The sequence below is a fragment of the Streptomyces sp. M41 genome, assembly GCF_043673425.1.
In the GTDB taxonomy this organism is placed as follows: Bacteria; Actinomycetota; Actinomycetes; order Streptomycetales; family Streptomycetaceae; genus Streptomyces.
In genome coordinates, this window is the sequence record NZ_JBIMKE010000035.1 from 7,317 (window position 1) to 64,590 (window position 57,274).

49 protein-coding genes and 2 tRNA genes (1 of these 51 running past the window's edge) are annotated in these 57,274 nt (G+C 71.0%); 30 read left to right on the forward strand and 21 right to left on the reverse strand.

Translation table 11 applies throughout. The annotated features are described in order from the left end of the window. A partial coding sequence (locus ACHBTE_RS30880) for a hypothetical protein (RefSeq protein WP_394728118.1) occupies positions 1-231 on the reverse strand: 231 nt, incomplete at its 3' end. 982 nt (positions 232-1,213) lie between these two features. Next, positions 1,214-1,286: transfer RNA gene (locus ACHBTE_RS30885), tRNA-Arg, on the reverse strand. 188 nt (positions 1,287-1,474) lie between these two features. Here ACHBTE_RS30885 and ACHBTE_RS30890 point away from each other — a divergent pair. Beyond that, the gene (locus tag ACHBTE_RS30890) at positions 1,475-2,110 is read left to right on the forward strand and encodes an NADPH-dependent FMN reductase (RefSeq protein ID WP_394728120.1); all 636 of its coding nucleotides are present in this window, start codon (positions 1,475-1,477) and stop codon (positions 2,108-2,110) included. A gap of 43 nt (positions 2,111-2,153) precedes the next feature. Here the strand turns inward: ACHBTE_RS30890 and ACHBTE_RS30895 are convergent, their stop codons facing one another. Both ACHBTE_RS30895 and ACHBTE_RS30900 read right to left on the reverse strand, forming a co-directional pair. Next, positions 2,154-3,839 carry an IclR family transcriptional regulator C-terminal domain-containing protein gene (locus ACHBTE_RS30895; RefSeq protein ID WP_394728122.1) on the reverse strand — a complete coding sequence of 562 codons (1,686 nt, stop codon included), beginning with the start codon at positions 3,837-3,839 and terminating at the stop codon, positions 2,154-2,156. Positions 3,840-4,137: 298 nt separating this feature from the next. Further along, a complete protein-coding gene (locus ACHBTE_RS30900) occupies positions 4,138-5,418 on the reverse strand; it encodes a M6 family metalloprotease domain-containing protein (protein WP_394728124.1) in 1,281 nt (426 codons plus the stop codon). Between the two features lie 256 nt (positions 5,419-5,674). Here ACHBTE_RS30900 and ACHBTE_RS30905 point away from each other — a divergent pair, with 256 nt between their 5' ends. Beyond that, positions 5,675-6,319, forward strand: coding sequence for a TetR/AcrR family transcriptional regulator (locus ACHBTE_RS30905; protein WP_394728126.1), 645 nt, complete (start codon positions 5,675-5,677; stop codon positions 6,317-6,319). 272 nt (positions 6,320-6,591) lie between these two features. Beyond that, complete coding sequence (locus tag ACHBTE_RS30910; protein WP_394728128.1) at positions 6,592-8,133, forward strand: MFS transporter; 1,542 nt, start codon at positions 6,592-6,594, stop codon at positions 8,131-8,133. A gap of 112 nt (positions 8,134-8,245) precedes the next feature. Here the strand turns inward: ACHBTE_RS30910 and ACHBTE_RS30915 are convergent, their stop codons facing one another. Further along, entirely contained in the window at positions 8,246-8,803 is a 558-nt protein-coding gene (locus ACHBTE_RS30915) for a MarR family winged helix-turn-helix transcriptional regulator (protein WP_394728130.1), read from the reverse strand. 87 nt (positions 8,804-8,890) lie between these two features. On the opposite strand from ACHBTE_RS30915, the gene ACHBTE_RS30920 reads away from it, so the two are divergent. Together ACHBTE_RS30920 and ACHBTE_RS30925 are read left to right on the forward strand one after the other, a co-directional pair. Beyond that, the gene (locus ACHBTE_RS30920) at positions 8,891-9,721 is read left to right on the forward strand and encodes a dioxygenase (protein ID WP_394728132.1); all 831 of its coding nucleotides are present in this window, start codon (positions 8,891-8,893) and stop codon (positions 9,719-9,721) included. A gap of 410 nt (positions 9,722-10,131) precedes the next feature. Continuing rightward, entirely contained in the window at positions 10,132-11,130 is a 999-nt protein-coding gene (locus ACHBTE_RS30925; RefSeq protein WP_394728134.1) for an RNA polymerase sigma factor RpoD/SigA, read from the forward strand. Between the two features lie 485 nt (positions 11,131-11,615). Here ACHBTE_RS30925 and ACHBTE_RS30930 read toward each other — a convergent pair whose 3' ends face one another. Continuing rightward, on the reverse strand, positions 11,616-12,581 hold the full coding sequence (locus ACHBTE_RS30930) for a helix-turn-helix transcriptional regulator (RefSeq protein WP_394728136.1): 966 nt from the start codon (positions 12,579-12,581) through the stop codon (positions 11,616-11,618). Between the two features lie 62 nt (positions 12,582-12,643). Between ACHBTE_RS30930 and ACHBTE_RS30935 the strand changes: the two genes are divergently transcribed. The 5 genes from ACHBTE_RS30935 to ACHBTE_RS30955 all read left to right on the forward strand — a co-directional run bounded on the left by ACHBTE_RS30935 (position 12,644) and on the right by ACHBTE_RS30955 (position 19,125). Next, positions 12,644-14,194, forward strand: coding sequence for an MFS transporter (locus ACHBTE_RS30935; protein ID WP_394728138.1), 1,551 nt, complete (start codon positions 12,644-12,646; stop codon positions 14,192-14,194). A 253-nt stretch (positions 14,195-14,447) separates the two neighbouring features. Further along, on the forward strand, positions 14,448-15,209 hold the full coding sequence (locus ACHBTE_RS30940; protein WP_394728140.1) for a DeoR/GlpR family DNA-binding transcription regulator: 762 nt from the start codon (positions 14,448-14,450) through the stop codon (positions 15,207-15,209). 55 nt (positions 15,210-15,264) lie between these two features. Further along, positions 15,265-16,212 (forward strand): 1-phosphofructokinase, encoded by a 948-nt coding sequence (gene pfkB, locus ACHBTE_RS30945; protein WP_394728142.1) that lies wholly within the window; start codon positions 15,265-15,267, stop codon positions 16,210-16,212. Positions 16,213-16,506: 294 nt separating this feature from the next. Further along, a complete protein-coding gene (locus ACHBTE_RS30950) occupies positions 16,507-18,717 on the forward strand; it encodes a fructose-specific PTS transporter subunit EIIC (protein ID WP_394728144.1) in 2,211 nt (736 codons plus the stop codon). Positions 18,718-18,870: 153 nt separating this feature from the next. Then, complete coding sequence (locus tag ACHBTE_RS30955; RefSeq protein ID WP_394728146.1) at positions 18,871-19,125, forward strand: hypothetical protein; 255 nt, start codon at positions 18,871-18,873, stop codon at positions 19,123-19,125. A gap of 46 nt (positions 19,126-19,171) precedes the next feature. Here the strand turns inward: ACHBTE_RS30955 and ACHBTE_RS30960 are convergent, their stop codons facing one another. The 4 genes from ACHBTE_RS30960 to ACHBTE_RS30975 form a co-directional block, all read right to left on the reverse strand. Continuing rightward, positions 19,172-19,918, reverse strand: coding sequence for a DUF6227 family protein (locus ACHBTE_RS30960; protein WP_394728148.1), 747 nt, complete (start codon positions 19,916-19,918; stop codon positions 19,172-19,174). Between the two features lie 178 nt (positions 19,919-20,096). Further along, complete coding sequence (locus ACHBTE_RS30965) at positions 20,097-21,317, reverse strand: Ig-like domain-containing protein (protein WP_394728150.1); 1,221 nt, start codon at positions 21,315-21,317, stop codon at positions 20,097-20,099. A gap of 296 nt (positions 21,318-21,613) precedes the next feature. Beyond that, positions 21,614-22,651 (reverse strand): P1 family peptidase, encoded by a 1,038-nt coding sequence (locus ACHBTE_RS30970; protein WP_394728152.1) that lies wholly within the window; start codon positions 22,649-22,651, stop codon positions 21,614-21,616. A 58-nt stretch (positions 22,652-22,709) separates the two neighbouring features. After that, positions 22,710-23,948, reverse strand: a complete 1,239-nt coding sequence (locus ACHBTE_RS30975; protein WP_394728154.1) for a low temperature requirement protein A — start codon at positions 23,946-23,948, stop codon at positions 22,710-22,712. A gap of 174 nt (positions 23,949-24,122) precedes the next feature. On the opposite strand from ACHBTE_RS30975, the gene ACHBTE_RS30980 reads away from it, so the two are divergent. After that, positions 24,123-24,305 carry a hypothetical protein gene (locus tag ACHBTE_RS30980; RefSeq protein WP_394728156.1) on the forward strand — a complete coding sequence of 61 codons (183 nt, stop codon included), beginning with the start codon at positions 24,123-24,125 and terminating at the stop codon, positions 24,303-24,305. 4 nt (positions 24,306-24,309) lie between these two features. On the opposite strand, the gene mscL is transcribed toward ACHBTE_RS30980, so the two are convergent. From mscL to ACHBTE_RS31010, 6 genes are all read right to left on the reverse strand, one after another. After that, positions 24,310-24,801 (reverse strand): large conductance mechanosensitive channel protein MscL, encoded by a 492-nt coding sequence (gene mscL, locus ACHBTE_RS30985; protein ID WP_394728158.1) that lies wholly within the window; start codon positions 24,799-24,801, stop codon positions 24,310-24,312. Between the two features lie 129 nt (positions 24,802-24,930). Continuing rightward, positions 24,931-25,500, reverse strand: coding sequence for a hypothetical protein (locus ACHBTE_RS30990; protein WP_394728160.1), 570 nt, complete (start codon positions 25,498-25,500; stop codon positions 24,931-24,933). 132 nt (positions 25,501-25,632) lie between these two features. Beyond that, positions 25,633-26,475, reverse strand: a complete 843-nt coding sequence (locus tag ACHBTE_RS30995; protein WP_394728162.1) for an S-methyl-5'-thioadenosine phosphorylase — start codon at positions 26,473-26,475, stop codon at positions 25,633-25,635. A 142-nt stretch (positions 26,476-26,617) separates the two neighbouring features. Further along, a complete protein-coding gene (locus tag ACHBTE_RS31000; protein WP_394728164.1) occupies positions 26,618-26,950 on the reverse strand; it encodes an FmdB family zinc ribbon protein in 333 nt (110 codons plus the stop codon). A gap of 67 nt (positions 26,951-27,017) precedes the next feature. Further along, complete coding sequence (locus ACHBTE_RS31005) at positions 27,018-28,310, reverse strand: MFS transporter (RefSeq protein WP_394728166.1); 1,293 nt, start codon at positions 28,308-28,310, stop codon at positions 27,018-27,020. Between the two features lie 259 nt (positions 28,311-28,569). After that, the gene (locus ACHBTE_RS31010) at positions 28,570-30,105 is read right to left on the reverse strand and encodes a potassium/proton antiporter (RefSeq protein WP_394728168.1); all 1,536 of its coding nucleotides are present in this window, start codon (positions 30,103-30,105) and stop codon (positions 28,570-28,572) included. A 239-nt stretch (positions 30,106-30,344) separates the two neighbouring features. Between ACHBTE_RS31010 and ACHBTE_RS31015 the strand changes: the two genes are divergently transcribed. Further along, on the forward strand, positions 30,345-33,125 hold the full coding sequence (locus ACHBTE_RS31015) for a penicillin acylase family protein (RefSeq protein ID WP_394728170.1): 2,781 nt from the start codon (positions 30,345-30,347) through the stop codon (positions 33,123-33,125). A gap of 79 nt (positions 33,126-33,204) precedes the next feature. Here ACHBTE_RS31015 and ACHBTE_RS31020 read toward each other — a convergent pair whose 3' ends face one another. Further along, positions 33,205-33,750 (reverse strand): 5-formyltetrahydrofolate cyclo-ligase, encoded by a 546-nt coding sequence (locus ACHBTE_RS31020; RefSeq protein ID WP_394728172.1) that lies wholly within the window; start codon positions 33,748-33,750, stop codon positions 33,205-33,207. 177 nt (positions 33,751-33,927) lie between these two features. On the opposite strand from ACHBTE_RS31020, the gene galU reads away from it, so the two are divergent. The 8 genes from galU to ACHBTE_RS31060 all read left to right on the forward strand — a co-directional run bounded on the left by galU (position 33,928) and on the right by ACHBTE_RS31060 (position 40,844). After that, positions 33,928-34,830 carry a UTP--glucose-1-phosphate uridylyltransferase GalU gene (gene galU / locus ACHBTE_RS31025; RefSeq protein WP_394728174.1) on the forward strand — a complete coding sequence of 301 codons (903 nt, stop codon included), beginning with the start codon at positions 33,928-33,930 and terminating at the stop codon, positions 34,828-34,830. Positions 34,831-34,834: 4 nt separating this feature from the next. After that, positions 34,835-36,157: a gephyrin-like molybdotransferase Glp gene (glp, locus tag ACHBTE_RS31030; protein ID WP_394728176.1), complete on the forward strand. Its 1,323-nt coding sequence runs from the start codon at positions 34,835-34,837 to the stop codon at positions 36,155-36,157. Positions 36,158-36,243: 86 nt separating this feature from the next. Continuing rightward, a complete protein-coding gene (moaC, locus tag ACHBTE_RS31035) occupies positions 36,244-36,738 on the forward strand; it encodes a cyclic pyranopterin monophosphate synthase MoaC (protein WP_394728178.1) in 495 nt (164 codons plus the stop codon). Beyond that, positions 36,735-37,235 carry a molybdenum cofactor biosynthesis protein B gene (locus tag ACHBTE_RS31040; RefSeq protein ID WP_394728180.1) on the forward strand — a complete coding sequence of 167 codons (501 nt, stop codon included), beginning with the start codon at positions 36,735-36,737 and terminating at the stop codon, positions 37,233-37,235. The genes moaC and ACHBTE_RS31040 overlap by 4 nt, the downstream gene beginning before the upstream one ends. A gap of 20 nt (positions 37,236-37,255) precedes the next feature. Continuing rightward, complete coding sequence (locus tag ACHBTE_RS31045; RefSeq protein ID WP_394728182.1) at positions 37,256-37,891, forward strand: GNAT family N-acetyltransferase; 636 nt, start codon at positions 37,256-37,258, stop codon at positions 37,889-37,891. A gap of 198 nt (positions 37,892-38,089) precedes the next feature. Beyond that, on the forward strand, positions 38,090-39,343 hold the full coding sequence (gene glpR, locus ACHBTE_RS31050) for a gephyrin-like molybdotransferase receptor GlpR (protein ID WP_394728184.1): 1,254 nt from the start codon (positions 38,090-38,092) through the stop codon (positions 39,341-39,343). 87 nt (positions 39,344-39,430) lie between these two features. Then, positions 39,431-39,504, forward strand: a tRNA-Ala gene (locus ACHBTE_RS31055). A 104-nt stretch (positions 39,505-39,608) separates the two neighbouring features. Next, positions 39,609-40,844, forward strand: coding sequence for an MFS transporter (locus ACHBTE_RS31060; RefSeq protein WP_394728186.1), 1,236 nt, complete (start codon positions 39,609-39,611; stop codon positions 40,842-40,844). 12 nt (positions 40,845-40,856) lie between these two features. Here ACHBTE_RS31060 and ACHBTE_RS31065 read toward each other — a convergent pair whose 3' ends face one another. Further along, on the reverse strand, positions 40,857-41,333 hold the full coding sequence (locus ACHBTE_RS31065) for a GNAT family N-acetyltransferase (RefSeq protein ID WP_394728188.1): 477 nt from the start codon (positions 41,331-41,333) through the stop codon (positions 40,857-40,859). A 56-nt stretch (positions 41,334-41,389) separates the two neighbouring features. Here ACHBTE_RS31065 and ACHBTE_RS31070 point away from each other — a divergent pair, with 56 nt between their 5' ends. Then, on the forward strand, positions 41,390-42,214 hold the full coding sequence (locus tag ACHBTE_RS31070; RefSeq protein ID WP_394728190.1) for an exodeoxyribonuclease III: 825 nt from the start codon (positions 41,390-41,392) through the stop codon (positions 42,212-42,214). Positions 42,215-42,437: 223 nt separating this feature from the next. On the opposite strand, the gene ACHBTE_RS31075 is transcribed toward ACHBTE_RS31070, so the two are convergent. Then, complete coding sequence (locus ACHBTE_RS31075) at positions 42,438-43,079, reverse strand: MerR family transcriptional regulator (RefSeq protein WP_394728192.1); 642 nt, start codon at positions 43,077-43,079, stop codon at positions 42,438-42,440. Positions 43,080-43,211: 132 nt separating this feature from the next. Here ACHBTE_RS31075 and ACHBTE_RS31080 point away from each other — a divergent pair, with 132 nt between their 5' ends. From ACHBTE_RS31080 to ACHBTE_RS31095, 4 genes are all read left to right on the forward strand, one after another. Beyond that, the gene (locus tag ACHBTE_RS31080; RefSeq protein WP_394728194.1) at positions 43,212-44,738 is read left to right on the forward strand and encodes a flavin-containing monooxygenase; all 1,527 of its coding nucleotides are present in this window, start codon (positions 43,212-43,214) and stop codon (positions 44,736-44,738) included. Further along, positions 44,735-45,691: an alpha/beta fold hydrolase gene (locus ACHBTE_RS31085; protein ID WP_394728196.1), complete on the forward strand. Its 957-nt coding sequence runs from the start codon at positions 44,735-44,737 to the stop codon at positions 45,689-45,691. Before ACHBTE_RS31080 ends, ACHBTE_RS31085 begins: the two co-directional genes overlap by 4 nt. Continuing rightward, entirely contained in the window at positions 45,688-46,572 is an 885-nt protein-coding gene (locus ACHBTE_RS31090; RefSeq protein ID WP_394728198.1) for an SDR family oxidoreductase, read from the forward strand. The genes ACHBTE_RS31085 and ACHBTE_RS31090 overlap by 4 nt, the downstream gene beginning before the upstream one ends. A gap of 86 nt (positions 46,573-46,658) precedes the next feature. Next, positions 46,659-46,877, forward strand: coding sequence for a hypothetical protein (locus ACHBTE_RS31095; RefSeq protein ID WP_394728200.1), 219 nt, complete (start codon positions 46,659-46,661; stop codon positions 46,875-46,877). Between the two features lie 115 nt (positions 46,878-46,992). On the opposite strand, the gene ACHBTE_RS31100 is transcribed toward ACHBTE_RS31095, so the two are convergent. Continuing rightward, a complete protein-coding gene (locus ACHBTE_RS31100) occupies positions 46,993-50,253 on the reverse strand; it encodes a S41 family peptidase (protein WP_394728202.1) in 3,261 nt (1,086 codons plus the stop codon). A 176-nt stretch (positions 50,254-50,429) separates the two neighbouring features. Between ACHBTE_RS31100 and ACHBTE_RS31105 the strand changes: the two genes are divergently transcribed. The 4 genes from ACHBTE_RS31105 (at position 50,430) to ACHBTE_RS31120 (ending at position 55,044) form a co-directional block, all read left to right on the forward strand. Beyond that, positions 50,430-51,029 carry a TetR/AcrR family transcriptional regulator gene (locus ACHBTE_RS31105; RefSeq protein WP_394728204.1) on the forward strand — a complete coding sequence of 200 codons (600 nt, stop codon included), beginning with the start codon at positions 50,430-50,432 and terminating at the stop codon, positions 51,027-51,029. Positions 51,030-51,160: 131 nt separating this feature from the next. After that, positions 51,161-53,395 carry an MMPL family transporter gene (locus tag ACHBTE_RS31110; protein WP_394728206.1) on the forward strand — a complete coding sequence of 745 codons (2,235 nt, stop codon included), beginning with the start codon at positions 51,161-51,163 and terminating at the stop codon, positions 53,393-53,395. 288 nt (positions 53,396-53,683) lie between these two features. Continuing rightward, complete coding sequence (locus ACHBTE_RS31115) at positions 53,684-54,202, forward strand: YbaK/EbsC family protein (RefSeq protein WP_394728208.1); 519 nt, start codon at positions 53,684-53,686, stop codon at positions 54,200-54,202. Next, complete coding sequence (locus ACHBTE_RS31120) at positions 54,199-55,044, forward strand: EamA family transporter (RefSeq protein ID WP_394728210.1); 846 nt, start codon at positions 54,199-54,201, stop codon at positions 55,042-55,044. The genes ACHBTE_RS31115 and ACHBTE_RS31120 overlap by 4 nt, the downstream gene beginning before the upstream one ends. 64 nt (positions 55,045-55,108) lie before the next feature. On the opposite strand, the gene ACHBTE_RS31125 is transcribed toward ACHBTE_RS31120, so the two are convergent. Continuing rightward, the gene (locus ACHBTE_RS31125) at positions 55,109-56,596 is read right to left on the reverse strand and encodes a metallophosphoesterase (protein WP_394728212.1); all 1,488 of its coding nucleotides are present in this window, start codon (positions 56,594-56,596) and stop codon (positions 55,109-55,111) included. 271 nt (positions 56,597-56,867) lie between these two features. Between ACHBTE_RS31125 and ACHBTE_RS31130 the strand changes: the two genes are divergently transcribed. Further along, positions 56,868-57,274 carry the 5' portion of a hypothetical protein gene (locus tag ACHBTE_RS31130; protein WP_394728214.1) on the forward strand. 43 nt of this gene lie beyond the right edge of the window, so only the first 407 of its 450 coding nucleotides appear in the window; it begins with the start codon at positions 56,868-56,870; the stop codon falls past the right edge of the window.

Sequence of the window (57,274 nt, forward strand, 5' to 3'; positions counted from 1 at the left end):
GGAGGTGGCGACCTCGTTGGTCTCGGCTTCGGAGGTGGCGACCTCGTTGGTCTCGGCTTCGGAGGTGGCGACCTCGTTGGTCTCGGCTTCGGAGGTGGCGACCTCGTCGGTCTCGGCTTCGGAGGCGACGACCTCGTCGACTTCGGCCTCCAACGCGAGAGCCTCGTCGGTTTCGGCGACCAGGTCGCGTACGGCAGCCGGTATCCCCTTCTCGTCCACCTCGGAAGCCATGTCTGCGTCAGCAGCGCCGCGGGGCGGCTGGTCTCCCTCCGGGGACGGACGGAGTGGAGGGTTAGGACTCATCGGCTCAAAACCTCTCGGACAGTTACGGCACCGCCGGCGCCTCGGTGCAGGAGCTCCGCCCTGCAGCGTGACCCATCATCAGGCAGGACCTCGCCGACCCTTTCCTGCCGGTCTGGAGACCCAACTGGTGACTCCCTACTTACAAGTAGCAACGCGCTGTGATCATGTTCGGGTAGGCCATCGCCCAAGGCTGCAGACGATGAATGGGGACCACCGAGGAGAGCGGATCGAAAGATTCCGTCCGGTCATCTCGGCCGATGCGCCAACAGCAGCCGACTTCAAGGTTGTTGAACGGCGCTGCAACGCTGTCGAGGACCGACATCGTACAGACGCCCGCACAAGGTCCTTTCCGCCTGGAAGAGTTCACCCGGACGGGGGCAACTAGTTCGAAAACTTACCGAACATGCACGACCTGCGGCGTGCAGCTCTCTTCGGCTAGGTCGAGGCCCCGCACGTAGGCGCGGGCGGCGACCCTTGTCGACGGTCGTGGCGTATGCGCCGGGCGACCGTCCAGTGCAATGCTCCCTCAAATCGCGACCGCTTGGTTCCTCTGGTCGGGTCCCCTGGAGGCGATGGCGATCCGGCTAGGTGGACGGCGAGGCGACCACAACCGTGCGCTTGATCGGACGACTGCACCTCGCCCGCCGGGTGCCGACTGTGCAGCTTGTGGGGAACCGCTGCGTCCGGATGTTGCGAGGCGCACCTTGGTCAGCGCTGATCTCTAAGCCCTCTGGTTGGCGGGCCGTGCCCCCGCGGGATCGCCGATCGGCTCGGTTCGATGATCCGCAAGACGCGCGGTTATGGCGGCGTGACATCTTCGTGGCATTTGTGGCACGAGGGTGGCACGGCCGCGATCACGTGAAAGGGCCAGTTCGAGGGGATCGTGACCCTGAGCTGGCCCTTTTCGCTGTGCCCCCGGCAGGATTCGAACCTGCGACACCCGCTTTAGGAGAGCGGTGCTCTATCCCCTGAGCTACGAAGGCAGAGGTGCCCTGACAGCGTAGCGGATCCGTCTCTCGGTGTTGTGCCCCGGCTCCGTGGGCGCTGTCGTGGGCGTTCGGGCCGCTTGACCTCAAGTTAACTTGAGATTTTACGTTGCTTGCGCGGGCCCCGCTCAGGGGCCGGTCGATTGCCACGCCTGCCATCGCCATTCCCGAATCGAGGTACATCCATGTCCCGGACTCCGGCTCCGCGCACCCAGGTGATCCCCGCACGCCCCACACCCTCACCCCCGCTCAAGATCGGCGTGATCGTCGGCAGTGTGCGGGAGGGGCGGTTCGCCGACACCGTGGCTCGGTGGTTCGTGGCGGAGATGGGGCGGCGGGACGACATGGAGACGCATGTCATCGATCTCTCCGAACCCGCACTCGTCGACGAGCTCAAGCTCACCTTCGAGCGGTCCGCGGCGCCGGGCGACGCCCCGACCCTCGCTGAGCGCGTCGGTGGGCTCGACGGGTTCGTCGTCGTCACGCCCGAGTACAACCACGGTTACCCCGCCGCCCTGAAGCTGGCCATCGACTACGTCTACCAGGAGTGGCGGGCCAAGCCGGTCGGGTTTGTCTCCTACGGCGGTATGGCCGGCGGACAGCGTGCGGTGGAGCAGCTTCGGCAGGTCTTCGCCGAGCTGCATGCCGTCACCCTGCGGGACACGGTCAGTTTTCACATGGCCTGGGAGCAGTTCGACGACGAGGGGCGTCCGCATGACACGGACGGCACCGCCAAGGCCGCCGCCGTGCTGCTGGACCAGCTCGCCTGGTGGGGGCTGACCCTGCGGGAAGGGCGCGCCGTCCGGCCGTACGACGGGTGAGGTGAGCCGGCCGCTTCGGGTGCACCTCATCCCCGCCCACCCCTCACCCCCACGCGACCCGCGCGAACCTCCCCGCCACCCCCAGTTCCCGTTCCACCCGCCCCGCTGTCTCCATCAGCTCCGGCAGTACTTCCCGAACGCACTCCTCGGCCGAGCGTCGAGCCGCGTGCATCGCCACGTTCAGCGCGGCGACCGCCCGGCCCGTCCGGTCGCGTACCGGGACCGCCACCGATCGCAGGCCCTCCTCCAACTCCTCGTCGACCAGGGCGTATCCCTGTGCGCGGACCTTCTCCAGCACGGCCGACAGAGCCGTGGGGTCCGTCGTCGTGCGAGGGGTCAGGGGGCGCAGGTCCGTCAGGGTGATCGAGGGGTGGCCCTCGGTTGCCCCACGCGGCATGTCCGCCAGCAGCACCCGCCCCGGCGACGTCGCATACGCCGGCAGCCGCGTGCCCACCGTGACATTGACGCTCATCACGCGGCTGGTCGCGGCTCGGGCCGTGTACTGGACCTCCTTGCCCGAGGGGGTCAGCACCGCCAGGGATGCCGACTCATGGACCCTGGCGGCCAGTTCGGCGAGGTGGGGGGCGGCGATCTCGGCGAGGGTGGTGCGGGACAGGGGCGGGAAGCCCAGGGACAGGACGCGAGGGGTCAGCGCGAAGGAGCGGTTGCCCGGTCGGCGTACCAGGCCCAGGTGTTCGTAGGTGATGAGCGCCCTGCGCGCGGTCGCCCGGGACAGCCCCGTCGCCCTTGCCACGTCCGTGAGCGTCAGATCGGCCCGTCCCTCGCCGAAAGCGGTCAGTACGGTCAGTCCGCGTGCCAGTGACTCGACGAACTCCCGGCCCAGTTCCTGCTTCGAGGCGCCCGTCCAGATCGCCAGGCCCTCGGGCGTCGCCCCGGGGCGTGGCTGCGGGGCGTCGCGCAGTTCGCGTTCCATCTCCGCGACCGCCGAGCGCAGCCGGGGGAGGAGTGTCTCGCGCAGGTCGGCGGCCGTGTGGCGGCTCGTATGGCTCACCACGCTCGCCACGCAGGCGATACGGCCACCCCCGCGCGGGTCCCGGACCGGTACGGACACGGCGACGAGCCCGGGCTCGATCAACTGGTCGTCCAGTGCCCACCCGTCCCGGCGTGCCCGGGCCGTCCGGTGCTCGAAGTCGGCTTCGGGGGTGGGGTGTTCACGGGGCGGTACGGCCGGGAAGCCCTGGTCCCGCGGATCCGCCGCCCGGCGCTCGCGCCAGGTCCGCCACTGCGCGTCCGTCCACTCCGTCGCGAACAGCGGGCCCGGCGCGGTGCGTTCGGCCGGGAGGAGGTCGCCGATGCCGAAGCTCAGGGACATCGCGCGGCGCCGCGTCGCCTGGTGGATGAAGCGGATGCCGTCAAGGTCACCGACCGCCAGCGACACCGACTCGTCCAACTCGTCGGCGAGCGCGTCCGCGTGGGAGGAGAGGAGGGTGGGCAGGGCCAGGGCCGCCAGGTAGGCGTTGCCCAGTTCCATCACGCGGGGTGCCAGCACCACGTCACGGCCGTCGAGGCGGACGTACTCCATGCGGGCGAGCGTGGACGTGATCCGGTCCACCGTGGAGCGCGCCAGCCCGGTCGCCCGCTCCAGCGCGCTCGCGCTCAGTGTTCCGCCGGCCTCCGTCAGCCGCCGCAGCACCGCGACGCCCCGGATCAACGGCGTCATCACCTCCGCCGGCACGGCACGGTCGTCCAGGGTCGTCTTCGCGGGCATCGGCTCTCCGTACGGCGTGGCGGCAGCCCTAACCGTAATCGCCCCTGACGAGGGCTTACGCCCACGCCGCCGCACGCGCGCGCAACGCCATGTCGGACGTCGGGTCCGAATCGTGTCTGTGCGCACCCGCCCACCCGTCCACCGACCCACCCGTCCACCGACCCACCCGTCCACCGGGCCACTCGTCCACCGGGCCACTCGTCCACCGGGCCACCCGTCCACCGACCCACTCACGCCACCCTCGCTCGGACATGGCCCTTCCCCGGCCTTCGCCCCCACCCCACCCCACCCCCACCCCCTACCCCCGACTGACCCGCACCCGGTAAGCACCCGACAGATCCACCCCCACCACCTCCACCCGCACCCCCCGCTCCGTGTCCCGGAACTCCTCGCCCGGTGCCAGCGTCGCGTCCGACAGTTCGGCGTGGACGTTCGCGCTGCGGGTGCAGCCGCCGCTGTCCTCCTGGGAGTCGTGGACGCGTACCGGGCCCATCCCGGTGTCCACGTCCGCGTCGACCTTGTAGATCAGGACGCCGGGGCGGCAGACGGCCTCGTCGTTGCCCTCGCGGGTGCGCAGTTCGACGGCGTAGCCGCTGCGGCGGTCCAGCGGGACGAACACCAGCTTCGGGCCACCCGCGCGGGCCAGTGGGGTCAGGGCGTGCTCGGACGTCCCGGGGGTGGCCGCGCACCGTATCTGGGCGCTGTCCAGCCAGCCCAGTTTCCACTTGTGCCAGCCGAGCAGGTCGTTGTTGGCCCCCCAGTCCTCGCTCATGATGTCCCAGTGGCCGACCGCGCCGCCGCCCTCCGCGGTGTACAGGTCGGGCAGGCCGAAGACGTGGCCGTTCTCGTGCGGGAGGACGCGGTAGCCGGTGCGGTGGTAGGAGCCGGAGCCGTCGTCCTGGCGGGAGTAGACGAAGGACGCGTTGGCGACGGAGACGCCGTCGGCGACCGGGGCCTCGGTGTTGCCCGCGAAGGACACCGACAGAACGGTGTCCAGGGCCGAGGGGCCGGCGTTCGGTGTCACGAGGACGTTCAGGAAGTCGTACGACTTGAAGTCCACCCGGGGATCGGCCGCGGCCACGATGTCCTGGACCAGCTGCCGGTACCCGGGGTCGAAGGGCGCGCCGCGCTCTATGCCGTAGGCCCTGAACGACTTCGGCATGCGCAGCCAGTCGCGGATCGGGGTGCGGGGGCGGTAGTCGAGGCGCCCGTAGGAGCTGGTGCGGAACCACTCCTGGGTCTGGGGGAAGAACTCGGCGAAACGGTCGAGCGCGGGGCCCTGGCCGGGCGCGTCGGGGAAGTCGACCATCACGGTGAGGGCGCGAACGGTGCCGGTGGAGCGGGAGTAGCCGCGGACGGTCGGCACGCCCTCGGACATCTGGACCGTGGGCCGGCCGGTGATCATGCAGGGGCCGAGAGGGGAGGAGCGGTCCAGCGAGATCGGTCCCGCTCCGGTGACCGTCGGAATGCCCGCCGGGTGGCTGCCGGTGCCTGCCGAGGTGCTGACCGCCAGGGTCAGGGCGGTCACGGAGGCGAGGGCGGCCACCCGGCGGGGGCATATCCGGCGGCTCGGCTGCATGCATGGGCCCTTCAGTCCATGGCAGCCGCCCGACTGCGCGCTGCGCCCTCTCGATCACCCTGTGTCGAGAGCCGTGGGGGCGCTCGCTGAAAGAGACCGAACGTGGGTCCCCGCGACGGGAGATTGTGACTCAGGTCACATGAGATGCTGGGCGGGGTGGGAAATAAGCGGGGATCCCCTCCCCGTTTAGCCATGTGTTCGCGCGAAACGGGGATGACTTCCCCGGATCGCCCTCACCAGAACTCAGGAGTACGCCGTGCAGACCGCAACCCCCGTATCGCGCAAGGCGACCCGGCCGCGCGCCGACGCGCTGCGCAACCGGGAGCGGATCGTCACCGCCGCCCGGGAGATGTTCGTCGAGTTCGGCCCCGACGTGCCGCTGGACGACATCGCCCGCCGGGCCGGCGTCGGCAACGCCACGGTGTACCGCAACTTCCCCGACCGCGACGCGCTGGTCCGCGAGGTCGTCTGCTCCGTCATGGACCGCACGGCCGCCGCGGCAGAGCTCGCGCTGGCGGAGACCGGGGATGCCTTCGACGCCCTGGAGCGCTTCGTGCACACCGCCGCCGACGAGCGGATCAGCGCGCTGTGCCCGATGGTCCAGAGCACGTTCGACAAGCATCACCCGGATCTGGAGGCCGCGCGTGAGCGGGTCGAGCAGCTGATCGGGGCGATCATGGACCGGGCCAAGGTGGCCGGCCAGCTTCGCTCCGACGTGGACGTCGGCGACCTCATGATCGCCGCGGCCCAGCTCAGCCGCCCCCCGGCCGGAACGGGCTGCGACCTCGCCGACCGCTACGTCCACCGTCATCTGCAGCTGTTCCTGGACGGACTGCGGGCCCCGGCCCGCTCCACCCTGCCGGGTACGCCACTGACCATGGAGGACCTGCGCCAGGCCTGACCGATCAGTTCAGAGCACGGCGGTAGTCACCAGACCGAATCAGATAGCCACAGCGACCAGCCACATCACATAGCCACAGCACCTGAGCCGCATTACCCAGCCACAGCACCTAGCCGCATCACCCAGCCACAGCACCTAGCCGCATCACCCAGCCACAGCACCTAGCCGCATCACATAGCCACCAGCTCTCACCGGCACCGGCCGTCAAAGCCGACGAGCCGTCCCCTCACCTTTCACTTTTTCCGTCACGAAGTCCCGAAGTGGGTACCCCCATGTCTGAAACAGCCGCAAAGGCTCCCGGCAGCGGCCTCGGCGCCGCCGATCCCAACCGCTGGAAAGCACTCGCGTTCATCGCGATAGCCCAGCTGATGGTCGTCCTCGACGCGACCATCGTGAACATCGCCCTGCCCTCCGCGCAGCAGGACCTGGGCATCTCCGACGGCAACCGGCAGTGGGTCGTCACGGCCTATGCCCTCGCCTTCGGCGGTCTGCTGCTGTTCGGCGGCCGTATCGCCGACCTCTGGGGCCGCAAGCGGGCCTTCGTCGTCGGGCTGGCCGGTTTCGCCGCCGCCTCCGCGCTGGGCGGCGCGGCCACCAATGAGGCCATGATGTTCGGCGCCCGTGCCCTCCAGGGTGTCTTCGGTGCCCTGCTCGCCCCGGCCGCGCTCTCGCTGCTGGCGGTGATGTTCACCGACGCCAAGGAGCGCGCGAAGGCGTTCGGCATCTACGGCGCCATCGCCGGTGGTGGCGGTGCCGTCGGTCTGATCCTCGGCGGTTTCCTCACCGAATACCTGGACTGGCGCTGGACGTTCTTTGTCAACATCCCGTTCGCCATCGTCGCCGCGGCCGGTGCCTGGTTCGTCATCCGTGAGCCGCAGGGCGGTCGCAACCGCTCCTCGCTCGACATCCCCGGCGTGATCCTGTCCACCCTCGGTCTGGTCGCACTGGTCTACGGTTTCACCCGCGCCGAGTCCAACGGCTGGGACGACTCGACGACCATCGGCATGTTCGTCGCCTCCGGCGTGCTGCTGCTGGCCTTCGTCCTCGTCGAGGCCAAGGTCAAGGCCCCGTTGCTGCCGCTGCGCGTGGTCACCGAGCGCAACCGCGGCGGTGTCTACCTCTCGCTCGGTCTCGCGATCATCGCGATGTTCGGCCTGTTCCTGTTCCTGACGTACTACCTCCAGATCGTGAAGGGCTACTCACCGGTCAAGACCGGCTTCGCCTTCCTGCCGATGATCGCGGGCATGATCACGGGCTCGACCCAGATCGGCACCCGGCTGATGACCCGGGTCGCGCCGCGCCTGCTGATGGGACCCGGCTTCCTGGTCGCCGCGCTCGGCATGCTGCTGCTGACCCAGCTGGAGATCGGCTCCTCCTACGCCGCCCTGCTGCTGCCGGCGATGCTGCTGCTCGGTCTCGGCATGGGTACGGCGTTCATGCCGGCCATGTCCCTGGCCACCCAGGGCGTCAAGCCGCAGGACGCCGGTGTCGCCTCCGCGATGGTCAACACCTCGCAGCAGGTGGGCGGTGCCATCGGTACGGCCCTGCTGAACACGATCGCCGCCTCGGCGACCACGGCCTACGTCGCCGACCACATCGCCGGCGCGTCCAGCCGTTCCCAGCAGCAGCTGGTCCAGCTGGAGGGCATGGTGCAGGGCTACACCAGCGCCATCTGGTTCGCCGTCGGCATCCTCGTCGTCGCCGCGGCCATCGCCCTGACCTTCGTCAACGCCGGCCGTCCGGGCGGGACGACGGTGGCGTCCTCCGCGGAGGGCGCCGAGGACGAGGTGCCGGTGCCGGTCGTCGCGCACTGAGCCCGACGGCGGCCGTACGGCCGTACCCCTTGGGACCAGGCGTATGTGCGGGGATGGGGACGCTCCGCACGTACCGCCTCCAGGACCTGCCCCGGCTCGCTGAATGAGCGGTTCAGCGCAGCCAGGGCAGGTCCGCACCCGCTTCGCTGGGCTGCAGGCCCTCGGCGACGATCCGCATGATCTCGCCGAGGGCCTTCTGCTGTTCGGGGCTGAGCCGGTCGAACATCGCCTGCCGCACGGCCGCCACATGCCCCGGGGCGGTCTGCTTCAGCACCTGAAGGCCCTGGTCGGTCAGGACCGCGAACTGTCCCCGCTTGTCGTCGGGGCAGTCCTCGCGCCGCACCCAGCCGTTCTTCTCCAGCCGGGCCACGGCGTGCGAGAGGCGGGAGCGGGTGATCTTCGCGTACATCGCCAGCTCGGTCATCCGCAGCCGGCGCCGCGGGGACTCGGCGAGCTTGACCAGCAGGCCGTAATAGACGTGCGGCATGCCCGCGTCCCGCTGGAGCTGACGGTCCAGGTGGTCCTCGAGCAGGGTGGTCGCGTCGACGTAGGAGCGCCAGACGCGCTGCTCGTCGTCGGAGAGCCAGCGTGGTTCCTCCGCCGGTGCGGGTGGGGGCGCGGACGCGCGGGCCGAGGACGCGCGGGGCGCGGAGGTCGATGCCGTGTTCATGTACTCCACTGTACGAGAGCTCTCCTTGAAGTTTTAACTACTTCGGCGTACGGTCGTGACCGAGAAGAAGTTTTAGATTTGAAGCAAATGGAGCTTCAGTCGCCGGAGGGAGTTCCCGCCGTGTCCGCCGCCAAGTCCGCCGCCGCACCTGAGCGCATGCCCGCTCTCTACCTCAGTCACGGCGCCCCGCCGCTCGCCGACGACCCCGTCTGGCCCGGTGAGCTCGCCGCCTGGTCCGCCGCCCTGCCCCGCCCCGAGGCCATCCTCATGGTCTCCGCCCACTGGGAGGAGGCCCCGCTCGCCATCGGCGCCACCGACACCGTTCCCCTGGTCCACGACTTCTGGGGCTTCCCCGAGCACTACTACCAGGTGCGGTACGCCGCACCCGGCTCCCCCGAGCTGGCCGATTCCGTACGGAAACTGCTGCGCGCCCCGGGCATGCCCGTCCAGGACATCCCGGACCGCGGCCTCGACCACGGCGCCTACGTACCGCTCGTCGAGATGTACCCGGGCGCCGACATCCCCGTCCTGCAGATCTCCATGCCGACCCTCGACCCGGTGCGGCTCATGGACATCGGCCGCACCCTCGCGCCGCTGCGCGACGAGGGCGTGCTGATCGTCGGCTCCGGCTTCTTCACCCACAACCTCGCCGCCCTGCGACAAGGCGGCATCCCCTCCTGGTCGGCGGAGTTCGACGACTGGGGTCACCGGGCGCTGGAAAACCGGGACTGGGACGGGCTGCTGGACTTTCTCCACAAGGCCCCGGCCGGCCGCTACGCCCATCCGCGCACCGAGCACTTCGCCCCGCTGTTCGTGAGCATGGGCGCCGCGGAGGCGGCCGGCGAACTGGACGGCCAGAAGTCGGTGATCGACGGGTTCTGGATGGGGCTGGCGAAGCGGTCGGTGCAGTTCGGCTGAGGTGTCCGGCGGGCAACCATCGGCGGGCGCGTGCCGTCTTCAGGGGCACAGGGGCACAGGGGCGGTCGAAGGCGGCGCTCCTCGGCGCGAAGCACCCGGTTGCGGATGTGGCGGGTGTCTCATGTTCGCGGACACAGCGACCGGTGAGGCCCCGGGGGCGCTCTTGATTTCCCGCCTGACCTGCGGCTCTGTCCGTGGCGACAGCACCTGTCCGGTGTGCGGTCAGGCAGGATACTGCAAGATCAGAAAAATTTGGGGGCGGGTTGGGAATTCTGTCCTGATTCCAGTCGTTGTTTCCATCGGATGCAGGGCACTCGACAAGAGTCCCAAGCGTTCAAAAAGGACCACCGCCCGCCCTCCCCACTCTCGACCGCGTTCGAGCCGGGGACACCCACCGCAAGGGAGCACGCATGGCAACCCGTGCCGTCGCCCGTCGTCAGTCCGCCACCGGCGAGGCCGTCGCCGCGGCCAGCAGTGTTCGCGCCCATGGCGGCGAGATCGCGGACCGCGACCTGGTCGGCATGTACCTCGACGAGATCGCGCGCACGCCGCTTCTCGACGCCGCGAAGGAGGTCGAGCTGTCGCAGATCATCGAGGCGGGTGTGTTCGCAAGGCAGGTCCTCGACGGATACGAGGAGTCCAAGGCGGACGCCACCCGCGAGGAGCTCGAGGCCCTCGTCGCCGACGCCGAGCGGGCCAAGGACATCTTCATCCGCTCCAACCTCCGCCTGGTCGTCGCGGTGGCCCGGCGCTACCCGCGCAGCGGCCTGCCCCTCCTCGACCTGATCCAGGAGGGCAACGCCGGCCTGGTGCGCGCGGTGGAGAAGTTCGACTACCGCAAGGGCTTCAAGTTCTCGACGTACGCGACGTGGTGGATCCGTCAGGCCATCACCCGTTCGATAGCCGACCAGTCCCGCACCATCCGCCTCCCCGTCCATCTGGTCGAGGAGCTGGGCCGAATTCGGCGCGTGCAGCGCGAGTTCAACCGCGAGCACGGCCGGGACCCGGAGCCCGCGGAGATCGCCGCCGAGCTCGGTTCGAACGCGGACCGGGTGACGGACGTCCTGGACTGGGCCCGCGACCCGGTCTCCCTGAACATGTCGGTGGACGACGAGGGCGAGACCCAGTTCGGCGACCTCCTGGAGGACACCTCCGCGGTCTCCCCGGAGCAGTCGGTCCTCACCCTGCTGCGCAGCGAGGAACTGGACGACCTGATCGGCCGTCTCGACCAGCGCACGGCGTCCATCATCAAGATGCGGTACGGCATCGAGGACGGCCGCGAGCGCACCCTCACCGAGGTCGGCAAGGAGCACGGTCTCACCCGCGAACGCATCCGCCAGATCGAGAAGCACGCCCTGCTGGAGCTGAAGAAGCTGGCGCGCAGCACCGGGTTCGACGCGGCTGCGTGAGCAGCGGCCCGGGGTACCCATCCCGGGCTGTCCCCGTGGGGGCGTGCGAGTGGTGACCGCCGCGTACGCCGGGTGGCGAAAGACCGCGCAAACATGGCGATGTAACGCCGCTTCAAGCGGCGGGGCTCCGGGAACAAGACCTCAGGGAAAGGGAGTTCGAGCGTCCCGAGACCACCGGCCGTCGTCCCGGCGGCCGTTCGACCCGGCACCACGGATCCCGACCCTGTCCCGGATCCGATCCGACCCCGCACCGCCGGCCCACAGACCAAGTCCCGACGCACTCCCCCCGGCGCCGGGACTTCCCCCGAGCCGGGCTTCGGCGCCCGTCCCCCCTGGGTGCCGGGGCCCGGCTCAATCTGTCGTCGCGGCAGAAGAGCAGAAAGATGGGCCACCCCGTACCTGAACCACGGGGTGGCCCACCCGAATGGCAGATTGTGCCACATGGGCACAGCGTCCCTGATCAGCCCAGTGATCCCGGGTTGCAATCAGTTCGCCGCCCGGCTCAACCTGCCGCCCAACTCCCTTACACATCGCACGAGTTCCTCCGGTGACTCCACCGTGAACTCGCAGTCCGCCATCGCCAACCGCACCGCCATCCACTCCACGGCGTCCCCGGTCGCCCCGCGCAACCGGCACCGCCGCCCCCCGTCGAGCGCCTCCGGTGCCCCCAGCCACCCCGGCAACCGGGCAGCGATGAACTCCGCGGGCGCCTCGAACGTCACCGAGAACTCGTACGTCTCCTGGCGCCGCCACATCGACTGCCGCAGGTACTCCGCCGCACTGCCCGTCGGCAACTCCCGCGGTTCGAACCGCGCTCCCGTGGCGAACGGCTCGCTCACCCGGTCGACCCGGAACGTCCGCCAGTCGTCGCGGTCCAGGTCGTAGGCGACGAGGTACCAGCGCCGCCCCGTCGACACCAATCGGTACGGCTCGGTCAGGCGCCGCGACTCCGTCCCGTCCCCCGCCCGGTAGGCGAACCGCAACCGCTCCCGACCCGCCACGCTCGACGCCATCACCGTCAGCGTCTCGGTCGCGATACTCGCCCCGTCCCCGCTGGTCAGCGGCATCGTCGCCGCCTGAAGCGTGGAGACGCGGTGCCGCAGCCGGGACGGCAGCACCTGCTCCAGCTTCGCCAGCGCCCGCACCGACGCCTCCTCCACGCCCTCGACCGCGTGCCCCGCGCCGGCCCGCAGGCCGACCGCGATCGCCACGGCCTCCTCGTCGTCGAGGACGAGCGGCGGCATCGCCTTGCCCGCGACCAGCCGGTAGCCCCCGTCGGAGCCCTTCGTCGCCTGCACGGGATAGCCCAGCTCACGCAGCCGGTCGATGTCACGCCGTACCGTGCGCCGGGACACCCCGAGCCGGTCGGCGAGTTCACCGCCGGGCCACTCGCGGGGCGTCTGAAGGAGAGAGAGGAGCGTCAGCAGCCGTGCCGGAGTATCCGTCGTCATGACTTCGAGGATGCCGCACCACTAGGACACGATCTGACCTACTGCTGGAATACCTTCCAGCCATGACCTCAGCCGAGACGCAGCACACGATGACTGCGACCAGGACACAAGCAACGCCCCCCGCCGGTGACCGCCGCCGCTGGTTCGCCCTCGCGATCGTGATGACCGCGGCCTTCATGGACCTCGTCGACGTCACGATCGTCAACATCGCCATCCCGTCGATCCAGCGGGAGGCCGGCGCCACCTTCGGCCAGATCCAGTGGATCACCGCCGGTTACGCACTGGCCTTCGCGGCCGGTCTGATCACCGGCGGCCGTCTCGGCGACATACATGGCCGCAAGCGGCTGTTCCTCATCGGCATCGGCGGCTTCACCGTCGCCTCCGCGCTGTGCGGCTTCGCCGCGAACCCGGAGATGCTGGTCGCCTCCCGCATCCTGCAGGGCGCGATGGCGGCGCTGATGGTGCCGCAGGTCCTGTCGATCGTGCACGCCACCTTCCCGGCGCACGAGCGCGGCAAGGTCTTCGGCCTGTTCGGCGCGGTCGTCGGCCTCGGCGCCGTCACGGGCCCGCTGCTCGGCGCGCTGCTGACCGAGTGGAACCTGTTCGGCCTCGAATGGCGCCCCATCTTCCTCATCAACCTCCCCGTCGGCATCGCGGGCCTGATCCTCGGCAGCCGCTTCATCACCGAGTCGAAGGCCCCGAAGGCCCTGAAGCTGGACCTCGTCGGCGTCGCGTTCGTCACCCTCGGCCTGCTGATGCTGCTCTACCCGCTGACCCGCGGCCGTGAGCTGGGCTGGCCGACCTGGGGATATGTGTCGATGGCCGGCGCGCTCGTGGTCCTCGCGGCGCTGGTGGCGTACGAGCGGCGCAAGACGGCCCGCGACGGTTCGCCGCTCGTCGAGCTCTCCCTGTTCAAGGTGAAGAGCTTCGCGGCCGGCATCGCGGTCCAGACGGTCTTCGGCGTGGCGCTCGGCATCTTCTTCCTGGTCTGGACGCTGTACATGCAGTTCGGACTGGGCTGGGGCGCGCTGAAGGCCGGCCTGACCGGGATCCCGTTCTCGATCGCCGTCTCGACGGCGGCCGGCATGTCCGTGCAGAAGCTGGTCCCGCGCTTCGGCCGCAAGGTGCTCCAGGCGGGCGCGCTGGTGATGGCGATCGGTGTCCTGCTCTACATCTGGGAGTCCCGGCACTACGGCCTGACGATCACCCCTTGGCAGATGGCGCTGCCCCTGGTCGTCATGGGCGTCGGCATGGGCCTGATCGTGGCGCCGCTCACGGACGCGATCCTCTCCGAGGTGCCGCGCGAGCACTCGGGCTCGGCGTCCGGCCTCATCAACACCGTCCAGCAGATGGGCAACGCGCTCGGCCTCGGCCTGGTCTCGGTGGTCTTCTTCGGTGTCGTCGACGACCGGATGTCCGAGGGGGCCCGCGGTCCGGCGGCGGGCACGGCCTTCGTGGACGGCTTCCAGCATGCGCTGGGCTGGGTGGCCGCGGTGATGGCCGCCATCTTCCTGCTGATGTTCGCGCTGCCGGGCCGGCCGGCGCAGCACGTCGAGGGAGCGGCGGGGGACGAGGCGCCGGCGCCGGAGAAGGAGGCGGCGCTGGTGTCATGAGGACGTCGTCAGGACGTCATGAGGGACGCCGTCAGGACGTCATGAGGACGTCCTGAGGAGACGGGGGAGGGGCCCGGCACTTCGGTGCCGGGCCCTCGTCTTTGTTTCCGGCCCTTTTCCCTCCCTCTCCCTCCCTCTCCCTCCCTAGGCCCGTTCATGCCCGATTGAGCCCGAACTTGTTTACTTTCCAGATATCCAGGCGTAGCCTCCTCGCGAATCCACAAGTTCGGGCACAGTTCGGAGGCGAACGGGCATGTACGCACCGGAGCGTCAGCAGGAGATCCTCCGGCTGGCCCGTGACGGCGGCCGGGTGGACGTCCTGTCGCTGGCCGAGGAGTTCCAGGTGACGGCGGAGACGATCCGCCGGGATCTGAAGGCCCTGGACCGCGCCGGACTCGTACGGCGGGTGCACGGCGGCGCGATCCCGGCCGGACGCCTGGACTTCGAACCGGACCTGGCCGAGCGCGAGACCACCGCGGCCGACGAGAAGAACCGGATCGCCAAGGCGGCCCTGGCCGAACTGCCCACCGAAGGCACGATGATCCTCGACGCCGGTTCGACGGTGGCCCGCCTCGCCGCCGCCCTGCCTCTGGAGACGTCCCTGACCGTGGCCACGCACAGCCTGCCCATCGCGGCCCGCCTCGCGGACCACCCAGGCATCCAGCTCCACCTCATCGGAGGACGCGTACGGCACCGTACGCGCGCCGCCGTCGACGCCTGGGCGCTGCGCGCATACGGCGAGATCCGGGCCGACGTCCTCTTCGTCGCCGCCAACGGCTTCTCCGTCGAGCACGGTCTGACCACGCCCGACCTCGCCGAGGCCGCCGTCAAGCGGTCGACCGTGGCCGCGGCCCGCCGCGTGGTGCTGCTCGCCGACTCCTCCAAGCACGGCCAGGAACACTTCGCCCGCTTCGGCGACCTGGGCGACGTGGACCTGCTGATCACCGACAGCGGGCTGAGCCCCGAAGACGCCGCCGCCATCGAGCGCGGCGGCACGGAAGTGCTGTGTGTGTAAACGCAGGTGCTGTGTCCGTAAAACGCGACTGCCCTGTGGTCAGAAACGAGCGCTCATGATCCTCACCGTCACCCCCAACCCGTCCCTGGACCGCACCTACGCGGTCCCCTCCCTCGACCGCGGCGAGGTCATCCGTGCCACCGGCGAGCGCATGGACCCGGGCGGCAAGGGTGTGAACGTCTCCCGCGCGGTTGCCGCCGCCGGGCAGCGCACGGTCGCGGTACTGCCCCTGGGCGGTGCGCCCGGCGCGCTCGTCGCCGACCTGCTCGACGCGCAGGGCATCGAGGTCGCGCCGGTCCCGGTCACCGGCGCCACCCGTTCCAACATCGCGCTCGCGGAGTCGGACGGCGTCCTCACGAAGATCAACGCGCCCGGCCCCGAACTGTCCGGCGCCGAGCAGGAGCTGCTCCTGGAGACGGTGCGCCGGCAGTCGTCCGACGCCGACTGGATCGCCTGCTGCGGGAGCCTGCCCCGAGGGCTCGCGCCGTCCTGGTACGCCGATGTCGTCGCCGGGGCGCATGCCGGGGGCGCGCGGATCGCGCTGGACGCCTCCGGGCGTGCCCTACTGGAGGCCCTGCGGGCGCGGCCCGACGTGGTGAAACCCAACGCCGAGGAGCTCGCGGAGGCCGTCGGACGCCCCCTGGCCACCGTGGGCGACGCGTTGAAGGCCGCCGAGGAGTTGCGCGAGATGGGTGCGCACGCCGTGCTCGCGAGCCTGGGTGCCGACGGTCAGCTGCTGGTCGACGGCTCGGGCGCCTGGTTCGGCAGCGCGCGCGTCGCCGCCGTGCGCAGCAACGTGGGCGCCGGTGACTCGTCCCTCGCCGGCTTCCTGATCGCCGGGGGCAGCGGTCCGGAAGCCCTCGCCTCCGCGGTCGCCCATGGGGCGGCGGCCGTACAACTGCCCGGCAGTGTGATGCCGTCCCCGGACGACCTGGACCCGGCGGCGGTGACGGTCACCTCCGAGGTGCCGGAGGGCCGGGCGCTCGAGGAGCCGGTGTCATGACGAATGCAGTGATGGTCACCGTGCCGGCGGAGCCGCTCCGTGAGCGGCGAGGGTCGCCGTTAGTCGGTGCTGGTGCTGGTGCTGGTGCTGGTGCTGGTGCTGGTGCTGGCGCTGGTGCTGCCGGTGCCGGTGCTTCTGCCGAATCCCTCACTGCTCCGCCCCGGACACCTGCCACCACCTCCCCGTCCCAGGTGCCCGTCACCGGCCTCCCGTTCCCGCCACCCCCCATGGCACCCCCGTCCCCCTCCCCGCCCACCAGACTCCCCGGGCGATACGCGCGCTAAGGAGCCCGCGATGAGCGACATGATCACCGCGGACCTGGTCGATCTCGACCTGTCCGCCGACACCAAGGAAGCGGCGGCACGCGCCCTCGCCGCGCGCATGGTGGCCCTGGGTCGGGTGACCGACCTGGACGGCTTCCTCGCCGACGTGGCCGCCCGCGAGGCACAGATGCCCACCGGCCTCGACGGCGGCATCGGTATCCCGCACTGCCGCAGCACGCATGTCACCGAGCCGACGCTCGCCTTCGGGCGCAGCACGAGGGGCATCGACTTCGGCGCGGCGGACGGCCCGGCGGACCTGATCTTCCTGATCGCCGCTCCGGCCGGGGCGGACGACGCCCATCTGACGATCCTGTCGTCGCTGGCCCGGCAGCTGATGAACAGCGAGTTCACGGACGCCCTGCGGTCGGCGGGCGACTCGGCATCGGCGGCGGCCCTGATCCGGGGCGAGGAACCGGCGCCGGCCGCGGCATCTGCTCCGGCACCGGCGCCAACCGCGGCGGGCACCCCGTCCGCATCCCAGGACTCCGTGGCGGCGTCGGTGGCGGCCTCCTCCGACGCCGCCACGGAAACCCCGGCCCCCGGGCCCGGCGCCTCGGAAACCACGGCCCCGGGGCCCGACGCCCCCGAAACCACGGCCGTGGCGCCGGCCGCCCCGGCAACCCCGGTCCCCGTCCCGGCCGCGGCCGCCCCGGCAACCCTGCCCGCCGCAGAAGCCGAGCGCCCCTTCCGTATCGTCGCCGTCACCTCCTGCCCGACCGGCATCGCCCACACCTACATGGCCGCCGAGTCCCTGGAGAACGCGGGCCGCGAGGCGGGCGTGGAAGTCGTCGTGGAGACGCAGGGCTCCGCCGGCTTCACCAGGCTCGACCCGGCCGTCATCGCCGCGGCGGACGGCGTGATCTTCGCCCACGACGTGGCCGTACGGGAGAAGGACCGGTTCGCCGGCAAACCCACCGTCGACACCGGTGTGAAGGCGGGCATCAACCGCCCGGCCGCGCTCATCGCCGAGGTGCGTGAGAAGGCGGCCCGCGGCGAGGCCACCGCCCCGGCCGGGCCCGGCCGCGGCACCCCCGTCGAGCGGACGGGCGAGCCCGGCGACGGCTACGGCACCAAGCTGCGCAAGTGGCTGATGTCCGGCGTCAGCTACATGGTCCCGTTCGTCGCGGCGGGCGGTCTGCTGATCGCGCTGGGCTTCGCGATCGGCGGCTGGGAGATCGACAAGGCCAAGCCCGTCATGGACCACTTCGACTGGGGCGGGCTCGACAGCTGGGCGGCACTGCTGTTCCAGATCGGCGGCGTCGCCTTCGGCTTCCTGATACCCGTTCTCGCCGGCTACATCGCCTACGGCATGGCGGACCGGCCCGGTCTCGTGCCCGGCTTCGTCGGCGGCATGATCGCCTTCGACATCAACGCCGGCTTCCTCGGTGGCCTGGTCGCCGGCCTGATCGCCGGCGGGGTCGTCCTCGCCATCCAGCGCATCCGCATTCCACCGGTGCTGCGCGGCATCATGCCGGTGGTCGTGATCCCGTTGCTCTCGTCGATGATCGTCGGCTTCCTGATGCTGGTGGTGATCGGCAAGCCCATCGCCGAGGCCCAGAAGGCCATGACGGACTGGCTGAGCGGTCTGTCCGGCTCCAACGCCGTATTCCTAGGCATCCTGCTCGGTCTGATGATGTGCTTCGACCTCGGCGGCCCGGTCAACAAGGTCGCCTACGCCTTCGCCACCGCCGGGATCGCCGTGCAGAACCCGAGCGACTCCGCGATGAAGATCATGGCAGCCGTGATGGCCGCCGGCATGGTCCCGCCGCTGGCCATGGCCCTGGCCACCACGGTCCGCAAGAAGCTGTTCACCACGGCCGAGCGCGAGAACGGCAAGACCGCCTGGGTGCTGGGCGCCTCCTTCATATCCGAGGGCGCGATCCCGTTCGCCGCGGCCGACCCGCTGCGTGTGATCCCCGCCTCGATGGCGGGCGGCGCGGTCACCGGCGCACTGACCATGGCGGTCGGCTCCACCCTGCGGGCCCCGCACGGCGGCATCTGGGTCACCTTCCTGATCGGCAAGCCGTTGCTCTACCTGCTGGCCGTCGCTGCCGGTACGGCGGTCACCGCGGGCCTGGTCATCCTCCTGAAGGGCATGCGCAGGACGACCCCCGAGGGAACCGCGCCCGTCGAGACGTCGACGAACGCGACGGCGGAGCTCCAGCAGCCGGTGGCGGCCTGACCCCTCCGCCGCTCTGGCGCTCCTGCCCTGTGGGCCCCTCCTCCGAGCAGGAGGGGCCTTGTCCCTTTGGGGTGCTGTGAGTTGTTCACGGCACCTGCGAGATACGTCACGGTCCGGACCCAAAGGCCCGGACCGTGGTGTCTACTGGAGCGCATGCCTGAGCACGTCTCGTTCCTCCAGCTGCTGGGCCCAGTCGTCCTCGCCCTGGCGGCGGTGCTGTGGGTGATGGGCCTGGTCCGCCTCCTGCGCGGCAGCCGCCCCGACGCAACCGCGCGGTACGCGGGGCCGGCGCTCTCCGCGCTCCCGAACCAGCGGCAGACCCCGCCCGACCGGGAGGCCGTGGAACTGACCCCGGCGGAACGAGACGCCTTCGCCGGACTGGTACGCCGACTCAGCGACGGCCGCTGAACAGCACGACCGTGTCTTACGACACTGGGCCTTAGGACACTGGGCCTTACGACACCTGCGCCGCGCGCCGCTCCATCGCGTCCCGAGCCGCATCCTCGTCGGCGTACACCTCGCACATGTGCCGGCCGTCCGGCGTCGCCGTGTGCTCGACCTCCCAGAGGGAGACCTCCCTGCCGTCGTGCAGCAGGAAGGCGTGCTCGTAGAGCGAGAAACACAGCCCCGCGCGGCCCACGCGGCACGGGCGTCCGAACGCCTGCGTGATCTGGTGCGCGCACGCCGTGGCCAGCAGCGCGGCCGTCTCCGGGTCCGGCCGGTCGGCGTTCTCCGCCCGGCGCAGCAGCCGACGCGCATGGTCCGCCGAGTCGTCCGGCACATATGCGTGCCGCGGCGAGGGGATCGGCGACAGCTGCACGGTCACCGGCAGCTCGAAGTCCGGCGCGTCCGGCGGCAACGGCAGCCGGGCCGTCGCGGCGCGCAGCTCCTCCTCGTCGACGTACACCTCGTGCTGCGGCGTCCGGTCCCGTGCGGTGTTGTGCACCAGCTCCCACAGGGTGAGCGCCGAGCCGTCCGCGAGCAGCCAGGTGTGCCGGTAGGTCTCGCGGTGCAGTCCGGCGCTGTGATGCGCGGAGTGCAACGAGCTGTCATGAGCCAGCGCACAGTCGAGCAGCCTTATCGTCTCGTCGGGCAACTCGAAGGAGTTCAGCGCGCGTCCCAGGAGTCGCGCGAGGTGCTCCTCCGGAGACTCCGGCGACTCGGGTGGTTCGTACGCTGCCGTCTCGTACGGAACGCTCAAGGTTTCTCCCGGCGTTGCTGCATGTCACCTTGTGGGTGCATACCGTAGCCCCTCGGTCGGACATCATGTCCGGGAACCGAGAAAACGTACGTCCCGTAAAACGCGCGAGCCGCGCGAGAAGTTCCCGCGCGGCCCGATGGAGCGTCAAAAAACCCTGCTCGAAGGGTGTTTCACCGGTTCAGACAGCGCTGCCCGCGATCCACTGGCTCCACGCCATGTTCCAGCCGTTGAGTCCGTTGTCCGGCGTCACGCTCTTGTCGGGGGAGTTCTTGACGATCACCACGTCACCGAGCATCGAGTTGTCGTAGAACCACTTGGAGGGCGTGTCCCCCTGGCCGCCCTTCACGTCCTGGAGCCCGACACAGCCGTGGCTGGTGCCCTGGCGACCGAAGGGCGGATTGCCCTGGTTGTACCAGTAGTTGCCGTGGATGAAGGTGCCCGACTGCGTCAGGCGCATCGCGTGCGGCACGTCCTTGATGTCATACGCGTCGGCCAGATTGACCGTGCGGCTGTCCATGTGGAGCTTCTCGAACTTCTCGGAGATCACCATCTGCCCGTTGTAGGTGGAGAACTCCGAGCTGCCCGCCGAGATCGGCACCGACTTGATCGTCCTGCCGTCCCGCACGACCTTCATCGTCTGCGTGTTCACGTCGACCGTCGACACCTGCGAGCGCCCGATGGTGAACGTCACGGTCTTCTTCTGCACCCCGTGCACGCCGTTCGCGCCCTCGACGCCGTCCAGGTCGATCTTCATCGTGACCTTCGAGCCGGCCTTCCAGTAGTCCTCGGGCCGGAAGTCGAGCCGGTCCGCCCCGAACCAGTGCCCGACCACCTTCTGCCCGCTGCTGGAGGTGACCTTGATGTGCGACTGCACGGCCTTCTTGTCGCTGATCGCCTTGTCGAACTTGAACGACACCGGCATGCCCACGCCGACCGTCGTACCGTCGTCGGGGGTGTACGTGCCGATGAAGCTGTTGTCCTTGGAGACCGTCGTGAAGGTCGAGTCGGCGTCCGACGTGCGCCCGTCCCCGTCCTTCGCCTTGGCCGAGATCCGGTACTTCGTCCCCCGCTCCAGCTGCTCCTTCGGCTTCCAGCTGCCCCCGTCGTCGGACAGCGAACCAGGCACGGGCTGCCCGGTCTGAGCCACCGTCATCTTCACGTCGGTCAGTTCGCCGTCGCTGACCCGCACGCCGGTCGAGTTGATCGACGCGTGCGTCGAGCCGTTCTTCGCCGAGATCACTATCTTCGCGGCCGACGCCGAGGACGAGTCGTCGCCACCCTTACCGTCCGCCTCGCCGGTGCCACCGCTCCCGCCACAGGCGGTGAGGGTCATGGCACCGATCATCAAGGCGGCACAGGCCCCCAGGGCGCGCCGCGCTGCTATGTCCGGCGTTGTCACGAGCTGCTCCATCTTCATGCGGTCTGCGGGATCTGTTCCGTTCCACGGTGCAAGAGGCCACCGTCACCGGACCGGGTTCCCCACGTGCGCAGTGAACGCCATCACGTGACAGAACCGCGACATTCACATCGACGGTGACGGCGACGGCGGTGGCTAGGGCGACTGTGGCGGTGACGGCGGCGCAGGGGCATCGAGGAGCGGGGGCGAGCTTCCGCCTGCCTCCTCAGCGATCGCCCTGGGGCCTCCCCCGCCTCCCCCTCCCGCCCCCGCCTCCCCCTCCCGCCCCCGCCTTCCTCTCAGCTCTCCCTGCCCGCCCTCCCGTACAACTCCCGGTAACCAGGCCATGCTCCGCCCGGACCGTCCACCGAGTCGGCTGCGCGTACCGCGCGCACGATCGCGCGGGTCACCGTGTCCGCTCCCGCCGCGAGGAGCTCGTTCAGTGCGAGGGGGTGGGGGTTCAGTGCGCGGGCCCCGGTGGCCAGCGCGAACACGGTGTCCCCGTCGTTGAGCAGATGCACCGGCCGTACGGCACGGGCGATGCCGTCGTGGGACGTGCCGGCCAGCTTCTGCGCCTGTGCCTTGGACAGCTGGGCGTCGGTGGCGACGACCGCGAGCGTGGTGTTCAGCGGCGGCGGCGCGTTCTTCACCGCGAGTTCGGCGAGGCGCCGGCTCGCGGCCTCGTGGACGGCCGCCTCCGGGTACTGCACGCGGCCCTGAAACAACTCCCCGTACAGGACGCCGGTTTCGGGATCCACGGCCGACCCCGCCGCGTTCGCCACCACCAGCGCCGCCACCGTGATCCCCGAGTCCAGGACAGTGCTCGCCGTGCCGATGCCTCCCTTGACCGGCCCGACCGCGGCTCCCGTGCCGGCGCCCACGCAGCCCTCTCGTACGGCAGCGCCGGGTTCGCTCGCCGCGGCTGCCTCGACGGCCGCCCTTCCGGTCGCCGCGTCCGGCCGCGCCCGGAAGTCACCGCCCCGCCCGAGGTCGAAGACGCACGCGGCGGGCACCACCGGTACGACATGGGCAGGATCCACCCCTACCCGCACCCCCCGGCCCCGCTCCTCGAGCCAGGCCATCACCCCCGACGCCGCGTCCAGCCCGTACGCGCTGCCTCCGGTCAGCACGATCGCCTCGACCTTCTCCACGACGTTGCGCGGATCGAGTGCGTCGGTCTCCTTGGTGCCGGGGCCTCCGCCGCGCACGTCCACGGCGGCGACGGCGCCGCCCTCGGGCGCGAGGACGACCGTGGTGCCGGTGAGCCACCCGTCGCCGGTGCGGGTCGCGTGGCCCACCCGTAGCCCCGCGACGTCTGTCAGAGCGTCAACTGTCATGCGCCCAGTCTCGTCCAGCGGCCGTCTCCCTCCCATGCCCTCTTCGGGCGAACACCCCTTAGGCGAGCGGCGCCCGCGCCGGCTGACCGTTCTCCCGGGCCGTCATACGTGCCGTCAGCGTGACCCCGACCGCCACCGTCAGCGCCGAGACCAGGCCGGCCGCCAGCACCGCCCAGTCGCCGAGGAACGTGCAGCAGATCACCAGCAGGGCCGCCGTCGGCAGCACCAGCTGCTGGGCGATGCCGACCTTGAAGTGACGGGAGTGCAGTGCCCAGACGGTGAGCAGATAGAGCGCCGTCGGCAGGGTCACCGCCGCGGACGCGGCCAGCGTCGAGATGTGCGCCTTGCCGATGGCCTGCTCGACCGCCACCTCCAGGCCCGCACCGATCGCGGCGGCCGAGGCGAAGACCAGAAAGTGGCCGTAGCCCCACAGGAACGCCTGTCTGTTGCCGTGCAGATGACCGTGGATCGGCACCACGAAGTAGATCCACCATGCGGCGAAGATGATCAGCAGTCCACCCGTGGCGATCGGCAGCAGCTCGCCCAGCTCGTCGCTCTCGTCGATGCCCGTCTTTACGGCGATCGTGGCCGCGGCGATCGTCTCGCCGAGCACGATGATGGTGAACAGCCCGTACCGCTCGGCGATATGACGCGGATGCCAGGACGTGGACCGGTCCTTCTCCGCGTACAGCGGCACGCACATCTCGAGGATCGCCATCGCCAGGAACACCCAGGGCCTGGAGCCCTCGGGCAGGACCACCAGTCCCAGCCAGCCGACCTGGCACAGCAGTACCCCGCCGGCGTACCGCAGGGCCGTCGTCCGCTCCGGGCCCTCGCTTCCTCTGGCAGCGCGCAGCCATTGGCCCGCCAGAGCGACCCGCATGATCACGTAGCCAAGCCAGACGGCCAGGAACTCGTGGTCCTCGAACGCCCGGGAGATCCCGGCGGCCAGGACCAGGACACCGGCGATCTGGATCAGGGTGGCGATGCGGTAGAGGACGTCGTCGTTGTCGTACGCCGAGGCGAACCAGGTGAAGTTCATCCACGCCCACCAGATGGCGAAGAAGACCATCGCGTAGTCGAGGATCCCCTCGCCCGCGTGTCCCTCGGCGACGGCGTGCACCAGCTGGATGCCCGCCTGGGCGACGGCCACGACGAAACACAGGTCGAACAGGAGCTCCAGTGGAGTGGCGGTCCGGTGCGCCTCACCACGACCACGGGCCGTGAGCCTGCGCAGCGGGCGGTGGGTCTCGTGCGCGCGGGACGGTTCCGGCGCGGGAGTCGAACTGGACGTCATGAGGTCAAGCACAGCAGAAGGGGCGTGGAATTTCGCGCCCAGCGATTCACAACTGCACAACTGCACAAGGCCGGCCTTCGGTCCGCCGACGGTCTGCCCGCCGCCCGCAGGAGGCCCTCCTCCGTGGAGCCGCCCGCGGGATGGCCGTCCCCGCACCCGCCGTACCCTGGACGCATGAGTGCCGTCCCCGACCCCGCGCCGCGCAAGCCGAAGCCCGCGCTGATCTTCGACGACCCGCTGGACCAGCAGTCCTCGGACGACACGGACCGTGGCTGGGGCGAGCGGCCGGGCGGCGACGGCGACAGCGCGGCCGACCTGAAGCGCTTCCTCGACGAGAAGCCGCCCCACCACCTCTGACCCGCTACCGCTCGTCGCGCTCCCGGCCACCCTGTTCCGGGCCTCCGCGCTCCGGGCCACCGCGCTGGGCGACCAGGGCGTCGCGGATTTCCTTGAGCACCTCCAGCTCGGTCACCTCGATGACCTCGTGCGTGCTCTCCTTCGCCTTGCGCCGGGCCTCGACCCGGGCCAGGTACTTCGCCATGGGCAGGACCATCAGGAAGTAGACGACGGCCGCGGTGATCACGAAGCTGAGGGCCGCGCCGAGGACCGAGCCCCACAGGATCCGGATGCCCTCCTCGCCCTGGCACGTCGAGCTCAGGCACGAGCTGTAGTGATCGAGGTTCTTGGTCCCGATCGCTCCGACCAGCGGATTGATGACCCCCTTCACTACCGCGTTCACGATGTTGGTGAAGGCGGCACCGATGACCACCGCCACGGCCAGATCGACGACGTTCCCGCGCATCAGGAAGGCCTTGAAGCCCTGCCAGACGCTCGGTTCCTTCTTCTCGCTCACTTCGGAGCCACCCCTCGGACGCACAGCTTGTGGAACGGACCGCTCCGCAACCTACGTCAGCGCTCGTCCGTCCCGTCCAATGGGGCCCCTCCATCGAGGGAATTGACGGCAACTCACACATGACCCGGCTCAGCACACCGTCACCGCCAACCGCGCCATGGCACTCGCCCCCGCGAGCCGCGCCGCGGTCGGGCGCGGCACCGAAAGCACGACCAGTGCCCCGCCCCCGGCCGCGGTCTCCACGGGCTCCGGCACCTCCGTCACCCGCGCCCCGCGGGCGACGACCCGGGCGTCGCCGCCCGCCACACCGTCCTCCGCGGCGATCACGTCCACCCGGTCGCCGGGCCGCAGCAGTCGCACCGTGGCCCCGTCGGCGATCCGCACCGGCGCGGACACCCTTTCGACGGCCCGGTGCCGGCGGTCCGGCTCCATCACCGGCACCGGATGCCCACGCGCCTCGTCGGCCCGCGGGCCCGCCGCGACGAGTGCCGCCGCGGTCACCGCGAGCCCGGCCGCCATGGCCCGCCTGCGGTGCCGTACCAGCCGGCGCATCCGATGGTGTCCGCCCCGCACCCGCACCGGGGCGAAGTGCGGCACCTCGCATGTGGCCGGGGCGTCAGTGCCCAGCGGGAGCGGTGTGACGTAGTGGGAGGAGCGAGGGGACGACGGGGACGACGGGGACGACGGGAGAACGGGCATGAGGGCCACCACCTGCGACGACGGGACTGCTTGCCACGCCACGATGAGGCATCGCGCCGCAGCCCGCCGGGGCCCGTGGACTACCGGCCGGTTGTGGAAAACTCCCTCACCCGAACGAACCGTTCCGCCACCTCACGGCAGCTCGAACCCCGGATCCATCCCGCCCAGCGCCTTGGTGCACAGACAGTCCCGCTCCTCGTTCGCCGGCAGCGCGGCCACCGCGTCGAAGAGAACGCCCCGCAGCCGGTCCACGTTCGCCGCGAACACCCGCAGCACCTCGTCGTGGGAGACGCCCTCGCCGGTCTCGGCACCCGCGTCGAGGTCGGTGACCAGCGTCATCGACGTGTAGCAGAGCTCCAGTTCACGGGCGAGCGCGGCCTCGGGATGACCGGTCATGCCCACCACCGACCAGCCCTGCGCCTGATGCCACAACGATTCGGCGCGGGTCGAGAAGCGCGGCCCCTCCACGACCACCAGCGTGCCGCCGTCCACCGGCTCCCAGTCCCGTCCGCGCGCCGCCTTCAGCGCGGCGGCCCGTCCGGCGGGGCAGTAGGGGTCGGCCAGCGACACGTGCACGACGTTCGGCACATTGCCGTCCGGCAGCGGCATTCCGTCGAAGTACGTCACGACCCGGGACTTCGTGCGGTCGACCAGCTGGTCCGGGACCAGGAGCGTGCCCGGCCCGTACTCGGGACGCAGGCCGCCGACCGCGCACGGGCCGAGGACCTGGCGCACGCCGAGCGAGCGCAGCGCCCAGAGGTTGGCCCGGTAGTTGATCCGGTGCGGCGGCAGATGGTGACCGCGTCCGTGCCGGGGCAGGAAGGCGACTCTCCGGCCCGCTATCTCGCCCAGAAAGAGGGAGTCGCTGGGCGGCCCGTACGGGGTGTCCACCTGTACCTCGGTCACGTCGTCGAGGAACGAGTAGAAGCCGGAGCCGCCGATCACGCCGAGTTCGACGTTCGCCTTGTTCGCCATGCCCGCACCCTAACCGCACCCGGAAACGCCGCGGACCCCGTCGCCGTGCGACGACAGGGTCCTGTAAAAGACGGCGGGCTCCCTGCCCGGCGGGTGCGCCCCTGTGCCCGGGGCGGTGCACCCTGCGCGGAGGCGGTGCGCCCTACGCGGCGGAGCTGCTGCTGGAGGCGGTGCCGGTGCTCGACGCCTTCGAGTCCGAGGAGGACGAAGACGAGGTCGAGGAGGACGAGGCCGAGTCGGACGAGGAGGACGACGACGGCTTCGAGGACGAAGACGCCGGCGAGCTGCTCGACGAGGAGCCGCGGCTGTCGTTGCGGTAGAAGCCCGAGCCCTTGAAGACGATGCCCACCGCGGAGAACACCTTCTTGAGGCGGCCCTGGCAGCTGGGGCACTCGGTCAGGGCGTCGTCGGTGAACTTCTGCACCGCCTCGAGGCCCTCGCCGCACTCGGTGCACTGGTACTGATAGGTGGGCACTGTCTTCCTCCTGGCACTCTCACTCGATGAGTGCTAACGACGGTCCATAGTGACGTATTCCAGCCGCTCAGTCCACTGCTACCGGCACCCGGTGACCCACGCCACGTGCGACGGTCCGGCCCTGGGGGCGCACCGCCAGCCGTGAACGCAGTGCCACCAGGGTCGCGAGGGCGAGCACGGTGCCGCCCATCGGCACCAGGAACCCGGCGCCGCCCCAGAGGCGGTCCTCCAGCTGTCCGGCGACCGTCACGGCGGCGGCCTGGCCCAGCGCGACCGCGCCGGTCAGCCAGGTGAAGGCCTCGGTGCGGGCACCGGCCGGAACCAGGCCCTCGACCAGCGTGTAGCCGGTGATCAGCGCGGGCGCGATGCACATGCCGACGACCAGGCCGAGGCCCGCCAGGACGAGCACGGAGTGCGCGGCCCACAGCCCGGACGCGGCCAGCGCCAGGGCGGCGTACCCGATGACCAGCCGGCGCTGCGGGGCGACCTTCCACGCGATGGCGCCGCAGACGAGGCCGGCGATCATGTTGCCCGCGGCGAACGTGCCGTACAGGACGCCGTTCAGGCCGGGCTCGCCGATCGACTCGGTGAAGGCGGCCAGGGAGACCTGCATGCCGCCGAAGACGGAGCCGATGCCGAGGAAGGTCACGATCAGCACGCGCACACCGGGGACGCGCAGCGCGGAAGCGTGCTCCACGCGCGCGTGCCCGCCGACGCCGACCGTGGGCTGGGTGCTCTTCTGCGCGGCGAACAGCAGGCCGCCCAGCAGGGTGAGAGCGGCCTCCGTGACCAGGCCCGCGGCCGGGTCGACGGTGGTGCACAGGGCGGTGGCCAGCAGCGGGCCGAGGACGAAGGTCAGCTCGTCGGTGACCGACTCGAAGGCCGCCGCCGTCGTCATCAGGGGTGAGTCCTGGAGCTTCACGCCCCAGCGGGCCCGCACCATGGGCCCGATCTGCGGCACCGAGGCGCCGGTCGGCACGGCCGCCACGAACAGGGCCCACAGGGGTGCGTGGGAGAGGGCGAGCGCGGTCAGCGTCAGGCCCGACAGGGTGTGGATCAGCACGCCGGGGAGCAGGACGGCGCGCTGGCCGTAGCGGTCGGCGAGACGGCCGCTGTAGGGCGCGAACAGCGCCATGGAGACGCCGGTGACGGCCGCGGCGGCGCCCGCCGCGCCGTAGGAGCCGGTGGTGTGCTGCACCAGCAGCACGATGGAGATGGTCAGCATCGCGAACGGCTGGCGTGCGGCGAAGCCGGGGATCAGGAACGTCCAGGCGCCGCGGGTGCGCAGCAGTTGCCCGTATCCGGGGCGGGAGGAGGCCGACGAGTCCTCCGACAGCTCGTTGGTGACCGTGGATGCCACGGCCCGTGCCTTTCTGCCGCCTGGTAGCACGGCCCCTGTGGGTGGGGGGCGGCGCCGAGAGCTGTCCTCTTGCGCAAAACTGCGGTAGATACCGGCGCCCGGGGAGGAGGGGCGTCGCGGCCGCCATACGGTCGCGCCAGCTCTGCGTCAGGCAGAGTTGGTTTGATCTGGGTAACCCCTGCATAGTACAGGGAACAGTGCCTGTTGATCCTGTGAAAATGCGCACTGCCCGACGTCTCACCTGCGATTGGGCGCCTTGTCAGTTCGTCCCGTTCGTTCCGTTCATCCCCAGCCAGCCGGCCAGCTTGCCGCCGGCGCCCACGGCGCGCAGCCGGCGCTCCGCGGCGTCCCGCACCGGGTCGGTGGCGACCACGAGCAGCTCGTCCCCGCGCCGCAGCACGGTCGTGGGCAGTGGCACGAACGATTTTTCGTCGCGTACGACGAGGGTGACGGCGGCCCCGGCGGGCAGCCGCAGTTCGTTGATCTCGACGCCGTGCATCTTGGAGCCCTTGGGGATGGAGAAGGACAGCAGGTGTCCTTGGAGCCGTTCCAGGGGTGCCGACTCGATGCCGAGGTCGGTGGGCTCGGCCCCCTCGCCCAGATGCAGCTTGCGGCCCAGCCAGGGCAGCGTCGGGCCCTGGATCAGGGTGTAGACGACGACCAGGACGAAGACGATGTTGAAGATGCGGCGGCTGTCCTCGACGCCGCCCACCATCGGGATCGTCGCCAGGATGATGGGCACGGCGCCGCGCAGCCCGGCCCAGGACATGAGGGCCTGCTCCCGCCAGGGCATGCCGAACGGCACCAGGCACACCACGACGCTCAGCGGGCGGGCCAGCATGGTCAGCGCCAGTCCGATGACGAGCGCGGGCAGGATGTCGTCGCCCAGCTCGTGCGGGGTGACCAGGAGGCCGAGCAGGACGAACATGCCGATCTGGGCGATCCAGCCGAGCCCTTCGGCGAACCCGCGGGTGGCGGGCCAGTGCGGCAGCTTGGCGTTGCCCATCACCATCGAGGCGAGGTACACGGCGAGGAAGCCGCTGCCGTGGGCCATCGCGCCGGCCGCGTAGGCGGTGACGGCGATGGCCATGACGGCGATCGGGTAGAGGCCGGAGGCGGGCAGCGCCACGTGCCTGAGCCCCCAGGCGCCCAGCCAGCCCACCGCTAGGCCGATGGCGGCGCCGATGGCCAGCTCCAGCGTTATCTCGGCCAGCAGCACGTACGAGTGCTCGATCGGGCCGTGGGCGGAGAAGGCGACGACCAGGATGACCACGGGGGCGTCGTTGAAGCCGGACTCGGCCTCCAGCATGCCGGCCACGCGCGAGGGGAGGGGGATCTTCCGCAGTACCGAGAACACCGCCGCCGCGTCGGTGGAGGAGACGACCGCCCCGATGATCAGTGCCTGCCGGATCTCCAGCCCGATCAGGTAGTGCGCGGCCGCCGCCGTGACCCCGACGCTCACCGTGACCCCGACCAGCGCCAGCGCGGTGGCGGCCGGAAGGACCGGCTTGATCTCCTTCCACTTCGTGCCCAGACCGCCCTCGGCCAGGATCACGACCAGCGCCGCATAGCCGATGACCTGGGTCAGCTCGGCGTCGTCGAAGCGGATGCCGCCGATGCCGTCCTGGCCCATGAGCATCCCGATGCCCAGGTACACGAGCAGGCTGGGGAGCCCGCTGCGCGAGGAGATCCGGACCGCTGCGACGGCGACGAGCAGGACGAGCGAGCAGACGAGCAGGAGCTGGTTGAGGTCGTGGACAGTCAGCGGCCGTTCCCTTCCCTGGCCCGCGCGCACGCGCGCGTGGGCTCACGTACATAGGACACGAAGTGGCGGTCCTTCGTACCCAACTACTTCGTTACCTTACCTAACTCTTGACGATTTCTTGACGCTTCCGGGTGCATGATCGAACGTCCGTCCGTGCTGGTTCACCACTCCGCGTCAAGGGCGAGCGGACCCTGCGCCTATGGTTGCTCCAGCGCTCATTCAAAAGGACAGCCCGCTTTGCCGCTCGCGTTAGGACGTCAAGGACAGCGATGCCCCCGAACACCACCGCCTCCACGGGCCAGCAGCCCGGCAAGTCCGGCAGGAAGAAGGGGCGCAGAGCCCGTCTGATCGTGCTCGTGCTGGTCCTGGCCGTCGTGGCAGGGGTGACCGGCGGGGCGTACTGGTCGATCAGCACCGTGCGTGCCTCCTTCCCGCAGACCAAGGGCTCGATCACGCTCGACGGTCTGTCCGGGCCCGTCGACGTGAAGCGTGACGGTTACGGCATCCCGCAGATCTACGCCTCCTCCGACGCGGACCTGTTCATGGCGCAGGGCTACGTCCAGGCGCAGGACCGCTTCTACGAGATGGACGTACGCCGGCACATGACCTCCGGCCGCCTGTCGGAGATGTTCGGCAAGAGCCAGGTCGACAACGACGAGTTCCTGCGCACCCTCGGCTGGAACCGGATCGCCGAGCAGGAGTACGACAAGACGTTGTCGGCCTCCACCAAGAAGTACCTCCAGGCCTACGCCAAGGGCGTCAACGCCTACCTGGCCGGCAAGGAAGGCAAGGACATCTCCCTGGAGTACGCGGCTCTGGGCTTCACCAACGACTACAAGCCCCAGAAGTGGACCCCGGTCGACTCGATCGCCTGGCTCAAGGCGATGGCCTGGGACCTGCGCGGCAACATGCAGGACGAGATCGACCGCGCCCTGCTGACCAGCCGGCTCGGCCCCAAGGAGATCGCGGATCTCTACCCGCAGTACCCGTACGACCGGAACAAGCCGATCGTCCAGGCGAGCCGGTACGACGCGGCCACCAGGACGGTCCAGCCCAACGGCTCCGCGTCCACCGGCGTGCCGTCCGGCACGAGCGGTACACCCGCCGGTGCGAGCGGCACGGGCGGTACGCCGGGCGGTACCGGCGGCACGGACCTCCAGAGCCAGCTGTCGGGCCTCCAGAAGGTCCTGGACGGCCTCCCCACGGCCGTCGGTGTGAACGGCAACGGCATCGGCTCCAACTCCTGGGTGGTCGCCGGCAAGCACACCATCACCGGCAAACCGCTGCTGGCCAACGACCCCCACCTGTCGGCCTCGCTGCCGTCCGTCTGGTACCAGATGGGCCTGCACTGCCGCTCGGTCTCCGCCGACTGCCAGTTCGACGTCAGCGGCTACACCTTCGCGGGCATGCCCGGCGTGATCATCGGCCACAACCAGGACATCTCCTGGGGCATGACCAACTCCGGCGTCGACGTCACCGACCTCTACCTGGAGAAGCTCTCCGGCGACGGCTATCTGCTCGACGGCAAGACGGTCCCCTTCAAGACGCGCGAGGAGACGATCGACGTCGCCGGCGGCACGTCCAAGAAGATCGTCGTCCGCGAGACGGACAACGGCCCGCTGCTGTCCGACCGCAGCTCCGAGCTGGTGAAGGTCGGCAAGAAGGCCACCGTCGACACCGCCGCCCCCGACCGCGGCGACGGCTACGGCATCTCGCTGCGCTGGACCGCGCTCGACCCGGGCACCTCCATGGACGCCGTCTTCGCCATGGACAAGGCGTCGAACTGGAAGGAGTTCCGCGCCGCGGCGACCCTGTTCGACGTGCCCTCGCAGAACCTGATCTACGCCGACACCAAGGACCACATCGGCTACACGCTGCCCGGAAAGATCCCCACGCGCGCGCAGGGCTACGACGGCTCCGTCCCCGCGCCGGGCTGGGACTCCAAGTCCCGGTGGACCGGTTACATCGACAAGAGCGAGCTGCCCTACGAGTACGACCCGGCCCGCGGCTATGTCGTCACCGCCAACCAGGCCGTGATCGACAAGGACAAGTACCCGTACACGCTCACCACCGACTGGGGCTACGGCGCCCGCAGCCAGCGCATCACCGACCTCATCCAGTCGAAGATCGACGGCGGCGGAAAGATCTCCACCGAGGACATGCGCCAGATGCAGCTCGACAACAGCAGCGAGATCGCCAAGCTGCTCGTGCCGAAGCTGCTGAAGATCGACATCGACGACCAGGACGTGCGCGACGCGCAGGAGCTCCTGGAGGGCTGGGACTACACCCAGGACGCCGATTCCGCGGCGGCTGCCTACTTCAACTCGGTCTGGCGCAACATCCTCAAGCTCGCCTTCGGCAACAAGCTGCCCAAGGAGCTGCGGGTCAAGGGCCAGTGCCTGTGGGTCGACCCCGTCAACACCACCGGCCCCGCCGACGAGGCGAAGAAGGTCCGCGAGTGCGGTGAGCGCGAGGCCGACCAGGCGCAGCCGGACGGCGGCGACCGCTGGTTCGAGGTCGTGCGGCGCCTCATGGACGACGAGAAGAACGACTGGTGGAGCACGCCCAGGTCGGGCACCCGCCCCGGAGCCTCCGACCGCGACCAGCTGTTCGAGCGGGCCATGATCGACGCCCGCTGGGAGCTGACCGCCAAGCTCGGCAAGGACATCGACACCTGGAGCTGGGGCCGGCTGCACCGCCTGTTCCTGAAGAACCAGACCCTCGGCACCGAGGGGCCCGGATTCCTCCAGTACATGCTCAACCGCGGCCCCTGGAAGCTCAGCGGCGGCGAGGGCACGGTCAACGCGACCGGCTGGAACGCCGCGGGCGGCTACGGCGTCGTCTGGGTGCCGTCGATGCGGATGGTGGTCAACCTCGGCGACCTCGACAAGTCGAAGTGGATCAACCTCTCCGGCGCCTCGGGACACGCCTACAACGCCCACTACACCGACCAGACGGACAAGTGGGCCGACGGCGAGCTGCTCGACTGGTCCTTCTCGGACGACGCGGTCGACAAGGGCACCAGCGACACCCTGGTGCTCAGGCCGTGACCCGCTGACGTCACTGACGGCGAACCTCGAAGGGCCCTCCACGCGCGCGTGGAGGGCCCTTCGTATGAGGAGGCGCGGCTCAGGGCTCCCGGAAGCGGCGGACGCCCGAGGGCGTCACGACCGCGTGCACCGGCCGGTCGTGCGGCTCCTCGGGGACGTGCTCGACGACCTCCGCGGCGTACAGCAGCACCACGAGCGAGGGACGGGCACCCGCGCGCTCCAGACGGGCGAGGACACGGTCGTAGGACCCGCCGCCGCGGCCCAGCCGCATGCCGCGCGTGTCGACCGCGAGGCCCGGCAGCAGCACGACGTCGGCCTCCGTCACGGCGTCCGGGCCGAGGCGTTCGCCCGTGGGCTCGAAGAGGGCCATCTTCCCGCCGTGTTGGACCCGGGCCAGGGAGCCCTCCCCGGCGTACCCGCCCCAGTCCAGGTCGTTGTCCGGCAAGAGGGCGGGCAGCAGCACGCGCACGCCCCGCGCGTGCAGCGCGTCGAGCAGCGCGAGCGTGCCGGGTTCGCTCCCTACGGAGACGTACGCCGCCACCGTGCGCGCGTGTGCCAGCTCGGGCAGCTCCATCGCCCGCTCCGCCAGAGCCTCGCCTGACTCCCGCACGTCATCCGCTGTCAACCTGCTTCTCACCGAGAGGAACTCCCGCCGCAACCTCCGCTTGTCAGGCTCGGCCTCGCGTCCGGTGTGACCTTCGTTGTAACTCAAGTCGCTTCCGTACCTTCCAATGTGCTCATATGAGAGCTAATTAACCGGAGCTTCAGATTCCGTCCGAAGGCACCGGATAAGGTTGCGGGCATGACTCAGTCCCACCCTCGGATCAGCAAGGCTGTCATCCCCGCAGCGGGTCTCGGTACCCGCTTCCTGCCGGCCACCAAAGCCACTCCCAAGGAGATGCTGCCGGTCGTCGACAAGCCGGCGATCCAGTACGTGGTCGAAGAGGCGGTCTCGGCCGGCCTCGACGACGTCCTCATGATCACGGGTCGCAACAAGCGCCCCCTCGAGGACCACTTCGACCGCAACTACGAACTCGAGTCCGCCCTGGAGAAGAAGGGCGACGCCGAACGGCTCGCCAAGGTCCAGGAGTCCAGCGACCTCGCCACCATGCACTACGTCCGCCAGGGCGACCCCAGGGGCCTCGGCCACGCCGTCCTGTGCGCCGCCCCGCACGTCGGCCACGAGCCCTTCGCCGTGCTGCTCGGTGACGACCTGATCGACCCGCGCGACCCGCTGCTCAAGCGGATGGTCGAGGTGCAGGAGCAGCGCGGCGGCAGCGTCGTCGCGCTCATGGAGGTCGCCCCCGAGCAGATCCACCTCTACGGCTGCGCGGCCGTAGAGGCGACCGAGGACGGCGACGTCGTGAAGGTCTCGGACCTGGTCGAGAAGCCGGCCGCGGCGGACGCCCCGTCCAACTACGCCATCATCGGGCGCTACGTGCTCGACCCGCACATCTTCGACATACTGCGCAAGACCGAGCCGGGCCGCGGCGGCGAGATCCAGCTCACCGACGCCCTCCAGCAGCTCGCCGCGGACGAGAAGGTCGGCGGCCCGGTGCACGGCGTGGTCTTCAAGGGCCGCCGCTATGACACCGGAGACCGTGGCGACTACCTCCGTGCCATTGTCAGACTCGCGTGCGAACGTGAAGACCTGGGCCCGGACTTCCGGACCTGGCTTCGCAGTTACGTAGCCGAGGAGATGTAGCGAGTTGAGCACCGCCGCGCCCCACCCCGCCGGCCCTGACCAGCTGTGGTCGGTGGAGGAACATCTGGAGGACATCCTCACGACCGTCCGCCCCCTCGACCCCATCGAGCTGCAACTGCTCGACGCCCAGGGCTGCGTCCTGGTCGAGGACGTCACGGTGCCGGTCTCCCTGCCGCCGTTCGACAACAGCTCGATGGACGGGTACGCGGTGCGGGTCACGGATGTCGCGGGCGCGAGCGAGGAGTTCCCTGCCGTCCTGGAGGTCGTCGGGGACGTCGCGGCGGGCCACGCCGAACCGCTCCATGTGGGCCCCGGCCAGGCCGCCCGCATCATGACCGGCGCCCCGCTGCCCCCGGGCGCCGAGACCGTCGTACCGGTCGAGTGGACCGACGGCGGCCTCGGCGAGGGGCCGGTGACCCAGATGCGGGCCCGCAGCCTGGCACCCGAGGCCGCCCGGGGCGATGTGCACGTGTACCGGCCGGCCGAGGCACGCGCGCATGTCCGCGCCAAGGGCAGCGACGTGAAGGCGGGCGACCGGGCGCTCGAAGCCGGCACCGTCCTCGGGCCGCCCCAGATCGCCCTGCTCGCCGCGATCGGACGCGGCACGGTCCGGGTGCGCCCGCGCCCGCGCGTGGTGGTGCTCTCCACCGGCAGCGAACTCGTCCAGCCCGGCGAGAAGCTGGCCGACGGCCAGATCTACGACTCGAACAGCTTCGCCCTCACCGCCGCCGCCCGTGACGCCGGAGCCATCGCCTACCGTGTCGGCGCCGTCGCCGACGACGCCGAGACCTTGCGCTCCACCATCGAGGACCAGCTCGTCCGCGCCGACCTCATGGTCACCACGGGTGGCGTGAGCGTCGGGGCGTACGACGTGGTCAAGGAGGCGCTGTCCCACGTCGGCGACGAGGACGAGGCCGGCAGCGGCGTCGAGTTCCGCAAGCTCGCCATGCAGCCCGGCAAGCCCCAGGGCTTCGGCTCCATCGGCCCCGACCACACCCCGCTGCTCGCGCTCCCGGGCAACCCGGTGTCGTCGTACGTCTCCTTCGAGCTGTTCGTGCGTCCCGCGATCCGCACCCTGATGGGTCTGGAGGACGTCCACCGGCCGCGGATCACCGCGACCCTGACGGCGGACAAGGCGCTGAGCTCGCCCAAGGGGCGCAGACAGTTCCTGCGCGGCGCGTACACCGACGGCGGGGTGCGGCCGGTCGGCGGCACCGGGTCCCATCTGATCGCCGCCCTCGCGCACGCGGACGCGCTGATCGTCGTCCCCGAGGACGTGGAGAGCGTCGAGCCCGGCGCCGAGGTCGAGGTGGTCCTGCTCGGCTGAACCGTGCTGGTTGGCGGTACCGTGTCGCGCACAGCAGGCCCGTGCGCCGCACCGCGACGGGCCCGGACCGGGAGCGCCACACGAGCATGAGCACGCAGGACCGACCTACGCAGGACCGACTCACGCACCTCGACGACGCGGGCGCGGCCCGCATGGTCGACGTATCGGGCAAGGACGTGACCGCGCGCACGGCCCGCGCCAGCGGACGCGTCCTCGTGTCCCCCCGCGTCGTGGAGCTGCTGCGCGGCGAAGGGGTCCCCAAGGGCGACGCCCTGGCCACCGCGCGTATCGCGGGCATCATGGGCGCCAAGCGCACCCCGGATCTGATCCCGCTGTGCCACCCGCTCGCGGTCTCCGGTGTGAAACTGGATCTGTCGGTCGCGGACGACGCCGTGGAGATCGTGGCCACCGTGAAGACCACGGACCGCACGGGCGTCGAGATGGAGGCCCTCACGGCGGTCTCCGTCGCCGCGCTCACCGTGATCGACATGGTGAAGGCCGTCGACAAGGGGGCGATCATCACGGACGTGCGGGTGGAGGAGAAGACGGGCGGCAAGTCGGGCGACTGGAGCCGGGCATGACGTATCGAGCCCTTGTGGTCACCGCCTCCAACCGGGCCGCCGCCGGGATCTACGAGGACAAGGGCGGCCCGCTGATCGCCGACGGCCTCAAGGGCTTCGGGTTCGCGGTCGACGGACCGCAGGTCGTCCCCGACGGCGACCCCGTCGCCGCCGCCCTGCGCGCCGGCGTCGACGCCGGGTACGACGTCATCGTCACCACCGGCGGCACCGGCATCTCGCCCACCGACCGCACACCCGAGGCGACCCGTGAGGTGATCGACCACGAGGTGCCGGGCATCGCGGAGGCCATCCGGGCGTTCGGCAGGGGAAAGGTGCCGACCGCCGCGCTCTCCCGGGGCCTGGCCGGAGTGGCGGGCGCCACCCTGATCGTGAACCTGCCCGGTTCCAGCGGCGGGGTGAAGGACGGACTGGCCGTCCTGGAGCCCCTCCTGATCCACGCCGTCGACCAGCTCCGCGGCGGCGACCACCCCAGACCCAGCAGCGGGGGTGCGAGCTGAACACCCCATCCTGGCCCGTCGTGCTGGGGGACGGCGATGTCGTCCTCCGGCCGATAAAGATGCGCGACCAACGGGCCTGGCGCGAGGTCAACCGGCGCAACCGGGACTGGCTGCGCCCGTGGGAGGCGACGATCCCGCCGCCCACGCCGAGCGGCCCGATCGTGCACCGGCCGACCTACCGCCAGATGGTGCGTCACCTGCGGTCCGAGGCGAACGCCGGCCGGATGCTGCCGTTCGTCATCGAGTACCAGGGGCGGCTGGTGGGGCAGTTGACGGTCGCCGGCATCACCTGGGGGTCGATGTGCTCGGGGCATGTCGGCTACTGGGTGGACGAGGCGGTGGCGGGCCGCGGGGTGATGCCGACCGCCGTGGCGCTCGTCGTGGACCACTGTTTCCGTACCGTCGGTCTGCACCGCATCGAGGTCTGCATTCGCCCCGAGAACGTGCCCAGCCGGCGGGTCGTGGAGAAACTCGGATTCCGCGAGGAGGGGCTGCGCCCGCGTTATCTGCACATCGACGGCGCCTGGCGCGACCATCTCGTCTTCGCGCTCACGGCGGAAGAGGTGCCGGAGGGGTTGCTGGGCCGCTGGCACCGGGCACGCTCCCAGCAGGTGCCGGGGACGAAGCCGCAGAACACCCAGGGGAATCCCGCGTAGTCCGGAATCCCGCCCCGGGAAATTGAATAAGTGTTCGAAATTGATCGGCCGATGACCGGCTCAGGGCATTAAATTCGCGGCCTCGGAGGGCTGCTGATCGCATCGGTCACAAAAAAAGTTCGAAATATCAGCCAGATCGTGCGACACACCGGCTCAATTGGCAGATGGCCTCACGCAAACCCCTCTACCGTGTGAGACGTGAGCAGCAGCGGCCTCATCTACGCAGTCATTGTCGGGGCCTGGGCCGCCTACTTGGTGCCGATGTGGCTCCGTAGGCAGGACGAGCTGAACGAGGCCCGTCCGACGGAACGCTTCAGCACAGCCATCCGGTTGCTGTCCGGACGGGCGGGGATGGAGCGCCGGTACGCCAAGGACCTGCGCGCGCGCTCCACCGACGAGGGGGAGCCCAGCGCCGATGACCCGGGCGACGTCACCGAGTCGGTGGACGTCCGGGCCTTCGCCGTACCCCCGACCCGTCCGCAGACCCAGGCGGCGGTCCAGGCGCAGGCGTCCGAGCCCGGGTCCGAACCGGCACCGGAACGCGGCGGCGCCCACGCCCCCGACCAGAGCCCCGGCCCCGCGCGCAACGAACGCAAGCGGGTGCCCGCCGCCCGCCGCGCCCCCTCCTCGGAGGCGGCTGCGGCACGGGCCCGGCGCACCAAGGTGCTCGCGCGCCGACGGCGCACCACCATGATGCTCTTCCTCGCCTTCACCGCCGGCGCGATCGTCGCCGCGATCGGCGGGCTCGCGTTCCTGTGGGCGCCCGGCGTTCCCGCCGTGCTGCTCAGCGGGTACATCGCGTATCTGCGCAGCCAGGAGCGCCGCCGCTTCGCCTACCAGATGGACCGGCGCCAGGCCGAGGCCGCCGCGCAGCGGCTGCGCGAGCACGCCCGGTCGCGCCGGCGCGGCCCGGCCGACGGCGGTGACGGCGGTGACGAGACCGACGAGGGGCCCGAACCAGGCACCGAGACCGGGCTGTCCGCGCTCGCCGCGGACCGGCGCGCCCTCGTCGAGCAGACCGATCACGCCGAGTGGGTCGACCAGCAGCGCGAGCGGCAGCGCCGGCCCGGCCACGGGGACAGCTGGGACCCGGTACCAGTGCCGCTGCCGACGTATGTCACCGCACCGGTCGCTCCGCGGGCCACCGCCGACGTGGATCTCGGGGCGCCGGACGCATGGAGCTCGGCGCGGTCCAGTGCCGTCGCGCACGACCGGGAGACGGGCGTGGACGCCGGGGACGGCACCGCGCGGGGCGCGGGCCCGGCGGACGCCGCCGGCGGCGAGGAGCGGCCCCCCGGCAGTGGCCGCACAGACGCCCTGCCGCAGGCCCGCAACCGCTCGCGCGGAGCGAACCCGTCCGCCGCCTCCGCCCGCCGGGCCCGCGAGCGAGGCCGTACGCCGCTGTTCGACCAGTACGAGGACGGCGACCGGCCACGAGCGGCGAACGAGTAGCCGAGGGTCCCCTGGCAGGAGCCCTGGCCGACCGGAAACGGATTTTTGAGCAGGCCGATCGGGGTGCTAAAGTTTCACTCGTTGCAAGGGCCTGTGGCGCAGTCCGGTAGCGCACCTCGTTCGCATCGAGGGGGCCAGGGGTTCAAATCCCCTCAGGTCCACCGCAACAACTCTCCGGGGAAACCTGGGGTGTTGGAAAGATCCCGTCCGATCGGTTGATCGGGCGGGATCTTTTGTGTCCACAGGGCCGGGGGTTGTGGGGGGCATGGAGAAGGTCGCAGCAGACTTACCGGTGGCCCGCTCGGCCCCCCTGCGCAGCGCGGCCTTCCGGCGCTACCTGTCGGCCAACCTCGTCTCCGCCACCGGGTCCGCCATGGCGCCCCTCGCGCTCGCCTACTCCGTGATCGGGGAGGGCGGCGGCGCCGGGGACCTCGGGCTGGTACTGGCCACCAACACCGTGCCGACCATCCTGTTCCTCCTCGTCGGCGGAGTGCTCGCGGACCGGCTGTCCCGCAGCCGGATGCTGTTCCTCGGCAATCTCGTGGCCGCCGTCGCACAGGGCATGCTCGCTGTGATCGTCGCCACAGGACAGGCGTCGACGGCCTCCATCGCGGCCTGCGGCTTCGTGTCGGGGACCGCGATGGCCTTCACCGTGCCCGCCGCCCAGGGCGCGGTGGGCCAGATCGTCCCCGCGGAGCAGCTGCAGCAGGCCAACGCCCTGCTCAGGCTGCCGGGCAACGCGGTCAAGGTGCTCGGACCGGCGGCCGGCGGTGCCGTCGTCGCCGTCAGCGGGCCCGCCTGGGCGCTGGCCTGGGACGCGCTGACGTTCGCCGTGGCCGCCGTACTGCTGCTCGGGCTGCGGCTGGACGCGCCCGTCACCCTCACCAGTGCGCTCGGTGATCTGCGCGAGGGCTGGAGCGGCTTCTGGGCGCGGACCTGGCTGTGGACCTACACGGCGGCCGGAACCGTCCTCGTCGCCGCCTGGCTGGCGGGGTATCAGCTCCTCGGCCCCGTCGTCACCGCCCGGCACTACGCCGGGGCCCGGGACTGGGGCCTCGTGCAGGCCGCGTTCGCCGCCGGACTGCTGGCCGGGACGGTGGTGTGTCTACGCTGGCGGCCGTACCGGCTGCTCACGGTGGCCGTCGTGTCCTGTCTGCCGCTCGCCGCGCCGCTGCTCGCCCTCGGGGCGCAACTGTCCCTGCCCTGGGTGATGTCGGCCACCTTCCTCGCGGGGATCGGGCTGGACGTGACGATCGTGGCGTGGGGAACCGCCTTCCAGCAGCATGTGCCGCAGGGCGAGTTGGGGCGTATGAGCGCGTTCAACAGCGTCGGCGAACGGCTCGCCATCCCCCTCGGCTATCTGCTGACCGCCTTCGCGGCCGGGGTGTGGGACGAGCGGACCGTGCTGGTGGCGTGCGCGGGCCTGGTCGTCGCCGCCGTGATCCTCAACCTGTGTGTGCCGGACGTGTATCGCATCAACCGGCGTGCGGGTCAGGGCTGACGCCGGGGCCGGTCACAGCGTCTTGGCGTAACACAGGCTCAGCTCGTGGAAGCGGTAATAGCCGAATTTCGCGCACGGCTCGTACCCGCTGGACGTGTACAGCGCCACCGCCTCCGGCTGCTTGGCGCCGGTCTCCAGCACCATGCGTCTGCGGCCCGCCGCCCGCGCGTCCTCCTCCAGCGCGGCCAGGATCCGCCGGGCGAGGCCCCGCCCACGCATCTCCTCCACGACATACATCCGCTTCAGCTCGGCATCCCCGTCCGCGTTGCCCTCGCCGTTCTCGTCCTGGGCGCGCCAGCCGCCGGAGGCGACGGGGGAGCCGAGCGGGTCGTACGCGATCAGGTACAGCCCGTTGGGCGGCGCGAAGTCCGTGGGGGCGAGCGGGGTGGCGTCGCCGCCGTCGCCGTAGCGGACGCCGTACTCCGCCTGGACCTGGTCGTTGAGCTTGACGGCGTCGGGGTGATCGAAGGCGATGCGGCGTATGTTCATGCTGATTACCGTATATCAATTCACTTCGGGAGGGGTCCAGAACCGGACCCGTTCCAGTGTGCCGGTATCGTGCCCGGGTGCTCACTGTGACCTCTGTGAATGTGAACGGGCTGCGCGCCGCCGCGAAGAAGGGCTTCGTGGAGTGGCTCGCCGGGACCGAGGCCGACGTGCTGTGCCTCCAGGAGGTCCGCGCCGAGCCGCAGCAACTGCCCGAGCAGGTCCGTGAGCCCGAAGGCTGGCACGTCGTGCACGCCCCCGCCGCCGCGAAGGGCCGGGCCGGCGTCTCCCTCTACACCCGCCGGGAGCCCGACCGGGTCCAGGTCGGCTTCGGGTCTAGTGAGTTCGACAACAGCGGCCGATACGTCGAGGCCGACCTGCCCGGTGTGACGGTCGCCTCCCTCTACCTCCCCTCCGGCGAGGTCGGCACCGCACGACAGGAGGAGAAGGACCGCTTCATGGGCGAGTTCCTCCCCTACCTCAAGGGCCTGCGCGAGCGCGCCGCCGCCGACGGCCGCGAGGTCGTCGTCTGCGGCGACTGGAACATCGCTCACCAGCGGGCCGACCTGAAGAACTGGCGCGGCAACACCAAGAACTCCGGCTTCCTGCCGGAGGAACGCGAGTGGCTCTCCCGAGTGCTCGACCCGGCCGACGGCGGCTACGTCGACGTCGTGCGGGCGCTGCATCCGGACGTGGAGGGGCCGTACTCGTGGTGGTCGTATCGGGGGCGGGCCTTCGAGCGGGATACAGGTTGGAGGATCGATCTCGCCGTGGCGACCCCGGGTCTTGCAGAGAGGGCCGTGAAGGCATCGGTGGAGCGGGCTGCCACCCATGACGAGCGGTGGTCGGATCACGCTCCGGTGACGGTCGTCTTCGACAGGTGACACGGGGGTGTGCCCCCTGGCACACCCCCGAGCGGACCGTGCAGGTCAGGGGAGGGACTCGACCATGCAGGCGAGGCGCGATGTGTCAGGTCCGGCCGGCCGCTCCCTTCCGCCCCCCGACCGACCCTTGGCGACCAGGACGCGAACGCCGTCCCTGTTGTGTACCCGGTGGCCCATCAGTACAGGCTCGTCGGACAGTTAAGTCTTCGAGTGTTCGCGGCCGTCAGTCCCGCTTGCGCAGCCGTCGGTCCAAGGCCAGGGAGAGTTCTGCCTCGACCACGCTGCGGGCCAGGGGGCGCAGGCGGTGGAGGTCGTCCTCGCCGGTGTGGCGCAGGACCAGGTCGGCGAACATCTCGGCCAGGTCGTCGACGTGCCGGCGGACCTGTTTGCCGGCGGCCAGGACCTCCGCGAGGGGGATGCCCTCGCGGACCAGGGCCGAGGAGACGTCCAGCAGGCGGCGGCTGATGTGGACGATCTCGTCGCCGTCGGTGCCGAGGTAGCCGAGTTCCAGGGCGGCGGCGAGGTTCTCGGGGGTGACCTGGCCCTCGAAGCGGGCGGCGAGTTCCTCGGGGGTGAGGCGGACCGGCTCCTCCTCGGTGGGGGTGACGCCGAGGACGTCGGCGACGTCGCGGCCGTTGTCGAGGGCCTCCGCGAGTTCGGCGATGCCGGTGAGGGTGTGGCCGCGCTCCAGCAGGGCCGCGATCGTGCGCAGGCGGGCCAGGTGGTGGTCGTCGTACCAGGCGATGCGGCCTTCGCGGCGTGGGGGTGGGATCAGCTTGCGTTCGCGGTAGAAGCGCAGGGTGCGCACCGTGATGCCGGCCAGGCGGGCCAGTTCCTCCATGCGGTATTCACGCTTCTCGGTCACCTGGGCACCCTAATTCGTACCGGGGGTAACTTTCCTCGGCCGGCCCCCTACCGGTCGGTACGGTCCTCCTCTACTCTCCCATTGCGCCAGTGTTCACTGGCGTGGTTCCGGGTGGAGCAGGGAGGCACAGGCATGGCCGAACGCGAACATGTGCGGGTCGCGGTGGTCGGGTCCGGGTTCGGCGGGCTGGGAGCCGCCGTACGGCTGCGGCGCGAGGGAATCACCGACTTCGTCGTCCTGGAACGGGCCGGCAGCGTGGGCGGCACCTGGCGGGACAACAGCTATCCGGGATGCGCGTGCGATGTGCCGTCCCATCTGTACTCGTTCTCGTTCGCGCCCCATCCCGACTGGCCGCGCACCTTCTCCGGTCAGGAGCACATCCGCGCCTACCTGGAACACGTCACGGACACCTTCGGGCTGCGCCCCCACATCCGCTTCGACTCGGAGGTGAAGCGGATGACCTGGAACGGCGAGCGGCTGTGCTGGGACATCGAGACCAGCAGCGGGGAGCTGTCGGCCGACCTCGTGGTCTCCGCGACCGGGCCGCTGTCGGACCCCAAGGTCCCGGACATCCCCGGGCTCGACTCCTTCCCGGGCAAGGTCTTCCACTCCGCCCGCTGGGACCACGACTACGACCTGCGCGGCAAGCGCGTCGCCATGGTCGGCACCGGCGCCTCCGCCATCCAGATCGTGCCGTCCATCCAGCCCGACGTCGAGCGGCTCACTCTCTTCCAGCGGACGCCGCCGTGGGTCATGCCCCGCATGGACCGTGCCATCAGCGGCGCCGAGCGCTCCCTGCACCGGGCCCTGCCGGTCACCGCGCAGCTCCGCCGCGGACTGCTGTGGGGCATCCGGGAGTTGCAGGTCCAGGCGTTCACCAAGCGGCCCGAGGAGCTCGGTCTGGTCGAGCGGCTCGCCAAGCGCAACATGGCTCGCGCCATCAAGGACCCGGCCCTGCGCGCCAAGCTGACGCCCGACTATCGCATCGGGTGCAAGCGGATCCTGCTGAGCAGCGAGTACTACCCCGCCCTCGCCCGGCCGAACGTGGACGTGGTGGCCAGTGGGCTCAGCGAGATCCGGGGTTCGACCGTCGTCGCCGCCGACGGCAGCGAGGCCGAGGTCGACGCGATCGTCTTCGGCACCGGGTTCCATGTCACCGACATGCCGATCGCCGACCGGGTCGTGGGCGCCGAGGGCAGGACGCTCGCCGAGGTGTGGAAGGGCGGGATGGAAGCGCTGCGGGGTGCCTCCGCGGCCGGGTTCCCGAACTGGATGACGATCATCGGGCCCAACACGGGTCTCGGGAACTCGTCGATGATCCTGATGATCGAGTCCCAGCTGAACTACCTGGCCGACTTCGTACGGCAGTTGGACGTCCTCGGCGGCCGGGTGGCGCTGGACGCGCGGCCGAGTGCCGTGCACGCCTGGAACCGGCGGGTCCAGGAACGCATGAAGCGGACCGTGTGGAACACCGGCGGGTGCACCAGCTGGTACCTGGACGCGGCCGGCCGCAACACCACCATCTGGCCCGGCACGACGACCGAGTTCCGGCGGGCCACGCGGCGCGTCGACCTGTCGGAGTACGCCGTGGTCCGGGCCGCCGCCGCAGAGGACGAGCAGGGCCGGCAGGGCCTGGAGAGCAGCGAGGTGACCGCGTGAGCCGTCTGATGCATGTGAAGTCCGGGCCGTACGCCCCGCCCGCCGCGGCCCGTGAGCTGACGGCCGTCTCCGCCGACGGCGCCCGGCTGCACGTGGAGGTGCACGGCCCCGAGGGCGCGCCCACCGTGGTCCTCGCACACGGCTGGACCTGCTCGACCGCCTTCTGGGCGGCGCAGATACGCGAGCTCGCCGTCGACCACCGGGTCGTCGCCTACGACCAGCGCGGCCACGGACGCAGCCCGGCGAGCCCGGTGTGCAGCACCGACACACTCGCCGACGACCTCGAAGCCGTACTGAAGGAGACCCTCGCACCCGGCGAACGGGCCGTGCTCGTCGGGCACTCCATGGGCGGCATGACGGTGCTGGCGGCTGCACCGCGCCCTGCGGTGCGGGAGCGGACGGCGGCGGTCCTGCTGTGCAGCACGGGCGCCTCGCGGCTGGTCGCCGAGTCGACGGTCGTACCGATACGGCCGGGACGGCTGCGGACCTGGCTGACCAAGCACATCCTCGGATCGAGGGCGCCGCTCGGTCCGGTCACCCCGGTCGCCCGGGCGATCCTCAAGTACGCGACGATGGGTCCCGGCTCGGCCCCACACATGGTCGAGGCCTGCGCGCGGATCGTGCACGCGTGTCCGCGCAAGGTGCGCCACACCTGGTCGCAGGTGCTCGACCTGCTCGATCTCGACCATGGCGTACGGGAGTTGACCGCGCCGACCGCGGTGATCGTGGGGACGGGCGACCGCCTGACCCCGCCGGTGCACGCGCGCTCACTGGCCGCCGCGCTGCCCAACTGCCTCGGCGTCACCGAGCTCTCCGGACTCGGGCACATGACACCGGTCGAGGCACCCGAGGCGGTGACCGGGCGGATACGGGAGCTCGTCAGGACGTACGCCCGAGACGGCCGGGCGCAGCAGCAGACCGACACGTACACGCAGGTGAAGGAGGGCGCATGAGCAGGGTGAGCCTCGAAGGACAGGTCGCCGTCGTGACCGGGGCGGCGCGGGGGGTCGGTGAGCTGCTCGCCCGCAAGCTCTCCGCGCGGGGCGCGAAGGTGGCGCTCGTCGGGCTGGAGCCGGACGCCCTGAAGCAGGTCTGCGAGCGGCTGCACGGTGACAGCGGCCACTGGTACGCCGACGTGACGGATCACGAGGCGATGGCGCGGGTGGCGCGGGAGGTCAAGGAGCGGTTCGGGAAGGTCGACATCGTCGTCGCCAACGCGGGTGTCGCGGCCGGCGGTCCGTTCGTGGACTCCGATCCGGAGGCGTGGCGGCGGGTCATCGAGGTCAATCTGATCGGATCGGCCGTGACGGCACGGGCGTTCCTGCCGGTGCTGATGGAGAGCCGGGGGTATCTGCTTCAGATCGCCTCGCTCGCGGCGATCACTCCGGCGCCGATGATGACGGCGTACTGCGCGTCGAAGTCGGGTGTGGAGGCGTACGCGCACAGTCTGCGGGCCGAAGTCGGCTACAGGGGCGTGCGGGTGGGGGTCGGGTATCTGTCCTGGACCGACACCGACATGGTGCGGGGCGCCGATCAGGACGACGTCATGCGGGAGTTGAGGAAGCGGCTGCCGTGGCCGTCGAACAAGACCTATCCGCTGGGGCCGGCGGTCGACCGGATCGTGGCGGGGATCGAGCGGCGTTCCAGCCATGTGTACGGGCAGTGGTGGCTGCGCGGGATGCAGGGGGTGCGCGGGTATCTGCCGGGGCTCATCGGGACCGTGGGGCAGCGGGAGATGCGGCGGTTCGCGGACCGGCTGGAGGGGATGCGGACCGGGCTGGTCGGTGCGGGCGGCGCCGCCGATGAGCAGGAGCGTATTACGCGGCGTAACTGATCGACATGCGCAGGGTTATCGCCCGTGTGAATCTGGTCGAGGCCCCAGCGAGGGGCCGATCCCACCCACTACGGGAGTGAACCCACATGGGCATGAAGGACCAGTTCAAGGAGAAGTCCGAGCAGCTCCAGGAGCGTGCGCGTCAGCACGGTCAGCAGGACCGGGAGCGCCCGCAGGGGCAGCCGGAGCGGGGCCGCCCGCAGGGGCAGCCGGAGCGGGGCCGTCCGCAGCGTCCGCAGCGCGAGGAGCAGCCCGACCGCATGCGTGAGGACGAGGAGCGCTTCGACCACGACTACGACCGGTAGTCAGTCGGTTCGCTGAGAACGCGGGGTGCCCCCTGGTTGGTGGGTGCCCCGCGTTCGTGCTTTGCGGGGGGACGTTGTCGTCCCGCCGCCCTTCGAGAGCCTCAAGTGCGCGGCCTCAAGTGCGCGGGGGAAGCTTTGGCCTTGACCGGTCCGGAACGTGTGTGTAGTCAGGGGGAGTTGCCGGGGGGTTCGTCTCCAGCAGTTCCAGGGCCAGTTCCACGGCGTCGGCCAGTTGGGCGTGGCGGCCCTCCGCCCAGTCCAGGGGCGTGCGCAGGACCTCCACGTCCGGGGTCACGCCCTTGTTCTCGATGGACCAGCCGTACGCGTCGAACCAGGCCGCGTTCATCGGCACGGTGATCACCGTGCCGTCGCCCAGGCGGTGGCGGCCGGTCATACCGACGACTCCGCCCCAGGTGCGCTGCCCGACGACCGGCCCCAGCCCGAGGAGCTTGAACGCGGCCGTGATCATGTCGCCGTCGGACGAGGTCGCCTCGTCGGCCAGGCCGACCACCGGGCCGCGCGGGGCGTTGGAGGCGTACGACACGGGCTGGGCGTTGCGTGTGAGGTCCCAGCCCAGGATGGTCCGGGTCAGCTTCTCCACGACCAGTTCGCTGATGTGGCCGCCGGCGTTGCCGCGTACGTCGACGATCAGGGCGGGGCGGGACATCTCCATGCGCAGGTCCCGGTTGAACTGGGCCCAGCCCGAGCCGCCCATGTCCGGGATGTGGAGGTAGCCGCAGCGCCCACCGCTCAACTCCCGTACGACCAAGCGGCGTTTGGCGACCCAGTCCTGGTAGCGGAGCGGGCGTTCGTCGATCAGGGGGACCACGGCGACTCGGCGGGGCCGGCCTGCCTCGCCCTGTGCCGGGGCCAGGGTCAGCTCCACCGTGGTGCCGCCGGCCCCGGCGAGGAGCGGGTAGGGGCCGGTGACCGGGTCCACCGGGCGGCCGTCGACGTGGGTGAGGACCGCGCCTTCGCGGATGCCGGTGCCCGCGAGCGGGGAGCGGGCCTTGGAGTCGGAGGACTCGCCGGACAGGATGCGTTTGACGACCCAGCCCTCGTCCCGGCGGACGAAGTTGGCGCCCAGTAGGCCCTGCCAGCGCTGGTAGTGCGGTGGGCCCTCGTTGCGGCGGGCGGCGGAGACGTAGGCGTGGGAGGTGCCGAGTTCGCCGAGCACCTCGCGCAGCAGGTCCGCGAACTCGTCGGGGGAGGCGACCCGTTCGACCAGGGGGCGGTACTGGGCGAGGACCGCGTCCCAGTCGATGCCGCACATCTGCGGCTCCCAGAAGTACGCCCTGATGAGCCGGCCCGCCTCCTCGTACGCCTGCTTCCACTCGGCCGTCGGGTCCACCTCGTGCAGGATGCGGCGCGCGTCGATCCAGACCGTGGAGTCGCTGTCGCCGGACTCACTGGCGGGTACCGCCCGCAGGTCGCCCTCGTCGACGAGGACCAGGCGGGTGCCGTCGCCGCTCACCGCGAACCAGTCCAGCTGGTCGACGAGTTGGGACTTCTTCGCCTTGCCGATGTTGAAGTGCTCCAGGGCAGGCCGTCCGGTCGTGTCGTCCGGGTTGGCGAACGTCTCGCCGAGCGCGCCCGAGATCGGCCAGCGCAGCCAGACCAGTCCGCCGCCGCTGACCGGGTACAGCGCGGAGTACTTGGAGGCGGCGACCGGGAACGGCGTGACCCTGCTCTCCAGGCCCTCGACCTCCACGACCGTCGTCCCGGCGTCCCCGCCGTCCGTGTCCTCCAGCGGGTCCAGACCACCGGCCGCGGGGCGGCCCTCGGGGTTCAGGGCGAAGGGCGAGGGGGTCGCGGAGGACAGCGGCAGGAGGTAGGGGCGGCAGCCCAGTGGGAAGGACAGGTCGCCGGTGTGGACGTCGTACACCGGGTCGAAGCCGCGCCAGGAGAGGAAGGCGAGATAGCGGCCGTCCCGGGTGAACACCGGATTCTCGTCCTCGAAGCGGCCCGCCGTGACGTCGATGACGGACAGGTCCTTGATCCGGGCCAGTTTGATCTGCCGCAGCGAGCGGCCGATCCCCGGATGTGACCAGGTCAGCCATGCCCCGTCCGGGGAGAAGGCCAGGTCCCGCACCGGGCCGTTGTCCGACCGGATCAGCTCGGTGACCTCGCCCTCGGAGTTCGCGGCGCCCGCGGCGGCAGCCGCGTCGTCGGACACGGTGAGCAGCAGCAGCCGTCCGTCGTGCGCGGCGATCGCGAGGCGCTCTCCGTTCGGGTCGGCGACCATCTCCAGGACCCGGCCCACCTCGCCCGAGGCCAGCCGGCGCGGTGCGCGCTCGCCGGTGGCCCGGGGCAGATACGCGATCTCGACGGCGTCCTCGCCCTCCGCGTCGGTCACATACGCGACCTGGCCGAGCGAGCCGAGCATCTCGGGGAGCCGGACCCGTACGCCCGGGGTGTCGGTGATGGTGCGGGCGGGGCCGTCGCGGTGGGTCAGCCAGTACAGGCTGCCGCGCACGACCACGGCGCTCGCGCGGCCCGTCTCGTCCACGGAGATGCCGTCGATGTGCTGGGCGGCGGGCACCTGGTACCGGCGGCGTCCCGCGCCCGGCCCGCTGAGCCGGACGTCGAGCCTGCGGGGTTCGCTGCCGGCGGCGAGGTCGTCCACCAGCCACAGGTCGCCCGCGCACTGGTACACCACCCGGGTGCCGTCGCTCGCGGCGTGCCGGGCGTAGAAGGCGTCGTGGTCGGTGTGGCGGCGCAGGTCGGAGCCGTCCTGGGCGCAGGAGTAGAGGTTGCCGACTCCTTCGTGGTCGCAGAGGAAGGCGATCCGGCCGCCGACGAACATCGGGGAGTGCAGATGGCCTTCGATGTCCGGCAGCAGTCGTTCGCCGTGCAGCCACAGGCGGCCCGTCGCCCCGCCCCGGTAGCGCTTCCAGGAGGCCGGTTCGTGCGGTGGGGTGCCGGTCAGCAGCAGCGTTTTGTGCTCGTCGTCCACGTCGGCGACCTGGATGTCGGCGCAGGGCCCCCAGGGGAGCTTGCGGCCGGGGTCGCCGTCGGTGCCGACCTTGTAGGCGAAGGTGTAGTGGGAGAAGGGTTCGCCGTGGGAGGCGACGGCGAGGATCGCGCCGTCCGGTGTCCAGCCGCACACCCGGGTGTCCGGGGAGCCCCAGTGGGTGAGCCGGGTGCCCGGTCCGCCGGCCACCGGGACCAGGTGGATCTCGGGGTTGAGGCTGCGCCAGCTCGTGTACGCGATGTGCCGCCCGTCGGGGGAGAAGCGGGGGTGCCCGGTCCTGGTGCGGTCCACGGTGAGCCGCCAGGCTCGGCCGGGGCCGTCGAGGGGGGCCAGCCACAGGTCGTCCTCGGCCACGAAGCACAGCAGGTCGCCGCTCAGATGGGGTAGGCGCAGGTAGCTCACCTACTCATGCTTCGCCTGGGGGTGGACGGGGGCAAGTCGTGCAAAACGGGCGGTCGACCCGGCCTCCGGGGTCCTGCGTGACCTAGGACACGTACGAAACGGTTTCGTTTCGCTGAAACGGTGGGTAACCTCTTAGGTGTACGAAACCGTATCGTTCGGAGTAGGAGGTGAGGGCCGTGGCCGAGGTTTCGACAGGACGTCGCAGTCGGATCACCCCCGAGCGCGAGGCCGAGTTGTACGAGGCCGTGCTCGACCTGCTCCGGGAGGTCGGCTACGACGCCCTCACCATGGACGCCGTGGCGGCCCGCACCCGGTCCAGCAAGGCGACGCTCTACCGCCAGTGGGGCGGCAAGCCGGAGCTGGTGGCCAAGGCGATCCGGCACAACAAGCCGGGCAACATCGCCGACGTCGACACCGGGTCCCTGCGGGGCGACCTCCACGCGCTCACGGCACTCGAGGACGACTGCGCCATGCAGCAGAACGCCGCGCTGATGCGGGGCCTGTTCATGGCGGTGCACGGCAATCCGGATCTCCTGCAGGCGTTCAGGGAACTGCTCGTCGAACCGGAGATGGAGGAGTTCAACCGGTTCGTGCGGCGGGCCGTCGAGCGCGGCGAGGTCCGTCCCGACTGCCCGGCGCTGGACTATGTGGTGCACATGCTCGTCGGCGCCTTCGCCACCCGCACCCTGATCGACGACCAGCCGCCGACGCAGGCCTTCCTCATGTCGTACATCGACGCCGTGGTCCTCCCCGCCCTCGGCGTTTCCGTCGACTGATTCCCCGTCACCCGACGGTTCCCCACCGAGCAAGCCCTCCATAGCCCTCCATCTGACGTAACCGCTCACGTCGTCGGGCTGATCACCCCTGCCCACGTACCGACCCACGACCTGACCGGGAGACGCCTTCAGTGGCCACGTTTCTCTACAAACTCGGCCGGCTCGCCTTCAGGCGACGGCATTTCGTCGCCCTCATATGGGTGGCGCTGCTCACCCTCGCCGGTGTCGGCGCGGCCAGCGCCCCCACCGCGGGCTCCACCTCCTTCTCGATCCCCGGCACCGAGGCGCAGAAGGCCTTCGACCTGCTGGAGCAGCGCTTCCCCGGCATGAGTGCCGACGGCGCCACCGCCCGCGTCGTCTTCAAGGCGCCGGACGGTCAGAAGATGACGGACGCCGGCAACAAGGCGACCGTCGAGGACACCGTCAAGGAGCTGTCCGACGGCTCCGAGGTGGCCTCCGTGGCCGACCCGTACACCGCGAAGGCGGTCAGCCGGGACGGCACGATCGCGTACGCCTCGGTCCGGTACGACGTCTCCGGCATGGAGCTTCAGGACTCCTCCCGGGACGCCCTGGAGCACGCCGCGCAGGAGGCGCGGGACGCCGGGCTGACCGTGGAGGTCGGCGGTGACGCACTCCAGTCGGTGCCGCACACCGGCGCCTCGGAGATCATCGGCATCGCGGTCGCCGCGGTCGTCCTCGTCATCACCTTCGGCTCCCTGATCGCGGCCGGGCTCCCGCTGCTGACCGCCCTGATCGGCGTCGGCATCGGCATCTCGACGATCACCGCCCTGGCGAGCGCGCTGGAGCTGGGCTCCACCACCTCGACGCTGGCGATGATGATCGGCCTCGCGGTCGGCATCGACTACGCCCTGTTCATCGTCTCCCGCTACCGCGCGGAACTCGCCGAGGGCCGTGAACGCGAGGAGGCCGCCGGCCGGGCCGTCGGCACCGCCGGTTCGGCGGTGGTCTTCGCGGGCCTGACCGTGGTGATCGCGCTGGTCGGACTCTCCGTCGTCAACATCCCGATGCTGACGAAGATGGGTGTCGCCGCGGCCGGCACCGTGGTCATCGCGGTGCTCATCGCCCTGACGATGGTCCCGGCGCTGCTCGGCTACGCCGGGCGCAAGGTGCGGCCCGCCGGGCGCAAGGCCCGGTGGATGGGCGGCGGCCGGGCCGAGAAGAAGGCGGCCTCCAACGCCGCCAAGCCGAACATGGGCACGCGCTGGGCGAGCTTCGTCGTGCGCCGCCCGATCGCCGTGCTGCTGCTCGGCGTCATCGGCCTCGGCGCCGCCGCGGTCCCCGCGGCCTCGCTGGAGCTGGGCCTGCCCGACGACGGCTCGCAGCCGACGTCCACCACCCAGCGCCGCGCCTACGACCTGCTTTCCGAGGGCTTCGGCCCCGGCTTCAACGGCCCGCTGATGGTCGTGGTCGACGCACAGGGCAGCGACGACGCCGGCGCCGTGTTCAAGACGGTCGGCGATGACATCAAGGGCATCGACAACGTCGTGACGGTGACGCCGGCGACGCCCAACAAGGCGGGCGACACGGCCACGATCACCGTGATCCCGGACGCCAAGCCCTCCTCCGTGACGACGGAGGACCTCGTGCACGCCATCCGTGACAAGGGCGCGCAGGTGAAGGCCGACACGGACGCGACCGTGCTGGTCACCGGCTCGACGGCGATGAACATCGACGTCTCTCAGAAGCTGAACGACGCGCTGCTGCCGTATCTGGCCCTGGTCGTCGGTCTCGCGTTCCTGCTGCTGATCCTGGTCTTCCGCTCGATCCTGGTCCCGCTGAAGGCGGCCCTCGGCTTCCTGCTGAGCGTGATGGCGGCGCTCGGCGCGGTGGTCGCGGTCTTCCAGTGGGGCTGGCTCTCGGGCCTCATGGGCGTGGAGGAGACCGGTCCGGTCATGTCGATGATGCCGATCTTCATGGTCGGCGTGGTCTTCGGCCTGGCGATGGACTACGAGGTGTTCCTCGTGACGCGGATGCGCGAGGCGTACGTCCACGGCGAGAAGCCGAGCCAGGCGGTGGTCACCGGCTTCCGGCACGGGGCCCGGGTGGTCACGGCCGCCGCGGTGATCATGATGGCGGTGTTCGCCGGATTCATCGGCTCCAGCGAGTCCATGGTCAAGATGATCGGCTTCGGGCTGGCGATCGCGGTGTTCTTCGACGCCTTCATCGTCCGGATGGCCATCGTCCCGGCCGTGCTGGCCCTGCTCGGCAGGCGGGCCTGGTGGCTGCCGAAGTGGCTGGACCGCGCCCTGCCCAATGTGGACGTGGAGGGCGAGGGCCTGCGCACGGCGGCCGAGTCGAAGAAGGACGCGGACCCCGACGAGGACCGCGCACTGACACGAGTGTGATCCGCCTCCCGTGAGGTGGGCCGGCCGGTGAGGGCTTCCGTGGGAACGGGGCCCTTCACCGGCCGTTTTGAGCCTCGCGCGTACGAGGCCCTACTAACGCCCGTTGAGCCTTCGCGGGTACGGGACCCGAACCGGCGTTTGAGCCTTTGCGGGTACGAGACCCTCACCGGCCCTTTTCACGATCAGCGGGCTCTCCCTTCCGGATCACCACCACCCCCGTCCCGGCATCCGGACTCCGGCCGAAACCAGTTCGCGTGTGCCGTACACGCACCGCTAGCGTGCCGTGCCATGACGACGACCGACAGCCACGACGGAACCGGCGACCGCGCAGCCCACCCCCTCTTCGCCGAAGCCCTCGACGAGCTGGGCCTCGGTGACCTGCACGGCCGGATCCGGCGCTTCCCGGACGCGACCCGTACCGCGGCCGAAGCCGCCGCCGCGATCGGCTGCGAGCTCAGCCAGATCTGCAAGTCCCTGATCTTCGCCGCCGACGGGGTGCCGGTGCTGGTGCTGATGGACGGCGCCTCGCGGGTCGACGTCGAGCGGGTGCGGCAGGAGCTCGGCGCCGAGAAGGTCACCCGGGCCAAGGCGGACGTCGTACGGGAGACCACCGGATACGCCATCGGGGGCGTGCCGCCCTTCGGGCACCGTACGCGGACCCGGGTGCTCGCCGACCGGTCACTGCTGGAGCACGACGTGGTGTGGGCCGCCGCCGGCACCCCGCACACCGTCTTCCCCATGGAGCCCGAGGCGCTCGTCGCGCACGCGGGCGGCACCCTCGTGGATGTGCGCGAGCAGACTTCGTGACCCCGCTCGTCACCACCGCCGTCCTGCTGGCGGCCGTCACCCACGCGAGCTGGAACGCGATCGCCCACAAGATCACCGACAAGCTCGTCGGGTTCACGCTCATCGCCGGCGGCGGGACGCTGATCGGCGCGGCCCTCGCGCCCTTCGCCGCGTTCCCGGCGGCCGAGGCCTGGCCGTACCTCATCGCCTCCGGCGTCGTCCACGTCGTGTACTACACGCTGCTGATGAAGTCCTTCCGGCTCGGCGACTTCGGGCAGGCCTACCCCATCGCGCGCGGCACCGCGCCGCTCGTGGTCGCCGTACTCGCCGCCGTCGTCGCGCACGAAGTGCCGGACGGATGGGCGGCGGCCGGCATCGCCGTCTCCTGCGCGGGGCTCACCGGCGTCGCCCTGTGGGGGCTGCGCGGGCACCGGCCCGACTGGGCGGCGATCGGCGCGGCGCTGGCCACCGGCCTGAGCATCGCGACGTACACCGTCCTCGACGGCCTCGGCGTACGGGCCTCCGGATCGCCGCTCGGCTACATCGCCTGGCTGATGCTGGTCGAGGGCCTCGTCATCCCCGCCTACGCCGTCTGGCGCCTGCGCGGCCGGACGATGGCCGCGCTCCGCCCCTTCGCCGCCCTCGGCCTGCTCGGCGCCGCGCTCTCGGTCGCCGCCTACAGCCTGGTCCTGTGGGCCCAGACCAAGGCCGAACTCGCCCCGATCGCCGCGCTGCGGGAGTCGTCCATCATCGTGGGAGCGGCGATCGGCGCGGTGTTCTTCAAGGAACGCTTCGGCGCAGCCCGCATCGCGGCGGCGGGACTGCTGGTCATAGGGATCGGGCTGATGCTGCACGCCGGGTAGCCCCTGGCAGCTCCCCGACGCCTCGGGAGCCCTCGGGGAGAGTCGCCGCGTGCCGGAGGGCTGGTCAGTGCCGTCCGGTGATGCCCGACAGGTCGTGCTCGGTCATGCTGTTGCGGTCGCCGACCGAGCGGCCCAGGGCGTGGTGGGGCCACAGGCCGGCGGCGACGCGGCGGCTGCGTTCGTTCCACTGGCGGGCCGCCGGGGCGTCCGCCTTGTAGTGGTTGAGGGCGTAGCCGCCGGAGTGGATGCGCAGCAGGGTGAAGCCGCCCGGGTAGTCCTTGGCGGCGGCGACTTCCTGCTGGGTGACGTGCGGGGCCCGCGACAGCACCGTGCGCTTGTTGCGGTGGGTGTGGCCCGCGTGGTGCAGGAAGACACCGGGGGCCTGTGCGTAGGCGTCGAGCATCGCGCGGGCCTGGCGCCGCTCCAGGCACTGGCCGCGGGTCACCGGGAAGACCGAGTCCCGCACGGTCAGCGGATGGTGGCCGAACACCAGCGTCGGCTGGTCCGGAGCCTGCTTCAACCGCGCCCGGAACCAGGACAGTTGCTCGGGCCCGAGCCCGCCGGCGTCGGCGCCGTTGCCGCTCTTGGCGTAGGTGTCGAGGCCGATGATCCGCAGCCCGCCGAGGTCACGGGCGAAGTATCCGGTCCCGTCACCGCCGCCCGGCCCGTCCTCGCTCCCCGGGAACGCCGCCTGGAAGGAGTTCTCCCGGGAACGGTCGTGGTTGCCGCGTACGACGAAGTAGTCCCGCCCGTGCGTGCCGAACCCGTCCAGGATCCGCCGGGCCTCGCCCAGGTCATGGGCCGCGCCGCCGGCCGAGATGTCGCCGCCCGCCAGCAGCAGGTCGGCCCCGCGCCGCCGGGCCTCCTCGACCAGCGCCCGGCTCATGATCTCCGGATACGGCGCCCGCCCCGGCTGCTGCGCCACCCCGCGCAGCAGGGGCAGCCCGCCCACCAGGCCCGCCGTGGTCTCGCCGAGGTGCAGGTCGTTGCAGAGCGCGACCGACAGCAGATGCCGGCCGGGCGGGGGCTGCGGCGTGGTGAAGGAGTACGGCCCGCCGCTCGTGCCGAATCCGAACGTCGAGGTGCCGACCGCGTTGCCGCGCACCAGGTGCAGCGGGGTCGGCGTGGCGGTCGTGCCGCGCGAGCGGGCCTGGTAGTAGTACGTCTGCCCGGGCTCCAGGTCCGTGAGCTCGACCTGGTGGTGAGCTGTGCGCACACCCTCGGCGGCGACCCGGTCGAGCCGCGCGGGGTGGGTTCCGTAGACGACCTCGCCCTCGGTGAGCGCGGGCAGGGGGTGGCCGAAACCGTCGTTGGTCCCCGGGATGCCGGTGTACCAGGTGACGACCGCGCGGTCCTCGGCCAGGGTGACCAGCTCCAGGTTCACGGCGGTCAGGTCGTCGGGGTGGTGGGAGCGCACGCGCTGCACGGCGGCGGAGGCCGACCGCAGCAGGGCGGGGGCCAGACGCGCGCCCGAGCGCAGCACCTCGCAGGGCCCGGGCAAGGCCGAGAGGGCTGCGAGAGCGGGCAGGTGGGCGGAGAAACAGCAGCGCATGTCCTCTATGCGGCCCGGGTGTGGTTGGCGAGGGAGGTGGCGGTGGCGGCTGGGCCAGGTCCGGCGCGCGACATCTCCGTGGAACGCGACATCTCCATGGAAGCAGGGCGAAGGCGGTCATCGCAGGGAGTGTGCCGAGTCTCACTGATCCCGAGTTGCCGTCTTTGTGCGGTGAGCGAGCGCGCCGACGGCCGTGGGGGAGAGTGATGGAGGCCGTGCGGGCGCAGCCACTACGCTCGGACCAGCGGAAGTCCACCGAGGGGGCGGGCCATTGACTGCGCTGAGCGAGGGGCCGGACGCGGGGGTCGGCGGCAGGGAGCCGCTGCACGCGGATCGGATCAAGCATCTGGAGTTCATCCAGGCGACGATCACGCGGCTGGGCACCAACTCCTTCCTCGTCAAGGGCTGGGCGCTGACCCTGGCCGCCGGTCTGCTCGCGCTGTCGGCCAGCCGGCTGAGCTGGCAGCTGTCCGTCGTGGGCGCGGTGCCGCTGTGCTGCTTCTGGTACCTGGACTGCTTCTTCCTGCGCCAGGAGCGGGCCTTTCGCCGGCTCTACGACGACGCCCGGCGCCCCGACAGCACGGTCGAGATGCTGTCCATGAACGTGGCGCCCTATCTGACGCGGATGCCGTGGCCGGAGGTCTGGGTGACGCCGACGCTGCTGCTGTTCTATTCGCC

What these genes read in the sequence shown, in the direction of transcription:
- ACHBTE_RS31040 (WP_394728180.1), top strand. Translation starts at nt 36,735, where the DNA reads ATGACGTATCGAGCCCTTGTGGTCACCGCCTCCAACCGGGCCGCCGCC.
- ACHBTE_RS30955 (WP_394728146.1), top strand. Translation starts at nt 18,871, where the DNA reads ATGCCTGAGCACGTCTCGTTCCTCCAGCTGCTGGGCCCAGTCGTCCTC.
- ACHBTE_RS31090 (WP_394728198.1), top strand. Translation starts at nt 45,688, where the DNA reads ATGAGCAGGGTGAGCCTCGAAGGACAGGTCGCCGTCGTGACCGGGGCG.
- moaC (WP_394728178.1), top strand. Translation starts at nt 36,244, where the DNA reads ATGAGCACGCAGGACCGACCTACGCAGGACCGACTCACGCACCTCGAC.
- ACHBTE_RS31060 (WP_394728186.1), top strand. Translation starts at nt 39,609, where the DNA reads ATGGAGAAGGTCGCAGCAGACTTACCGGTGGCCCGCTCGGCCCCCCTG.
- ACHBTE_RS30980 (WP_394728156.1), top strand. Translation starts at nt 24,123, where the DNA reads ATGAGTGCCGTCCCCGACCCCGCGCCGCGCAAGCCGAAGCCCGCGCTG.
- ACHBTE_RS31115 (WP_394728208.1), top strand. Translation starts at nt 53,684, where the DNA reads ATGACGACGACCGACAGCCACGACGGAACCGGCGACCGCGCAGCCCAC.
- ACHBTE_RS30930 (WP_394728136.1), bottom strand. Translation starts at nt 12,581, where the DNA reads ATGACGACGGATACTCCGGCACGGCTGCTGACGCTCCTCTCTCTCCTT.
- ACHBTE_RS31095 (WP_394728200.1), top strand. Translation starts at nt 46,659, where the DNA reads ATGGGCATGAAGGACCAGTTCAAGGAGAAGTCCGAGCAGCTCCAGGAG.
- ACHBTE_RS31080 (WP_394728194.1), top strand. Translation starts at nt 43,212, where the DNA reads ATGGCCGAACGCGAACATGTGCGGGTCGCGGTGGTCGGGTCCGGGTTC.
- ACHBTE_RS30975 (WP_394728154.1), bottom strand. Translation starts at nt 23,948, where the DNA reads ATGACGTCCAGTTCGACTCCCGCGCCGGAACCGTCCCGCGCGCACGAG.
- ACHBTE_RS30995 (WP_394728162.1), bottom strand. Translation starts at nt 26,475, where the DNA reads ATGGCGAACAAGGCGAACGTCGAACTCGGCGTGATCGGCGGCTCCGGC.
- ACHBTE_RS30990 (WP_394728160.1), bottom strand. Translation starts at nt 25,500, where the DNA reads ATGCCCGTTCTCCCGTCGTCCCCGTCGTCCCCGTCGTCCCCTCGCTCC.
- ACHBTE_RS31065 (WP_394728188.1), bottom strand. Translation starts at nt 41,333, where the DNA reads ATGAACATACGCCGCATCGCCTTCGATCACCCCGACGCCGTCAAGCTC.
- galU (WP_394728174.1), top strand. Translation starts at nt 33,928, where the DNA reads ATGACTCAGTCCCACCCTCGGATCAGCAAGGCTGTCATCCCCGCAGCG.
- ACHBTE_RS30890 (WP_394728120.1), top strand. Translation starts at nt 1,475, where the DNA reads ATGTCCCGGACTCCGGCTCCGCGCACCCAGGTGATCCCCGCACGCCCC.
- pfkB (WP_394728142.1), top strand. Translation starts at nt 15,265, where the DNA reads ATGATCCTCACCGTCACCCCCAACCCGTCCCTGGACCGCACCTACGCG.
- ACHBTE_RS30950 (WP_394728144.1), top strand. Translation starts at nt 16,507, where the DNA reads ATGAGCGACATGATCACCGCGGACCTGGTCGATCTCGACCTGTCCGCC.
- ACHBTE_RS30940 (WP_394728140.1), top strand. Translation starts at nt 14,448, where the DNA reads ATGTACGCACCGGAGCGTCAGCAGGAGATCCTCCGGCTGGCCCGTGAC.
- ACHBTE_RS31015 (WP_394728170.1), top strand. Translation starts at nt 30,345, where the DNA reads ATGCCCCCGAACACCACCGCCTCCACGGGCCAGCAGCCCGGCAAGTCC.
- ACHBTE_RS30915 (WP_394728130.1), bottom strand. Translation starts at nt 8,803, where the DNA reads ATGAACACGGCATCGACCTCCGCGCCCCGCGCGTCCTCGGCCCGCGCG.
- ACHBTE_RS30970 (WP_394728152.1), bottom strand. Translation starts at nt 22,651, where the DNA reads ATGACAGTTGACGCTCTGACAGACGTCGCGGGGCTACGGGTGGGCCAC.
- ACHBTE_RS30910 (WP_394728128.1), top strand. Translation starts at nt 6,592, where the DNA reads ATGTCTGAAACAGCCGCAAAGGCTCCCGGCAGCGGCCTCGGCGCCGCC.
- ACHBTE_RS30900 (WP_394728124.1), bottom strand. Translation starts at nt 5,418, where the DNA reads ATGCAGCCGAGCCGCCGGATATGCCCCCGCCGGGTGGCCGCCCTCGCC.
- ACHBTE_RS30920 (WP_394728132.1), top strand. Translation starts at nt 8,891, where the DNA reads ATGGAGCTTCAGTCGCCGGAGGGAGTTCCCGCCGTGTCCGCCGCCAAG.
- ACHBTE_RS30895 (WP_394728122.1), bottom strand. Translation starts at nt 3,839, where the DNA reads ATGCCCGCGAAGACGACCCTGGACGACCGTGCCGTGCCGGCGGAGGTG.
- ACHBTE_RS30925 (WP_394728134.1), top strand. Translation starts at nt 10,132, where the DNA reads ATGGCAACCCGTGCCGTCGCCCGTCGTCAGTCCGCCACCGGCGAGGCC.
- ACHBTE_RS31125 (WP_394728212.1), bottom strand. Translation starts at nt 56,596, where the DNA reads ATGCGCTGCTGTTTCTCCGCCCACCTGCCCGCTCTCGCAGCCCTCTCG.
- ACHBTE_RS30935 (WP_394728138.1), top strand. Translation starts at nt 12,644, where the DNA reads ATGACCTCAGCCGAGACGCAGCACACGATGACTGCGACCAGGACACAA.